This window comes from Novosphingobium sp. HR1a, from assembly GCF_015594425.1.
GTDB lineage: Bacteria > Pseudomonadota > Alphaproteobacteria > Sphingomonadales > Sphingomonadaceae > Novosphingobium > Novosphingobium resinovorum_A.
Map to the genome: position 1 here is coordinate 1 of NZ_JABXWS010000014.1, position 53,531 is coordinate 53,531.

Genomic DNA, 53,531 nt, shown 5'->3' on the forward strand with positions numbered 1-53,531 from the left:
CGCGCGNGCGNGCGNGNGNGNGNGNGCGNGGNCGNNAGGGGGCGCGCGGGTTCCCCCTCCGTCAGTCGCATTGCGACTGCCACCTCCCCATCGCTGCGCGACAGGGAGGATCGATGGGTTGAACTCGGAGCGATTCGGTCGTATTAGAGCCTTTGCGGGCCGGGCCCCTCTGGCGCGGCGTGATCGGGAACTTCCCTCACGCCTCGTGATGTCGGACCGCATCGGGTGATACCGGTGCAGGTTCAGCATTGTTTTCTTACGCAACCCCAGCGCCGCTCATCCGATCGAACTTCAACCCGTTCGATAGGGATACGATAATGACCGAACGCATGTTCCGCCTGCTAGAGCTGCACCAGAAGCTCGACGCCGCGATCCGCCGCATGAAGACAGGCCGCCACAAGGACCCGCTGGAGGTCGCCCGGCTGATGAAACGGAAAACCAGGCTCAGGGACAGGATGGCGCGGCTGCTGCCGCCCGCGCGCGCACTCGCCAGCCTGTAACCCGCGCGCCGGCGCGCTTTCCTCCCCCGATCCTGCGCGCCGGCGCCTCCGTTTCCCCCTGAACAGGGCACGTCATCATGGAATTTCTCTTCGCCGACTGGCTGGGTACGCCCGCCTGGTTCTGGCTTTCGTTCGCGGCCGTCGTGCTGCTGCTCACCGCCTTCGACCTCGGCGTCCTGCACAAGGACGACAAGGAGATGGGCATCGCCGAATCGCTGAAACTGTCGGTGTTCTACATCGGCATCGCCATGATCTTCGGCGCGTGGACCTGGTGGGCCAAGGGCTCTGCGCCGGCGATCGACTATTACACCGGCTACTTCATCGAGAAGGCGCTCTCGATCGACAACGTCTTCGTCATATCGATGATCTTCGGCTACTTCGCGGTCGCGCCCAAGTACCAGTATCGCGCGCTCCTGTGGGGCATCCTTGCCGTCATCGTGCTGCGAGGGGCTATGATCGCGGGCGGTGCGGCGCTGGTCGCCCATGCCCACTGGGTCATGTACCTGTTCGCCGCCTTCCTGATCTTCACCGGGATCAAGATGCTGTTCACCAGCGACCATGACCCGGACATCGGCAACAACGCCGCGATCCGCTGGATCTCGCGCCATATGCGCGTGACCAAGCAGCACCACGCCGAGCACTTCTTCGTGAAGGAGCCCAACGCGAAGGGCCACCTCGTCTGGGCGGCGACACCGCTGTTCCTGGCGCTGGTGGTGATCAACCTGGCCGACCTGGTCTTCGCGATCGATTCGGTGCCGGCGATCTTCTCGATCACGACCGATACCTTCATCGTCTACACCTCGAACATCATGGCGATCCTGGGCCTGCGCGCGCTCTACTTCGCGCTGGCGGCGATGGTGCATCGCTTCCACTACCTGAAGTATGCGCTGGCGCTGGTGCTGGTGTTCATCGGCGGCAAGATCCTGATCGCCGACTTTGCGCTGGGCGGAGCGAAGTTCCCGCCGCTCGCCAGCCTCGGCATCACGCTGGCGCTGATCGCGGGTGGGGTGGGCTGGTCGCTCTGGAAGACAAGAGGGGAAGAGACGGCGCAGTTGCCGAATTGATCCTGCTTTGTTGACGATCCGGGCGGCGCGCCAATAAGCAGGTGCGCCGCCCGCGCCATGCCGCTAGGACGCGGGCCATGAGCACTGCTCCCGCCCTGTCCGTCCCCGAAGTCCGACCCGGCCATGACTGGACCGCGCGCCATCTCCTCGCGCTGCTGGCCGCCAACGTCGCGCTGGCGCTGGGGGCATGGCTGGTGCGGCTTGCCGATACCGGGCCGGTCGCCGCCGGGTTCTGGCGCCTGACCCTCGCGCTGCCGGTGCTCGTGCTGCTCGCCGGACGTGAGCCTGCGGTGCAGCGCAGGATGTCGCCGGGGGTGATCGCGCTGGTCATGGCGGCGGGGGTGTTCTTCGCCCTGGACCTGGCCGCCTGGCATTTCGGCATCGTGCGGACAAAGGTGGGCAATGCCTCCCTGTTCGGCAATTCGGGCAGTCTGATCGTGATGGTCTGGGGCCTTGCCACCGCCCGGCGCGCGCCGCGCGTGCTGGAAGTCAGCGCCATCCTCGCCGCGCTGGCGGGAGCGGGCCTGCTGATGGGCGGATCGCTGGAGATCAGCCGCACGAACCTCGTCGGAGACCTGTTCTGCCTGCTCGGCGGAGCCTTCTACGCGGTCTATCTCATCATGCTGAACGGCGTGCGGCAGGGCAGGGGGCAATATTCGCTGCTCGCCGTCTCGACCGCCGCGAGCGTGCCGGTGATGCTGCTCGCCGCGGTGCTGCTGGGCGAAGTCATCATGCCGCGCGACTGGACGCCGCTGGTCGCGCTCGCGCTGTCGAGCCAGCTGATCGGGCAGGGTTTCCTGATCTACTCGCTGCGCCATTTCACACCGCTGGTGATCGGCCTCGCGCTGATGGCGCAGCCGGCGCTGGCGGCCACTGTCGGCTGGCTCGCTTTCGGAGAGACGCTGGGCACGATCGACGTGGTCGGCATGGTGCTGCTCGCCGTGGCGCTGGCGATGGCGCGCGCCGCAGACAAGCCCGCGAAGGACTGATCGCATGACCCGCCTGATCCTGCTCAACAAGCCGTTCGACGTGCTGCCGCAGTTCACCGACCTCAAGTCTCCCAGCCCGCGCGCGACGCTGTCGGACTTCGTGAAGGTGCCCGGCGTCTACCCTGCAGGGCGGCTCGACCGCGACAGCGAGGGGTTGCTGCTGCTGACCGACGACGGCCGCCTGCAGGCGCGTATCTCGAACCCGCGCTACAAGACGCCCAAGACCTATCTCGTGCAGGTCGAGGGCGAGCCGGACGAGGCCGCGATCCAAACGCTGTGCAAGGGTGTCACGCTGAACGATGGCCCGACGCTGCCCGCTGATGCCCGCCGCATCGACACGCCCGACCTGTGGCCGCGCAATCCGCCGGTGCGCTTCCGCAAGACCGTGCCGGACTGCTGGATCGAACTGACCTTGCGCGAAGGCCGTAACCGGCAGGTCCGCCGCATGACCGCCGCCGTCGGCCACCCGACCTTGCGCCTCGTGCGCTGGCGCATTGGCGACTGGACCCTCGATGGCATCGCGCCGGGCGAGTGGCGCGAAGTGGCGGTCTGAGTCGCGCGCTCCTACATCGATGGTGAGGAGACGTGTCCATGTCCGATAACAGAATCGTCGTTTGTCCCCGCTGCACGACGTCTAACCGGGTGCCGGTCGAACGGCTGGGCGCCGGCGGCACATGCGGCAAGTGCAGGGCGGCCCTCTTCGCCGGGGCGCCGGTCACCCTGACCACAGCGAATTTCGATGCTCATGCGGGGCGCAGCGACCTGCCGCTGCTGGTCGATTTCTGGGCCGCGTGGTGCGGTCCCTGCCGCCAGATGGCTCCGGCCTTCGCGGCGGCGGCGGCGCAGCTGGAGCCCGAGATGCGCCTCGGCAAGCTCGACACCGAGGCGGAAGGGGCGATCGCCGGGCGCTACGGCATCCAGTCCATCCCGACCCTCGTTCTGATCCACAAGGGCCGGGAGATCGCGCGCAAGTCCGGTGCGATGCCGCCCGGCGCGATCGTCGCCTGGGCACGGGCCGCGGCGGCTGGGTAAGTCGCCGGATGGACGGGGTTTAACTTCCCGTGTTATATGCGATGCCCATAGTCACGGGCGATGGAGTTCGCGTTCGACCCCGCCAAGGACGAGGCCAATCTGGTCAAGCACGGCTTGCGGCTGGCGTTCGGGATGCGGATTTTCGAGGATACGCGGCATGAGGTTTTACCTTCATTTCGCTTGGTCGATGGCGAAGATCGCTACAAGGCGGTGGGCTTGGTGGACGGTAAGTTGTTCACGGTCGTGTACGTCTTGAGAGACGATCGGGTCAGGCTGATATCTGTTCGACGGAGCAATGCTGGTGAACAAAGAGACTACGATCGCAATTCCGGCTGACCCCAACGATCCCGAGGATTTTGACGTCAGCGTGGCCGGGCTGGAACGCGCCCATATCGGACGGCGGTTTCGCATTCTGCGGCATCGCCTTGGCTTGGACCAGGCGCAGTTCTCGGCGGCTTATGGCATTCCGCTCGCCAACTTGCGCCAGTACGAACTGGCTCGCCACATGCCGCCACCTGCCGTGCGCGCCTATCTCACGGTCATCGAGGCCGAACCGGAGATGGTGCGCAAGGTCATGGCGCAGGCAGCCGGAGTGCTCGCCTAGACTACGACTGCCTTTGATGACGGCGAGAACGTCGACCCAAACCTGTCTCGTTTCAGTGCGGCAATGACGGGAAGGCGCCGTAGCCCGGCACCTCCCCGTGGTTCATCACGCAGGCGGTGGGTACGGCGACGGCCAGCACGATCCCGCCCCAGACCGCCCACTTGAACCAGCCGGGCGGCTTTCTCCTCGCCCTCATGCCGACTTCACGTCCGGTACGGCGGCGATGCGGCTGGCGCTGGCGCCGATCAGTTCGAGCATCTGCCGTGCGATCTCCCGCTCGCCCAGCACCACCTTGTCGCAGCCGTGCTCCACGAGATGCGCGAACTGCGCGTCCGAGTGGGCGCGGGCGATCACCGAGAGGTCGGGGCGCAGCTTGCGTGCGGCCTCGCAGATCGCGCCCGCCTCGAAGCCTTCGGGGATGGCGATGAGCATGCGGTGGGCGCGCTCGATGCCCGCTTCCCTCAGGACGTCGGGCTCCACCGCGTTGCCGGTGACGACTTCGAAGCCCTCGGCGCGGGCCTCGCGGGCGAGATCGCTCTGCGCTTCGATCAGCAGCACGGCGGTCGGGGTGGCGCGCAGGCCGTGCGCCACCAGCTTGCCGACGCGGCCGTAGCCGACGAGGATGACGTGCTCCTCGCGCTTTTTCTCATGCTCGATCTCCGCCTGTTCGGCCTGCTCCTCCATCTGCTTCTTGACGGAGCCGGTACTGCCGACCGCGAAGTTGAAGATGAAGGGGTTGAGGAAGATCGAGATGATCGCGCCCGCCAGGATGAGGTCGCGTCCCGCCTCGGGCAGCAGCCCCAGCCCGGCACCCAGCCCGGCGAGGATGAACGAGAACTCGCCGATCTGCGCAAGGCTGGCGGAGATCGTCAGCGCCTTGTCGTTCTCGTAGCCGAAGGCGCGCACGATCAGCCAGGCGGCCAGCGACTTGCCGACCACGATCGTCAGCACCGTGACCAGCAGTGGGATCGGCTGCTCGGTCACCACCGAGGGGTCGAACAGCATGCCCACCGAGACGAAGAACAGCACCGCGAAAGCGTCGCGCAAGGGCAGGGTCTCCTCGGCGGCGCGGCGGGAGAGCTGCGTTTCGCCCAGGATCATGCCTGCGAAGAAGGCACCCAGCGCGAAGCTGACGTCGAAGGCATAGGCCGCCCCGAACGCCACGCCGAGAGCCACCGCAAGGACGGCAAGGCGGAACAGCTCGCGCGATCCGGTGTGGACCACCCAGTGCAGCGCCCAGGGCAGCACGCGGCGCCCGACGATCAGCATCAGCGCCACGAAGCCCGCGACCTTCAGCAACGTCGTCGAGATCACCCATGGCAGGCTTGCCGCGCCGTCGCCTCCCGAGAGGCCCGAGGCCAGCGCAGGCAGCAGCACCAGCGCGAGGACCATGACGAGATCCTCGACGATCAGCCAGCCGACGGCGATGCGTCCGCGCTCGGTCTCGACGAGGTTGCGGCTTTGCAGCGCGCGCAGCAGGACCACGGTACTCGCCACCGAGAGCGCGAGGCCGAAGACGAAGCCGGCGGCAAGGTCCCAGCCCATCATGTAGCCGATGCCGATGCCCAGCAGGGTCGCGACGGCGATCTGCACGAGTGCGCCGGGGATGGCGATGTTCTTCACCGCCAGCAGGTCCCGCAGCGAGAAATGCAGGCCGACGCCGAACATGAGGAGAATCACGCCGATCTCGGCGAGTTCCTGTGCGAGCCCGGCATCGGCGACGAAGCCGGGCGTGAAGGGGCCGACCATGACGCCGGCGAGAAGGTAGCCTGCGATGGGGGAAACCCGCAGGCGGTGGGCGAGCGCCCCCATGAAGAAGGCGATCACCAGACCGGCGACGATGGTGCCGATCAGGGGAGTGTGATGAGGCATTGGATGTCCCGTGCTTCGCTGCCGGGACGCGCTGGAATGCGCCGCTCCGGCCTTGCTGAAACTGTCGGATCGGCATTGCGATCCGGCGGCGTGTCAGGCGAAGGGCGGGGCTCTGGGCTGCGACAGCGCGCAGCGCCAGCCGGGCGGGCCGGAGGCTGCGGCCGGGGCAGGGCAGGCGCGGGCGTCCCGTGCTTTCCGGTCCTGGGAGGAGGCGGCGAGCAACATCCCCCTGCCGAGCGGGTCACGCTGGGGGGCGAGCTTGCGCACGGCAGCCACGCGCAGGGAGTGGCCGGTCGATACCTCGACCGTGGAAGGGCTGAATGCCGAGCCGGAAGCGCGGGCCTCGATCGGGATCAGCGCGTGCGCGAAGACGGCGGCCAGCAGAAGCAGGCACCAGACCTTCAGTTTCCTCAGGATGAGGACGTCACGCAAGTTTCAGGGCTCCCCGGTTCGTTCCCATACAACATAGGAAGCGCGAAGAGGTTTCGCCAGTCGTCGTCCCGGACTTGATCCGGGACCGGTGGCCGTGAACAGCCGGGCTTTCCGTTTTATGCGGCGGGGGCTTCGACAAGCTCAGCCTGAGCGGTTTTGAGAGCAGTTCATCAAATCTCGCTCAGGCTGAGCTTGTCGAAGCCCCCGCCTAAAGACAGCCACCGGTCCCGGATCAAGTCCGGGACGACGAAGCCCTCAACGCGCGCCCAGGTCGCCCTTGCCGATCGTCCCGCTGGCCATCTCCAGCATGCGGTCGAGGCTCTTCTTCGCCGCCAGACGCAGCGGTTCCTCGATCTCCACGCGCGGGGACAGGTCGCGCAGCGCGATGTACAGCTTCTCGAGGTTGTTGAGCGCCATGTAGGGGCAGATGTTGCAGTTGCAGTTGCCGTCCGCACCGGGCGCGCCGATGAAGGTCTTGTTCGGGATCGAGAGCTGCATCTGGTGGATGATGTGCGGCTCGGTCGCCACGATCAGCGTGTCGCCGGGCATGGTCTTCGCATACTGCAGGATGCCACTGGTCGAGCCGACGTAGTCCGCATGATCGACGATGTGCGGCGGGCATTCAGGGTGCGCGGCGATCGGCGCATTGGGATGCTCGGCGCGCAGTTTCAGCAGTTCGGTCTCGCTGAACGCCTCGTGCACGATGCACACGCCCGGCCACAGCAGCATCTCGCGGTTGAACTTGCGCGCGAGGTAGCCGCCGAGGTGACGGTCGGGGCCGAAGATGATCTTCTGGTCCAGCGGGATCTGCTGCAGGATCGTCTCGGCGCTGGAGCTGGTGACGATGACGTCGGACAGCGCCTTAACCTCGGTCGAGCAGTTGATGTAGGTCAGCGCGATGTGATCGGGATGCGCCTCGCGGAAAGCCTTGAACTTTTCGGGCGGGCAGGAATCTTCCAGGCTGCACCCGGCGTTGAGATCGGGCAGCACGACGATCTTGTTCGGCGAGAGAATCTTGGCGGTGTCGGCCATGAACTTCACGCCGCAAAAGGCGATGACGTCGGCATCGGTTTCCGCCGCCTTGCGGCTCAGTTCAAGGCTGTCGCCCACGAAGTCGGCAAGGTCCTGAAGCTCGGGCTTCTGGTAGTAATGGGCGAGGATGACCGCATTGCGCTCCTTGCGCAGGCGCTCGATCTCGGCGCGCACGTCGATACCGGAAAGGTCGGCGGGCATTACGGTCATGGTCGTTCCTGTACATCCTCGCCCGAACCTTGCTGCGGGCGGGGTCTATCTAGGGACGCTGGCCCAAGGACCCAAGCGGAATTTTCGCGGATCGCGGCCGTCGTCTTCCTCCCTGTCGCGCAGCGATGGGGAGGTGGCAGCCCGCAGGGCTGACAGAGGGGTTCCTCCCCCTCCACCACCCGCTATGCGGGCGGTCCCCCTCCCCATCGCTGCGCGACAGGGAGGACAGCAGGACATCTATCCCGCGAATTGCGCCGCGAACGCGACCCACGGCGGCGTGATCGCCAGCAGCTCGACAAGGACATGAGCCAGCACCACTGCCAGTGCGACGGTCACGGTGGCCGGATGAACGCGCCCCATCGCACGCCGGTCGTGCCGCACGATCAGCGCGACCATGCCAAGCTGGATCGCCATCGACAGCCACTCGCCCCAGGGCATGATGAAAGGCATCGGCAGGACCCGGCCGAGCGCAGGGTCCATGATGAGGATGGTGGAGCCCAGGATCAGCCGCTTGTGCCAGTCCGCACGGCCGCGCAGCGCAACGGCGCCGCCGACCATCATCACGAAGATCAGCATCGAGACATGGATCAGCGCGAGGAAATAAGCCGGCGGGAAGAACGGAGGGAACATGCCGGTGCGAAGCCCGGCGAAGCAGGTCAGGCTGGTCAGCACGGCGATGGTGGGCAGCATGACTGCACTCGCCCAGCCGAGCCGTCGGTGCAGTTCCAGCCCACTGCCGTTGCCCAGCAGCGCCTGCGTCGTCACGAGGGCGAGCCAGCCGAGCATGACCACGCCATGGACATGAAAGATTACCGGCACTTGCGTAACGGGCACGAAGCCGCGCAGACCGAATTGTGCAAAGGCGAACACGATGAACAGGCTGAGCCCGATCGTCATCTTCGCCCAGAACGAGACGCGCGAAACCTGCGCTGCGGCTGCGGTTGCCATGAATTACCCTCCACCTTTCGATGGCGGTGGATAATACCGTGTGAAGTGTTATTGCGACAATACTTGTCGATGAACGCCTAATTCGCGGCGATCAGCGTCCATTCGTCTTCGCGGCGCGTTGTAATGCCGCGTTTTTCCAGATCGAGGAGGTGGGCCAGGACCGAACGCCCGGCGGCGGGCCAGAGCCTTTCGTCGACGCCCTTGTACATCAGCGGGACCATCGCGGCGATGGTGGTCACGCCCGATTCGATCTGGCGCAGGATCTGCCGCTCGCGTTGGCGGCGGTGGCCGATCATCCCGCGCACGAGCTGGCGCGGCTTTGTCACTTCCGGGCCGTGGGCGGGGTAGTAGACCACGTCCTGCTCGCGCTCATAGAGACGGGCGAGGCTTTCCATGTAGGCGGTCATGTCGCCGTCGGGCGGGGAGACGACGCTGGTGGACCAGCCCATGACATGATCGCCGGTGAACAGCGCGCCGGTTTCCTCCAGCGCGAAGCACAAGTGGTTGGAGGTATGGCCCGGCGTCGTGAGCGCGCGCAGGGTCCAGCCTTTGCCCGTAACCACCTCTCCATCGGCGAGCACGCGGTCGGGCGCGTAGTTCGCATCGAACGAGGCGTCGGCGCGCGGGCCGTCGTCGCTCAGCACCAGCGGCGCGCAGCCGACGATCGGCGCGCCGGTCAGCGCGGCGAGGGGGGCAGCGGCGGGCGAGTGGTCGCGGTGGGTATGAGTGCAGCAGATCGCCACGACCTTGTCACCGCCGATCGCCGCCATCAGCGCGCCCAGATGCTCGGCCTCGTCCGGGCCGGGATCGATGACGGCCACTTCGCCATCGGCGCCTACCAGATACGTCTGGGTGCCGGTGAAAGTGAAGGGCGAGGGGTTGCGCGCCAGCACCCGGCGGACCAGCGGGCCGATGGTTTCGGCCACCGTGTAGGGCCGGTCGATCTCTGCAGCAGCGTTCATGGGCGCGATATGGGGTGGATGAAGCGCCGTGTCGACCTTGAGGGCGGTTATGGCACCGTTGAGTGCCGTTAGGTGCCGGTCGCAACCTCGCCCTCGATCCGTTCTCGAAGCTGCTCGATCGCGCCGAAAGCCGCAGGTGTGGTCAGCCGCCAGAACTGGTCGAGGCGCAGCAGGCGGTCGTAGAACAGGCGCGTGGCCTCGACGAGCCGGGCGGTGGCGGGCTCCAGCAGAAGGGCATGCGCAGGGTCCGACTGGCGCATCGCGGGCGACAGGCGGCCATGGCGACGTAGCTGCAAGTCGCTGATCTCGCCGATGAAATAAGCGCGGTGGTTAAGTAGCCAGGCGATCGCGTGCATCATCCGCGTGGTGGTGCGCAGCCCTTCGCTGGAGAGGGCGACACGGCCGGGATCTCCGTCGATCCGCCCGGACAAGGTGAACGCCGCGCGCACCTCGTCGGACAGGACGAGCGCCTCGCAGTAGAGCGCCTCGACGATGCGCGGATTGATGGTCGCCGGTTTCGACATGGCCCTTCGTATTTCTTACCGCCGAATCGGCGGCAAGCGGGGCGAGTCGATAATCCCGGGCAAATATCGCGCTGTCCCTGAACGGCACGGCGGGAGGGTGAACGAAAGTTAATCCTGATCGTTCGGAAACGGCGCGGATCCGTAAATCCTCCCTGTCGCGCAGCGATGGGGAGGGGGACCGCCGCGAAGCGGTGGTGGAGGGGAAGAAAACCCCTCCGTCAGTCGCTTCGCGACTGCCACCTCCCCATTCCTACGGAACAGGGAGGATTGCGCGATTACGCGATGATGTCGGGGATCAGGTAGTCCTCGATCTGCGCGATCTGGTCCTTGAGGCGCAGCTTGCGCTTCTTGAGTCGCGCGATCTGCAGCATGTCGCCGCCGCCACCCGCGTTCATCAAAGCATCGATCGCCGCGTCGAGGTCGCGATGTTCGACTTTCAGGATTTCGAGGCGCTTGCGCATTTCCTCTTCGGTCACGCCGGAATTCCTTAAAGTTTCAAGCCTGTGCACGGGCGGGACCGAATCCTGCCGAACGCATGATTCACGCAACTCACCGATATGAAGCAAGTGGGGTCTTCGCAAGGTCCTCCGATTGTGGTTCCTTGGTTTTTGCGCCGGCCCACCAGTGTCGAGTCGCCCGATCAGGTCGCTCGTCATGGCTCTTACGAGAGCACCGTCCGCACACAGTCGCAAGACAAGGGTCCGGCCCCTATAAGGAGGAACGTCCAATGGATAATTCGCACGTCAGCGCTCTGCAGCTCAAGCATGCCGGTATCGAACGGCAGATCCACGAGGAATTGAGCCGCCCGATCCCTGATGCCGCGGTCGTCCAGTCTCTCAAGAAGCGCAAGCTTCGCATCAAGGAGGAGATCGGGCGGTTCTGATCGCCGATCTCAGTCTTGTAGAGGGTCCTGAGCGCGGAGAATTCCACCGGACAACCGGGTAATTCCCGATATCACCCGCATAAGCTGAATCGACGGCATCCGCTGCGTTCCCAAAGCCATGACTTTGCGTTACGCCAGAAGAATGACCAGCGGAGCCGTCGAAGCAGCCCGAACCATTCTCACGAGCCTTCACGAGGTGATGGCCTCGCGCAGCAATGCGCAGACCAAACTCAACAACGTGGTGGAAGTGATAGGCGAGTGCCTCGATAGCGAGGTCTGCTCGATCTACCTGCTGCGTGAGGGAATGCTCGAACTCTTCGCCACGCGCGGTCTTGCGCAGGAGGCGGTTCACGTCACCCGCATGGCGGTGGGCGAAGGTCTGGTGGGCTCCATCGCAGACCGGATCGAGACGCTGAACCTGGCCGAAGCCGCCGCGCATCCCGACTTCATGTACCGCCCGGAAACGGGCGAGGACAAGTTCCACTCCTTCGCAGGCGTCCCCATCGTCCGCCGCGAACGCGCGGTCGGCGCGCTCTGCGTCCAGCACGTCGAGCCGCGCCGCTACGAAGAGGTCGAGATCGAGGCGCTGCAGACGGTGGCGATGGTTCTGTCCGAACTCATCGTCAATGCCGACCTCATCGACGAGGAAGATGCGCGCGCGCTCACTGCCGCCCAGACCGGGCCGGAGCAGATGCGCGGCCTGACGCTGGTGAAGGGCCTCGCATCGGGCGTCGCCGTCTACCACCAGCCGCGCGTCACCATCGAGCACATCGTCGCCGAGGATACCGAGGCCGAGCGCCAGCGCGTCATCCTCGCCTTCGACCGCATGCGCGAACAGATCGACCGGATGGCCAATCAGGCCGAGTTCGGCATGGGCGGCGAGCATGACGAAGTGCTCGAGACCTACCGCATGTTCGCCTACGACGAAGGCTGGACGCGCCGCATCAACGAGGCGATCGACAGCGGCCTGACGGCGGAAGCGGCGATCGAGCGCGTGCAGCAGCGCACTCGCATGCGCATGCGCCAGATCGACGACCCGCTCCTAGCGGACCGCATGCACGACCTCGAGGACCTGGCGAACCGCCTGCTGCGGATCGTCTCGGGCCAGATCGGCACGGCGGCTTCGATGGGCCTCAGGAACGACGCGATCCTGATCGCGCGCAATCTTGGCCCGGCGGAACTGCTGGAATACGACAAGCGGCGGCTCAAGGGCGTGATCCTCGAGGAAGGCTCGCTCACCAGCCACGTCGTCATCGTCGCGCGGGCGATGGGCATCCCGGTGCTCGGCCGCGTGCGGGGCCTGCGCGGCATCGTGCGCGAGGGCGATCCGCTGTTGCTCGACGCCGATCAGGGCACGACGATGGTGCGCCCGTCGCCCGGCGTGGTCGAGGCGTTCGAGGCGCGCTTTGCGAAGAACCGCGAACGTCAGGCCGTCTATGCGGGCATGCGCGACGTGGCTGCGACCACGCTCGACGGCACGCGCATCAAGGTGATGATCAACGCGGGGCTGCGTGACGACGTCGCCAACCTCAATCTGACCGGCGCGGACGGCATCGGCCTGTTCCGCACCGAGTTCCAGTTCCTCGTTTCCGCCACGCTGCCGCAGCGTGAGAAGCAGACGCGCCTCTACCGCGACGTCATGGATGCCGCCGGCGATCGCCCGGTCGTGTTCCGCACGGTCGATATCGGCGGCGACAAGACGCTCCCCTACTTGCGCCACGACGACGGCGAGGGAGAGGAGAACCCCGCGATGGGCTGGCGCGCGCTGCGCGTGGCGCTGGAGCGCGACGCGCTGCTCAAGGCGCAGGCCCGCGCGCTGCTGGAGGCGGCGGCGGGGCGGCCGCTCAACGTCATGTTCCCGATGGTCGCAGAACCCTGGGAATTCGATGCGGCCAAGGCCGTGTTCGACGGTCAGCTCGCCTATCTGCGCCGCCAGAAGAAGGTGCTGCCCGAGGCCATCCGCTACGGCGTGATGCTGGAAGTGCCCTCGCTGGCCGAACAGCTGGACCTGCTGGCGCCGAAGATCGCGTTCCTGTCGATCGGCACGAACGACCTCACGCAGTTCCTCTTCGCGGCCGACCGCTCGAACCCCAAGCTGGCCGAGCGCTACGACTGGCTGAGCCCGGCGATCCTGCGCTTCCTGCGCCGCGTCGTGCGCACGCTGGAGGGCACGTCGGTCGATATCAGCGTCTGCGGTGAGATGGGCGGGCGGCGGCTGGAGGCCCTGGCGTTGCTGGGCCTCGGCGTCCGGCGCCTGTCGATCACCCCGGCGGCGGTCGGTCCGATCAAGGAACTTGTCGGCAAGGTCGACCTGCCCGCGATCACAGCTGCGATGGAGGGGTGGCTCGCCGCGCCGCCAGCCGATTTGCGCGGCACAATGACGGCGTGGGCGGCCGAGCGGGACATTGCGATCGACTGAATTGACGCTCCGGAACGGCCCGCGCCGGTCCGGATGACGATTTGCCCTATAAATTTGACCGGAACGGGCGGCGCCTGATTGACTTTATCCGGTCAGAAGGTTTGGTTAGGCACCGTTCAGGTCGCATCTACCACGCCAAACGGAGCGGAATTGGAAAACGTCGAAACCCAAGGGCTTGCGCGCGGACCGCAGAGCGTCGGAAGCCAGCTTCGTGCGGGGCGTGAGGCGCTGGGCAAGAGCCGCGCGGATATCGCGTCGCAGACCAAGATCGCCGAACGTCATCTGATCGCGCTCGAGGAGGACCGCCTTGGCGATCTGGCCGCGCGGACTTATGCCGTGGGCTTCGCGCGGACTTATGCCCGGGCGGTGGGCCTCGACGAGCAAGTCATCGCAGCCAAGGTGCGCGAGCAGCTCGATCACGAAGCCGGCGACCGCGTCGAATATGTCCCGAGTTTCGAGCCGGGCGACCCCGCCCGCGTCCCGACCCGCCGCCTCGCGTGGCTGGCGGTGATCGGCGTCATCGTGGTCGTCGGGGCGCTCGTGATGTTCTGGAGCAACTTCCTTTCACCCGAAGGCCAGTTGCCCGATCTCGTCGCCGAGCAGACCGCTGCGCCTGCTGCGCCCAAAGCAGCCGCTCCCGTGGCGCCTCCGCCGGCACAAGCCAATGGCCCGGTCGTGCTGACCGCGACCGGGGACAAGGTCTGGGTCAAGGTGACCGACGCCAAGGGCGACCAGGTGCTACAGAAGGAACTCGCCAAGGGTGAGAACTGGACCGCGCCGACGGACATCCCCGGCCTGCAACTGCGTACCGGACGCCCCGATGCGCTGCAGATTTCGGTAGGCGGCAAGGCTATCGCGCCGCTTTCTACCGAGCCGCGCCTCGTTACCGGCGTTTCGCTGGCGGCCGTGGACCTTCTTGCACGCGGCACCGGAGCGGCGGCTCCGGTAGCGCAGGTTCCGGTTGAGCAGGCTCCGGCCGCCGTGCCCGTACCGGCCGTGACGCGCGCACCTGCTGCCGTGCCGGTGCGCCGCCCGGCTCCGCGTCCTTCCGTCAGAACTGCCCCGCGCGAGCCGACCGAGGCCCCGACGCCGGAATCGTTGCTGCCGCCCAGCGCCCAGTAACTGCCCAGTAAAGGCTGCGATCACTCCTTCCGGTCCGGTGCTTTCCACGACTTCCGACCGCCTCCGGCTCGACAGGCGGGGCCGCCTCGGGCAACACCCGTAGCAGGTCCATTGGTTAATCCCCGGTTTCACCCGTCGCTGGCATGGCGCGGCCATAGTTTCGGACGGTGATGGTCCCGGCATGGAGATGATTTGGCGATGAAACGTACCCTTGGCGCAATCGGCGGAACCTCCCGCGCGCGGTGGCTGGCCACGGTAGCGGCGGCGTCGGTCCTGTTCGGCGCGGCTCCGGCCATTGCACAGGATGCCAACACCAACTTGCGGCTCAACAAGGTCGAGGCCGAAGTGCGCGCGTTGCAGCGCAAGGTCTTCCCGGGCGCCGACGGCAAGTTCTTCGAACCCCAGATCAGCGGCACCCCGACGCCGACCCCGGCCCCCGGCGCGCCTTCGACCACGCCGCTGTCCGATGTGCTGACACGGATGGACGCCGTCGAAGCCCGGATGGCGCAGCTGACCGCGCAGGTCGAGCAGAACACCAACCGCATCGGCCAGCTGGAAGCCAAGCTGGCGGCGGCCGCGCCTGCGCAGTCCGATTTCGTGCCCGGTCCGTCAGCGACCGGGCCGATGCCTTCCGGTTCGGTCTCAGCGCCCTCCGGTCCGGCCCCGCTGCCGACGCAGGTTGCCGCGGCCCCGCGCCCCGCGCCGACGCCTGTAGCGGCGGCACCCAAGCCGACCGCGCCGTCGAACTCGCGGATCGACGGGGTCAAGGCCATCGTCAAGCCGCAGAGCGCCGATCCCGGCGATGACGAATACAGCTACGGCTTCCGTCTTTGGGAAGCGAAATACTATCCCGAGGCACAGCAACAGCTGAAGCTCTACCTCGAAAAGTACCCCAAGCATGCGCGCGCCAGTTTCGGCCGCAACCTGCTGGGCCGCGCTTACCTGGACGACGGCAACCCGGGCGAGGCGGCCAAGTGGTTCCTCCAGAACTTCCAGACCGACAAGCGCGGCGATCGCGCCTCGGACAGCCTGTTGTACCTTGCGGTCTCGATGAAGCAGCTCAAGGACACCAAGCGGGCCTGCATCGCGCTGTCCGAGTTCAGCGAGACTTATGCGGCCGAAGCGGCCGGACGTCTGGCGGGCATCTACAACACCACGCGCAATGGGCTTGCCTGTAGCTGAGGTCGATCGCTTCCGCGCCGATCTTGCCGCGATCTGGCCTGACCGGATCGACGACGGGACGGCGCGGTTGGGCATCGCCGTGTCGGGAGGGCCAGACAGCCTTGCCCTGCTGCTGCTCGCCCATGCGGCGCTGCCCGGGCGTGTGGAAGCGGCAACCGTAGATCATGGCCTGCGTCCCGAAAGCGCGGCCGAGGCGGCGGAAGTCGCCCGTGTCTGCGCCGGACTGGGGGTGCCTCACGTCACGCTGACGGTGCAAGTCGCGCCCGGCAATGTACAGGCGGAGGCGCGGTTGGCGCGTTATGCCGCCATGGCCGGGTGGGCAGCCGAACGCGGGCTCGCGGCGCTGGCGACTGCGCATCACGCTGACGATCAGGCGGAGACGCTGCTCATGCGGCTCAACCGGGCGAGCGGCGTGGCGGGTCTGGCTGGTACGCGCGGGCGGGGCAGGGTGCCGGAAGCGGAGCTGCCGCTGCTGCGGCCAGTGCTCGACTGGCGGCGCATGGAACTCGGCGTGGTGGTCGAGGCGGCGGGACTGGTCGCTGCGCAGGATCCCAGCAACATCAACGATCGCTTCGATCGGGTGCGTATCCGCAAGGCGCTGGCGGAGGCCGACTGGCTCGACGTTGCCGCCATCGCCCAGAGCGCGGTGCATATCGCCGAGGCCGACGCCGCGCTCGACTGGATGGCGGCGCTCGAATGGCGATCCTGCGTGACGAAGGAGCCGATGGGCCTCAAGTACCGCCCGCAGGCGCCGCGTGCAGTGGCTTTGCGGGTGGTGGCGCGGATCGTGCGCGAGCTCGACGGCGAGGACGCAAGGGGCGGGGCGATTGCACGGCTGGTCGATGGGCTTTCGCAGGGACAGCCTGCCTCTATCGGCAAACTGGTGGCGCGGCCTAACGCAGGCGGGTGGAGCTTTGCGAAAGCGCCGGTCAGGGCGCCGGTGCGGCGGATCAAAAGCCCACCCCGCTGCGAGTAGGCGATACGTCGCCAACTCTCGCGGCCCTCCCGCAAGCGGGAGGGCGAACACTGCGCTCTCCCGCTTGCGGGAGGGGGCAGGGGTGGGCTGTGCTCAGCCCCCGGCCAGATTATCGCCCATGCCGACCTGCTTGCCCTTGGTGATATAGACCTTGTCGCCGATTTTCGTGGTGTCGAACAGCTTCGCGGCGAAGGCGTCGGGCATGCCAACGCAGCCGTGGCTGGCATAGCCCAGCGCCACGTCGGAGCCGTGCAGGGTGATGCCGTCGTTGGTCAGGCGCTGCATGTAGGGCATCGGTGCACCGGTGTAGATGTTGGACACGTGGTCCTTGTCCTTCTGGGTGATCGGGAAGATCCCCAGCGGTGTCGGCTTGTCCGCCGTGCCCAGCAGCACCGCTGCCGCGCCGATTTCGTAGCCGCCGCGGAAGACCGAGATCACGCGGGCCTCGAGGTCCACGGTGACGACGATCGGGCCGGGGGGCACGTCATGCTCGTCCCAGTGCCATTCGCCGTACCTTATCGCGCCCTTGATCGGCAGGATGCGCTTGATGACGAAGGGCTCGTCCTTCGCGGGGACCGATGGTTTCGCGGCAGGCTTGGGCGCGGCTTGCGAGAGCTTTGCTTCGGCCAGCGATGCGGGTGCGGGCTTTTCGGGCTCGGCTGCGACGATCAGCACGCCGGCGATGGCGGCAAGGGCGACGAAGCCCGAGGCTAGGAAGATGCGCGCGTCCACTTGGTATTGTTCCGATTCCTTTGGCGAATCCGCTTCTGGCAGGACTGCCTTAGCATCGCGTAAATGGCGGTTAGGTGCCAGTATAAGTGGTGGAAGGAAGGCAGGCCCACCCCCGGCCCCTCCCGCAAGCGGGAGGGGAGCAGAAAGGGGTGTTCGCCTTCCCGCTTGCGGGAGGGCCGGGAGGCTTGGCGGTTTACCGCCTAGCCGGACGGGGTGGGCGCGCGGTAAGCTAACGCTTCACGATCCCATCCCGCAGGATCGAGTTCGCCAGTTCCGCGATCTCCTCCGCCTCCGCATCGTCCCAGACCGCGTAGCGCAGGCCAAGGAACACGTTCATTCCCATGATCGCCCAGGCATGCGCCTCGCCCAGCCCTTCGCGCAGTTCGCCCTTGCGGATGCCTTCGGAAAGGCGTTCGCGGATGCGGGTTGCGGTGGACTGGTAATGCTGACGGAAGCTGGCCGGATCGACGAATTCGCACTCGTCGATGATTCGGTAGATTTCCTTGTGCTCGGCCGCGAAGCGCAGGAAGCCGATCAGCGAGGCGCGCTCGGTCTCCAGCGCGGGCAGGTCCTGCTGCCGGGCGTTGCGTGCCGCTTCGCGCACCTTGCCCGAAAGGTCGTCCACCAGCGCGCGGAAGATTTCGTCCTTGGAATTGAAGTACGTGTAGAAACTGCCCAGCGCCGTTCCCGCCCGGCGGGTGATGCCGGTGATCGAGGCTTCGTGAAAGCCATGCTCGCCGAATTCGAGCGCGGCCGCGTCCAGCAGTTTGCGCAAGGTGCGCCGCCCGCGCTCGGTGCGCGGGATCTTGCTGGCCGAACCTTCGGCGGAGGGCTGCTCTGTGCTCACGATGACACAGTTAGAACGGACCGTGGCCCATGGCAAACTTTCAAAGTTGAAAATCGATTCAACTATCAATATGCAGATCGCCAACAAGAAGCGTGAATGGGAGTGACTGTGATGCGAAGGGTGCGATTCCTCGCGATTTCCTCGAGTGTGCTGGCTCTGTCGGGCGGCTTCATGACACCGGCGATGGCGCAGGACAGCGCTCCGGCTGCGACCGCAGCGGAAGGCGGCGACATCATCGTTACCGCTCGGCGGCGTGAGGAGCGGCTGGTGGATGTGCCGATCGCCGTCTCCAGCTTTAGCGGCGACCAGTTGGCCAAGTCCGGCGCGGTGGACATCACCGAAATCGCCAACGTCTCGCCCAACGTCACGCTGGAGCCCTCGCGCGGGACCAACTCGACGCTGTCGGCCTTCATCCGCGGCGTCGGCCAGCAGGACCCGGTCTCGGGCTTCGAGCAGGGCGTTGGCATCTACCTCGACGACGTCTACCTCAACCGCCCGCAGGCCGCCGTGCTCGACATCTATGACGTCGAGCGGATCGAGGTGCTGCGCGGCCCGCAAGGCACGCTCTACGGCCGCAACACCATCGGCGGCGCGGTGAAGTACGTGACGAAGCAGTTGCCGCAGGAGTTCTCCTTCAAGGTGAAGGGCACTTACGGCAGCTATGACCAGGCCGACCTGATCGCCACCGCCTCCGCGCCGGTCAGCGACCTCATCCGCGTCGGCGGGTCGGTGGCGCGGCTGTCGCGCGGGGGCTTCGGCAAGAACCTGACGACGGGGCAGGACAACTACAACAAGGACATCTGGGCGGGCCGGGCCAGCGTCGACATCGGCGGTTATGGCGAGCCGGTGCTGATCCGCATCTCGGGCGACTACACCAAGGACAAGTCCAACGCGCGCGGTGGCCATCGCCTGATCCCGGGCTACGTCTCGGGCGCGCCGGTGCTGGACGACGTCTACGACACGCGCGGCGGCCTCAACGATCCGCGCCAGGTGGTGGAAGCCTACGGGCTCGCGATCAATGCCACCGCCGAACTCACTGACGCGCTGACGTTCCGCTCGATCAGTTCGTGGCGCAAGGACAACTCCGCCTCGCCGATCGACTTCGACGCGCTGCCCGCCGTCGATGTGGACGTGCCCGCCTACTACCGCAACGAGCAGCTGAGCCAGGAAGTCCAGCTCTTGTGGGACGACGGCGGCATGGTGCAGGGCCTGCTGGGCGCCTATTACCTGACTGCCAAGGCCGACACCGACTTCGACGTGCGCCTGTTCACCGCGCTCAACGGGTTGACCGCGTTCACCCGCGCCAATGTCGATACCAATACTTTCGCGATCTTCGGCGATTTCACGTTCGATTTCACCGAACAACTGAGCCTCGCGGTCGGCGGGCGCTACACCTGGGACGAGCGCAAGGCGCAGATCCTGCGGCAGAACTACCTTGGCGGCGGCTCGCCGGTATTCGGCGGGGCGGGAGTGCCGCTTGGCGCGCCGAGCACCAACTTCTCCGGCAACGCGAAGTTCGACAAGTTCACGCCGCGCGCCTCGCTCAGCTTCAAGCCAACGCCGGATCACAACATCTACGCAAGCTACAGCCAGGGCTTCAAGGGCGGCGGCTTCGATCCGCGCGGCGTCGGCGTCAACGCGCCCGCCGCGACGCCGGGGGCGCCCACCGATGCCGAGATCGCCGATTACCTGAGCTTCCAGCCGGAGACGGTGGACAGCTACGAGGTCGGCTACAAGGGCAACTTCTTCGGCGGCGGGCTCTACATCGCGGCGGCCGGGTTCTACATGGATTACAAGGACGTGCAGATTCCCGGTTCGGCGGGCTGCACCGTGGGCGGTCTGCCGACGTTCTGCGGGGTCATCACCAACGCCGGCAAGGCGCGCTTCAAGGGCTTCGAACTGGAAGCCAATGCGCGGCTGGGGCGCGACCTGATGGCCTCGGGCGACCGGCTGAGCCTGTCGGGCGCGCTCGGCTATATCGATGCGCAGTACAAGGAATATATCGCCAACATCGCCTCCACTCCGACCGACGTGGCGCAGTACCGCAAGGTGCAGAACACACCGAAGTGGACCGCCAGCGGCACGCTCGCCTACTCGACCCCGGTGGGCGGTGGCGATCTCGATCTCAGCACGACCTACTCGTACCGCAGCAAGGTCTACCAGTTCGAGATTCCCAACCCCTATCTCGACCAGAAGGGTTTCGGGCTGCTGGATGCGAGCATAGTCTACACCGCGCCGGGCGGCCGCTGGAGCCTTGGTGTCCACGGCAAGAACCTGTTCGACAAGCGCTACAAGACCTCGGGCTACACGTTCCTAGCGACCAACCCAGTGACCGGGGCGCTCCTGACGGCACCCAACGGCCGGTTCATTCCCTCGCTCGGCACCGAGGGCACGCTGACCGCCTATTACGGCAACCCGCGCCAGGTTTTCGCGACCGCGACGCTGGAGTTCTGAGGGGAGCATCCCTTTTCCCGTCATTCCCGCGAAGGCGGGAACCCATCTCCTGACGGCGCCTGTTGCACTCCCGTCAGATGGGTCCCCGCCTTCGCGGGGATGACGGGATAGGAGAGGTCGGGCAGCCGCGCATTGAAAGGACATTTCATGGACTACCGCGTCCATCATTATCGCAGCGCCGACGGCCGGCTCGACCTCGTCGCCCGGGACTACCCGGCACACGAGGGTGCGCCCGTGATGCTGATGATGCACGGCCTTACCCGCAACAGCGCGGACTTCGAGCCGCTGCTGGACAAGCTCGCCGGGCGCTACCGCATGATCGTGCCCGACCAGCGCGGGCGAGGGGCCTCGCAGTGGGATCCGGACCCTGCACAGTACCGGCCGGACGTCTACGCGCAGGACATGCTGGCGCTGATGGATGACCTTGGCGTTACCCGCGCCGGTCTGGTCGGCACCTCCATGGGCGGGCTCATGGCGATGGTGATGCAGGCGATGCGGCCTGACCTCGCGCAGGCGGCGATATTCAACGACATCGGCCCGGTGCTCGACCCGGCGGGCCTCGCGCGGATACAGGGCTACGTCGGACCCGGAGGCAAGATGGCCGACTGGACCGAGGCTGCCGCCCGCACCCGCGCCATCAATGCCCCGGCCTTCCCTGATTTTGGCGGAGCGCAGTGGGACGCCTTCGCCCGCCGCATCGCCCGGGAGAACGCCGACGGCACCGTCTCCTTCGCATATGACCCGGCGATTTCCGAAAGCATCGCGGGAGATGACCCGCAGACCGTGCCGCCGGACTTGTGGCCCTTGTGGGAACTGCTGGGTGCGGTGCCGGTGCTGGTGGTGCGCGGTGCACTCTCGGACTTGTTGAGCACCGCCACGGTGAACGAGATGGCGCGCCGCCATTCGGGGCCTTATGCGGCGGTGGAAGTGCCGCGCGTCGGCCACGCCCCGATCCTCGACGAGCCGGTGGCGCTGGCCGCGATCGAGGCGTTTCTGAAGGTGCATCTCCCGTCGTCCCGGACTTGATCCGGGACCGGTGGCTGTCTTTAGCTGGGAGCGTGGTGCGCGCAGAAAGGTGGGCTGTTCACGGCCAGCGGTCCCGGATCAAGTCCGGGACGACGAAAAGGGTGCAAACGCGATGACCGATCACAAGACGACATCCCCCCGCCTGGTGCTGGCGATGTTGCTGCTGGTCTATGTGTTCAACTTCGTCGACCGGCAGATCCTCTCGATCCTCGCCGGGCCGATCCAGGCTGACCTCAAGCTAGACGACGCGCAGATGGGAATGCTGGGCGGGCTCGCCTTCGCCATCCTCTATTCCACGCTGGGCGTGCCGTTGGCCTGGGTGGCCGACCGCACGAGCCGGTCCTGGGTCATCACCGGCTCGCTGGTGGTATGGAGCGTGTTCACCTCCGCCTGCGCGCTGGCGACGGGGTTCTGGCACATCTTCCTCGCCCGCCTCGGCGTCGGTGTCGGCGAGGCAGGCGGCGTGGCCCCCAGCTATGCGGTGATCGGCGACCATTTCCCCAGCGAGCGCCGCGCCTTCGCGCTCTCGGTCTATTCGCTGGGTATTCCGCTCGGCTCTGCGGCGGGGGTGATGGCGGGTGGCTACGTGGCGCAGGCGGTGGACTGGCGCACGGCGTTCCTCATCGTCGGCCTGTGCGGCATCCTGATCGCGCCGCTGTTCAAGCTGGTGGTGAAGGACAAGCCGCGCCCTGTCTCCGCGCCGACCGTGCGTTTCGCAGAGGTCTTCGCCACGCTGGCGGGCAAGCGGGCGTTCTGGTTCCTCAGCTTCGGCGCGGCGTCCAGTTCGATGCTCGGCTACGGCGTCGCCTTCTGGCTGCCGAGCCTGCTGCAGCGCAGCTTCCACCTCACCCTCGTCGAGACGTCATGGTTCTTCGGCGCGGTATTGCTGCTGGGCGGGACGGTCGGCGTGCTGACCGGCGGCGCGCTGGCGGATCGGCTGGGGAAGGGCGACCGCGCCTGGTACGGCCGCGTCCCCGCGATCGGCTTCGTGCTGGCGGTGCCGCTCTATGCGGGCGGTATCTGGACGACCAGCGTGCCGGTGGCCTTCGTGCTGTTCCTGATCCCGCAGGTGTTGGCCTACTTCTGGCTGGGCCCGGTGACCGGCGCGATCCAGCACCTCGTCGACCCGCCTGCCCGCGCGACGGCCTCGGCGCTGTTCCTGCTGATCAACAACCTGATCGGCCTGGGCGGCGGCATCTACGCACTGGGCGCGCTGTCGAAGGCGCTGGCCCCGGTATGGGGCGCGGAGTCGCTGCGCTATTCGATGCTGTTCGCGCTGGTGCTCTACCTGCTGGCGGCGCTGCTGATGACGCTGGCGGGGCCGGGGCTGCGCAGGGAGTGGGTCACGGAGAAATAGGGCAGCGGCCGTGGTCGCCTCGGCCACTGCCCGGACAGGTATCAGTAGGGAATCGGTTCCGCCGTGAAGGCGGGCACGGTCTGCCCCAGAACCATGACGGCGGACCGTCCGCTGATCAGGATCGAGCCGAGCAGCGCACCGACGGTGTTTCCGCGCCCTTCCTGGCGATGCTTGCCGGTGAGCCCCATTTCGCGGCCGTTGACGGTCACGCTCTTGAACTCGACCTCGAACTTGCCCGACTTGCCGCCGATGGCGCGGCCGGTCTTCCAGGAAATCATGCCGGTCACCGGCGAACCGCGCGGAATGACGACGGCGCCGTTTTCGACGACGTCGCCGACGGTGGCGAAACGGAACGTCTGCCCGACTTCGATATGCTTGCTGGAGATTTCCTCGAGCGGCGTGACGTTCACCATGGTGCTGGCCGGCATCAGCTTGCCCTGCATCGGCTGGCCATAGATGTTGACCGGCACCGCGGCTTCGATCGCGGCGACCGTGGAACGCGTCTGCGCGGCGGCCGGAGCCGCCACGAGACAGGCGATGACGCCCAAAGTAATATGCTTCATGAAATTGCCCCCGTTTATTGGCATCCGGCCAATACCCGGATTCCGTTACCCGGAGGTCAACGCGGCGGGAGAAACGCGCGCTTACAGGAATGTAATCCGCCGCCCGAAAGGGACGGTGGTGCCGGCTACAGGATTCGAACCCGTGGCCCCCTGATTACAAATCAGGTGCTCTACCAACTGAGCTAAGCCGGCGCTTGCTTCATCAAGCAAGTCCGGCGCCCTTACCGCGAGCGGGGGGCGCCGGTAAAGCCCATAATCAGAATACCGCGTGCGGCGCGGCCTCCTGCATCATCGTCTGGCGCAGTAGCGGGATGGCCGGGCCGCCGTGGCTGAGGAATTCGTCGTGGAACGCCTTCCAGGCCGAACGCCCGCCGCGCGTCGCGGTCCAGTCGGAGCGCAGCTTGCGGATCATCAGCTTGCCCAGCGTGTAGTTGAGGTAGGCCGGATCGTACGTGCCGCGCGCGGCCTGCTGTTCGGCGGTGCCGGCGTCCTGGTAGCACTGCTCCATGAACATCGTCTTCGACTGCGCCTGCGTCATCCCGCGCGCATGCAGGCCGATCGCCGAGAGATAGCGGCAGTTGCGCAGCAGGGCGTTGGAGATCTGGCCCACCTGCACGCCGGGATCGCCGTCGCCGAGGCCTGCCTCCAGCATCATCTCCTCGGCATAGTGCGCCCAGCCTTCGGCGAAGGCGTAGCCGACGAACAGCTTGCCGACGATCGAGGGCGCCGCGTTCGAATGGAGGAACTGCAGGTAGTGCCCCGGCATCACCTCGTGGACGGTGGTGAACAGCAGGTCCGCCTTGCCGGGGATGTAGTCCATCTGCATCTGCTTCGACCAGGTCGGGTCGGGCGGCGAGATGTAGTAGATCGACGAGCCGCCGTTCTCCAGCGGCCCCGGGGGGTCGATGTAGGCGGAGTTCGCGCGGTTGTAGGGCGGGCTTTCCTCGACCATCGCCATTTTCGTGCCGGGGATCGTCGCGATGTCGTGGCTGCGCACGAAATCGGCGAGCTGCGGGATTTCGCGCCGGGCCTCGGCGACGGGACCGTCCTTGGGCTTGTCGGCGCGCATCCTGTCGAAGCACTGCTGGATGGTCTTGCCCGGCGTGTACTTCGCGCAGGCCAGTTTCAGCGCCTGCTGGTTGCGCAGGAGGTCGGCCTTGCCCGCCGCCTCCAGCGTGTCGAGCGGGGCATCGACGCCCTCGGTCGCAAGCACCATGCGCGCAAACTTGTCGGCGCCTAGCGCGAAATCCTGCGTGGGGGTGGCCTTGGCGACCTGGTCGGCGACGCCCTTCATGGCGACGGCGGCGGCTTCGGAGGCGGCCTTGAATTCGGCCTGCAGCGCCGGGTCGGCGACGTCGGCGAAGGCAGTGCGGGCATCGCCGCGGTAGTAGTCTGCAAAGCCGCCGAAGCCGTCGGTGCCCAGCTTGATGAAGCTGGCGGGCATCGCGGCGGGCAGGTTGGCGCGGATATTGGGCGCCTGCGCCGCCACCGCCTTGAAGAACGCGATCATCGCCTTCATCCGCGTCGGCTTGTCGGCATAGTCGCGGCTGACGTAGACGTTCGGGTCGAGGCCGCCGTTAATGTAGTAGGCGGGGTTGGTGTGCGGCTGGTCGGCGCCCTCCAGCCAGAACAACTGGCCCTTGGCGACTTGCACCAGATAGTCGCGTTCGAAGCGGTCGGCGTCGGAGAGGGCGGTGAACTGGCCCGCCTTGTCGATGACGGAGTGCAGGAAGGCGGCGCGGGCCTTGAGCCCGGCGTCGCTCCAGTCGGGCAGGCGGCCGTCGTACTGGTGCGCGCCTTCGTAGATCGCGAAGGCGGGGTCGGTCTCGAACCAGTCTTCGATGGTGCCATCGACGAAGCTCTTCCACGTCGGCGCAGGAGCGGTTCGCTCCGCCACTTGCGCGGCATCCATGGCGGCGTCGGCGCGGCGATCGTCGGCCATCGTCGTGGCGCAGGCGGAAAGGGTAAGGCAGGCGATGCCCGCCAGCAGGATGGACTTCATTGGGGGGAGGCTCCCTGTGCTTATGGGAGCGGTTGTGCGTCAGCGCGCGCCGAAGGTCCAGCCCTCGGTGCGAGCGAGTTCCGGCGTGAGTTCAGCGGGTTGCCACAAGTCCTCGCGCGGGGCGGCCACGCGCAGCCAGGCGGCGGTGAGGATGGCGTCGGCGCTGTGGTCGTCGATCGGGCCGCTGCCGCCGGTCGGGCGCGAGCCCAGGGTTTCGAGCGCCGCATCGAGCGCTGCGTGGTCGGTCATCTTGGCGCGGCCTGCGGTGCGTCCGGCCTCGACGGCGGCGAGGGTGGTGTAGATTTCGGTCACCACCGATCCGCTCGGGGGCAGCGGGTCGATCGGCCAGACCGGCACCCGGCCTTGCAGACGGTGGAGCAGGCGCATGCCGGTGAGGCTGGACTTGCCGACCTGCGCCGCGCCGACGAGGTTGAAGTTGGAATAGGGGCGGCATCCGGCGCGGGCCTGCGCCTCCTCGGTCACGCGCATGCGGCCGCGTTTGTGGAGGGCGCCGGGGCGGTGGAAATGCGGGCCCTCGCGCCCTCCGTGGCGGCGGAAGTAGGCGCTGAGATCGACGTGGTCGACGAAGCTGGAGGCCGAGAGGTGCGGGTCTTCGGTGCAGATGGCGTCGATCAGCGCCCAGAGCGCACGGGCGCTCGGCGGACTGTCCGCCCAGCCGGGGAAAAAGGCGCCCGCGTCGGCGAAAGGCAGCGATATGCCGAGGTCGAGGCCGACGAGGGTGTCGGGTGGCAGGCGGTTGAGCAACTGGTCGAGCACTTGCGTGCGGGACCAGTGGGCGTGGTTTGCAGGGCGCAGCAGGCGGGGTGGAGCGTCGCCGGTCTCGCACAGGGCGACGGTGATGCCCTTCTGGCGTTCGCCTTGGGCACCGGACCAGTCGATGGCGATGAAGTGGTGGAAATGCATGGGCTAGAAGGCCCACCCCGTCCGGCTAGGCAGCAAGCTGCCAAGCCTTCCGGCCCTCCCGCGAGCGGGAGGGCGAAGCGCAGGTCTCTCATTCCCCTCCCGCTTGCGGGAGGGGGCAGGGGTGGGGCTGCCCCTCACTCCCCGCGCCGCTCGGCGCGCTTCTTGTCCCACCATTCGAGGCGCTTCTTCACCTCACGCTCGAAGCCGCGTTCCACCGGCTCGTAGTAGACCTGCGGACCCATTTCCTCGGGCCAGTAGTCGTCGCCGGAGAAGGCATCGGGGGCATCGTGGTCGTAGGCGTAGTCCTTGCCGTAGCCGATGTCCTTCATCAGCTTGGTCGGCGCGTTGAGGATGTTCTGCGGCGGGCTGACCGACCCCGTCTCCCGCGCGGCCTTGAACGAGGACTTGAACGCCATGTAGGCGGCGTTCGATTTCGGCGCGGTCGCCACGTAGATGCAGGCCTGCACGATCGCCAGTTCACCCTCGGGAGAGCCGAGGAACTCGTACGCCTGCTTGGCCGCGAGGCACTGCACCAGCGCCTGCGGGTCAGCCATGCCGATGTCCTCGCTCGCCATCCGGACCAGACGGCGCAGCACGAACAGCGGTTCCTCGCCCGCCGTCAGCATCCGCGCCATGTAGTAGAGCGCGGCCTGCGGGTCCGATCCACGCACGGACTTATGCAGCGCGGAGATGAGGTTGTAGTGCCCGTCGCGGTCCTTGTCGTAGACCGCCATGCGCCGCTGCAGGAACTGGCCGAGGCCTGCCGGATCGAGCGGCTGCGGAATCTTTGCCGCATAGAGCGTCTCGGCCTGGTTGAGCAGGAACCGCCCGTCGCCGTCGGCCGAGGCGACCAGCGCCTCGCGCGCCTCGGGCGTCACGGGCAAGGGGCCTTCCAGCTCCTCGCCCTTGGCGAGCAGCGCATTCAGCGCGGCGGCATCGAGGCGGTGGAGGATCAGCACCTGCGCGCGGCTCAAAAGTGCGGCGTTGAGGGCGAAGCTGGGGTTCTCTGTCGTGGCGCCCACCAGCGTCACCGTGCCGCGTTCGACGAAGGGGAGGAAGCCGTCCTGCTGGGCGCGGTTGAAGCGGTGGATCTCGTCTACGAACAGCAGGGTGCGCTGGCCCGCCTTTGCGGCCACGTCGGCCTCGGCGAAGGCTTTCTTGAGGTCCGCCACGCCCGAGAACACGGCGGAGACAGCGGCGAAGCGCATGCCCACGGCGGCGGCGAGCAGGCGGGCGATGCTGGTCTTGCCGGTGCCGGGCGGCCCCCACAGGATCATCGAGGAGAGGCGCCCCGCCGCCACCATGCGCCCGATCGCGCCTTCGGGGCCGGTCAGGTGCTCTTGCCCGACCACTTCGCTGAGGTCGCGCGGACGCAAGCGGTCGGCGAGGGGGGCGTCCTCGCGCAATTCGTCAGGGGGCGACGGCGGCAGGTCATCGGCAAAAAGGTCGGCCATGAAAGGGTACTTAGCCATTCGCGGCGCGAATTGCATCGGCCTCGTCGCGGGAGTATCCTCGGGCACGGCAGGGAGAGGCGCGATGGCTACGACGGACAGATACGTGACGAGGCCGGGGTGGACCTTCTGGCTCATCGCGGTGCTGGCGGTGCTGTGGAATGCCTTCGGCTGCCTCGACTTCACGATGACGGCTTCGCGCAATCCGACTTATCTTTCGCAAGTGCCGCCCGAGATCATCGACTGGCTCGATTCCGCGCCAAGCTGGACGCTGGTGCCGTGGGCTCTGGGCGTGTGGGGCGGGCTGGCGGGAAGCCTGCTGCTGCTCGCGCGGTCGGGCTGGGCGGTGCCTGCCTTCGCGGTGTCGCTGGTCGGGCTGGCGGTGTCGCAGGCCTGGCAGTTTTCCGCCGGGATGCCGGAAAGCATGACCACGCCGGGGATGCTGGCGATGACGGCCTGCATCTGGGTCATCGCACTCGGGCTATTGTGGTTCGCCTGGGACAAGCGGCGCGCAGGCGTACTTCACTGAATTGAGTGACCGACACGGGAATGACGTTCCTTGCCCGCCGTCCACGCGGTATGGCAGCGGCGACGGGAGAGGGAATCACGACCATGCCACATCCGCTGGGTATCGAACTTTTGACGGTGCTCGGGCTCGGCCCGGTCGAGCACGTCACCCTGGCCGCCGACCTCGGCTGCAAGGCAGTGTCGATGGGCCTGAGCCAGTTGCCCGAACGCTTCAATCCGCATGGCTATGCCCCCTGGTCGCTGCGCGAGGACCCGGTCTTGCGGCGCGAACTGAAGGCTGTGCTCGCCGATCGCGGGATCGCCATCAGCATCGCCGAGGGCCTCGGCGTGTCCGTGGAACTGGACGCTGCCGAGCGGGCGGGCGACATGGACATCTTCGCCGATCTCGGCGCGCTGCGGGTCAATGCGGTGGACATGGGCGTGGAGCGCGCGCGGGCCTTCGACCAGCTGGCCGCGCTGGCGACGATGGCGGCCGAGCGCGGCATGGAGTTCTCGCTCGAGTTCACGCCAGTCTTCACCATCCGCTCGCTGCCCGAGGCGCTGGAGGCGGTGGAGTACATCGGCGCGGGAAAGGCGACGGTGCTGATCGACACCATGCACTTCTTCCGCTCGGGCGGGACGGTGCGGCAGGTGGCGCAGCTCGACCCGGCGCTGATCGGGCATGTCCAGCTGAGCGACGTGCCGCGCAAGGGCGACGACGATTACATGACCGAGGCGATGAGCGGTCGCATGATCCCGGGGCAGGGGGAACTGCCCTTGCGCGAATTCGTCGAAGCCCTGCCGCGGGGGCAGGTGCTGGGGCTGGAAGTGCCGCTCATGGCCGCCGCCGCCAGCGGGCGCGACGTGCGCGACTACGTGGGAGAGATCGTGAAGCGCACGCGGGAATTTCTGGCCTAGCGTATTCCTCCCCGAGCAAGCTCGGGGAGAAACTAGGTTCGATCCAGCAGCATTTCGGCGCCCTTTTCGGCGATCATCATCGTTGGCGCATTGGTGTTGCCCGACGTGATCTTGGGCATCACCGAGGCATCGATGACGCGCAGACCGTCCAGTCCGATCACCCGCAACCGGCTATCGACCACGCTGCCCATCGCCGCCGTGCCGACCGGGTGGAAGATGGTGGTGCCGATCTCCGCCGCCGCGCGCTGCAGGTCTTCCTCGCTCTCGAACGCTGGGCCGGGGCGCACTTCCTCGGGACGGTAACGGGCCAGAGCGGGCTGCGACACGATGCCGCGCGTGATGCGGATCGCCTCGGCGGCGACGCGGCGGTCTTCCTCGGCGGAGAGGTAATTGGGTCGGATCGAGGGTGCGGCTGCGGGATCGGCGGCGGTGATGCGGGTGCTGCCCCGGCTTTCCGGCCTGAGGTTGCAGACGCTGGCGGTGAACGCCGGAAACGGATCGAGCGCTCCCCCGAAGGCGGCAAGGCTCAGCGGCTGGACGTGGTACTCTAGGTTCGGCGTCGCATAACGCGCGTGGCTGCGGGTGAAGACGCCGAGCTGGCTGGGCGCCATCGCCATCGGTCCCGTCCGGCGCAGCGCATATTCCATGCCGATCAGCGCCTTGCCGAAGAGGTTGCTCGCCCGCGCATTGAGCGTCGCCACGCCCGAGACGCGGTAGGCGCAGCGCAGTTGCAGGTGGTCCTGCAGGTTGGCGCCGACTTCCGGCCTGTCGAGCACCGGCGCGATGCCAAGGTCCGCCAGCCGCGCCGCGTCGCCGATGCCGCTGCGCTCGAGGATCGCCGGGGAGCCGATCGCACCCGCCGCCAGCACGACTTCGCCGGGGGTGAGCGCCACGCGCTGCGCGTCGCCGACACGGTAGGCGACGCCGACCGCGCGGCCCGCCTCGACGATCACCCGGTCCACCACCGCGCCGGTCTCGACCTTCAGGTTGCTGCGCGAGCGGACCGGCTTGAGGAAGGCGTCGGCCGCGCTCCAGCGCCAGCCGCCCCGCTGGGTCACCTGGAAGAAGCCCGCGCCCTCATTGTCGCCGGTGTTGAAGTCGGTGGAATGCGGGATGCCGTGCTGTCCGCAGGCGTCACGGAAGGCTTCGAGGATGTCCCAGCGCAGGCGCTGCTTCTCGACCCGGATCTCGCCGCCGCCGCCGTGGAACGGGCTGGCGCCCTCGTAATGGTCTTCGGCGCGGGTGAAGTAGGGCAGCACGTCGTCCCAGCCCCAGCCGAGGTTGCCCGCCTGCCGCCAGCCGTCGTAGTCGGCGGCCTGTCCGCGCATGTAGATCATGCCGTTGATCGACGAGCAGCCGCCCAGCACGCGCCCGCGCGGATACTTAAGCGCACGGCCGCCGAGCCCTTCCTCTGCCTCGGTGGACAGGCACCAGTCGGTGCGAGGGTTGCCGATGCAGTAGAGGTAGCCCACCGGCACGCGAATCCAGATGTAGTCGTCCTTGCCGCCTGCCTCCAGCAGCAGCACGCGCGTTTCCGGATCGGCGCTCAGCCGGTTGGCAAGGACGCAGCCCGCGCTGCCCCCGCCGACGATGATGTAATCGAACTCTCCCATTGCACAGGGCTATGCCGCGCAGTGCATGCGATCAAGCGAGCGCTTTGGACAGGTGCGGCACATGGGTCATTGCCGCCGGAGCGATGCCGGGGCCTCGGGGCCGCTAAGTCCTTGCCGGGACGGGCAGGCGAACCCACCATCGCGGCAGGATACGAGGAGGAGGGCGGCATGGCGAGACCCGTGATCGGCAGGCTGGGCATATGGTCGATGGAGATGCGCTTCGGCGACAAGGCGCAGTCGAGCGCGGCGGCGGCGCAGCTCGATGTGATGGGTTATGGAGCGCTGTGGATTCCCGGCGGTATCGACGACGGTGCCCCGGCCGAGGTCGAGCGGCTGCTGGCAGTGACCTCGCGCATGACCATCGCCACCGGCATCCTCAACATCTGGAAGCACGATCCGGAGGAACTGGCCGCCTGGTTCCTTGCGCTGCCGCAGGAGTGGCGGGCGCGTACGCTGATCGGACTCGGCATCAGCCATGGCCCGCTCATCGGCGATTCCTGGGGCAAGCCTCTGGAGGTGACGGCGGCCTTCCTCGACCGGCTCGCCGCCGCCGGGATGCCGCGCGACAACCTGTGTCTCGCCGCACTCGGGCCGAAGATGGTGGCGCTTTCGGGCGAGCGGACCGCCGGGGCGCATCCCTATCTGGCGACGCCCGAGCACTCGCGCCGCGCCCGCTCGATACTCGGCCCGGAACCTCTGCTGGCGCCCGAACAGGGCGTGGTGCTGGAAGCCGATCCGGCCAAGGCCCGCGAATTGGCGGTGGCGGCGCTGGAGCACTATCGACGGCTTCCCAACTATCGCAACAACTGGGTGCGACTGGGCTTCAGCGAAGGGGAGATCGAGGCGCTGGACGACCGCCTGCTCGATGCCCTTTTCGCGATCGGCGGGGTGGAGGCGGCGGCGCGGCGGGTCGCGGCGCACCTCGATGCGGGAGCCGACCACGTCTGTCTTCAGGTCATCGCCGGGCCGAGGGGCGGCAGCTTCGACCAGCTGCTGCCGCAATGGCGCGAGCTGGCAGAGGCGCTGGCTTGAATTTCGCCCGCAAGGTAAGCGCGCTGTTAACGAGTTGGCAACGGATTGTGCCTAATCCCTGTCGGCACAGGAGACGGTGGTTTCGGCCACCGGATTGACAGGAGCCGCCGGCGAGCCGGATGGACCGATCGTCGGGGGGCGAATGGTCCGAATCCGGGGTGGGAACGCAGCTTTCGGGCACGTTCGATTACCGCCTTCGACGACGGCTCCTGGCATTTCCCGTCACTCTTCCCAAGCCTGTCGTCAGCTTCCCAGCGCGTGCTGTTCCGCAGTCACCGGCGTACTGCTTGGCCGGTCGGACAAGGCACGGGCGATCCAAATGGTCGACATCGCCAGTACCACCAGCACCAGGCTGACGATCAGCACATAGCGAACGATATGCGGCGTAGAACCCCCGCGTGCTTCGTCATCGTCGAGATGAACTTCGTCACCGGAACGATACATGACTGCTCTCCCGTCGGCCCGACGGTGGCCTTTATGGCCGCATTATCGATTCGGGCCGTCTGTTGGAACGAGGATGGGCGCGGGAAAGTTCCCCAGAGTTCAACTTGCGTGATGGGATGTGAGGTGCAGCAGTTGCAGAGTGCGTTCGTCCCTTCGCCCCTGGCAGAAGGCATCGAGGGCGTGGGCGAATTGTCCGGCGCCATCGGTGCCCATGGCGGCAAGCTCGAACAGGGTCATCGAACTGGCGAACTTCATCGCATCGACCGCGCCGAGGATGCCCGTGGCGCTGCGCCTTCCCGCCCAGCCCAGCATGAGACGAGTCGTTTCGTCGAGCCTCTGGCGAAGTACAGGATGGCTCAGATAACGCCGCGCTTCGTCGAGCGTCTCCACGGCGTAGCGGCGTGCCATCGGGCTGGAGCCCAGCCCGGCGACTTGCGGGAACACGAACCACATCCAGTGCGTGCGCTTTTCGCCGTGGGCAAGTTCGGCGCGGACTTCACCGAAGATGGCGTCCTGCGCGGTGACGAAGCGCTCCAGGTTCATCATGCGTAGTGCAGTTCGGACCCGCGCTTGAGGGCGCGGCCGCCGTCAGGCTGCTCGACAAGGTATGCGGGGTTTTCAGGCGTTCCGACTCGCACGATGCGCTTGCCTTCGATCGTGCGGCTGACGCGGCGTTCGAAACGTTCGGCGATGTGGCCGGTAGCGGTGCCGGTGCCCCAATTCCAGCTGACCTGCGCTCCCTTGCGGAAGGTGGCGGTCACTGCGGCTGGTCTTGCTGCTGCGCTACCGCCTTTTCGGTATCGGCGTGGCCGCCGGTCTCAGGCGTGGTCAGCGCGCCGGTGAGCCAGATGGCCGAAAGCGCGATGATGACGAGGGCGAGGCTGATGAGCAGTACGTAGCGCACGACGCCGGACGTCTCGCCACCGCGGGCTTCCTCTTTGTCGAGATGGACTTCCTGTCCTCGGGTTTCCATGGCGTGCTCCGAAGGCGGCCGGTTGCGGCCCTTTGCCTTCGTCAACACGCCGGGACGGGCGAATGTTCCGCCGCCCGTCCTGCGTCTGCGCGGCTTAGTCGCGCAGGAGTTCGTTGATGCCGGTCTTCGAGCGGGTCTGCGCGTCCACGGTCTTGACGATCACGGCGCAGTAGAGCGACGGGCCGGGGGTGCCGTCCGGCAGCGGCTTGCCGGGCATCGCACCGGGGACGACCACGGCGTAAGGCGGCACGCGGCCGATGTGGACTTCGCCGGTCGCACGGTCGACGATCTTGGTCGAGGCGCCGATGAACACGCCCATCGACAGCACCGCGCCTTCGCCCACGATCACGCCCTCGGCCACTTCCGAACGGGCGCCGATGAAGGCGCCGTCCTCGATGATGACCGGGCCGGCCTGCAGCGGCTCAAGCACGCCGCCGATGCCGGCGCCGCCCGAGATGTGCACGTTCTTGCCGATCTGCGCGCACGAACCGACGGTCGCCCAGGTGTCGACCATCGTGCCTTCGCCGACGTAGGCGCCGAGGTTGACGAACGACGGCATGAGGACCACGCCCTTCGAGATGTGCGCGCTGCGGCGCACCACGGCGCCGGGAACCACGCGCACGCCTGCCGCCTTGAAGCGGGCATCGTCCCAGCCCGCGAACTTGAGCGGCACCTTGTCGTAGGCAGGGGCCCCGGCGGCGCCGTATTCGACCACGGCGTTGTCGTTCAGGCGGAACGAGAGCAGCACCGCCTTCTTGAGCCACTGGTTGACAACCCACTCACCGTCCACCTTCTCGGCGACGCGGGCCTGGCCCGAATCGAGCAGTTCCAGCGCCTCGTCGACGATCTTGCGCACATCCGCGCTCGCGGGGGTGACGGTGTCGCGTGCGTCGAACGCGGCTTCGATCTGGGCGGCGAGGCCAGAATTGAGGTTGGACATTGGCTGGTCTCCGGAAGGGATGAAACTGTCGCGGCGCGGCCTAGAGGGAGTTGGAGCGCGGGGCAAGGTTATCGTCGTCCGGGACGACGACTGTTGTTTCCTCAATCGTCCGGCTGCATCAGTTCCCGTACGAACCCGATCAGCCCCGTCTGCCTTGCGCGGCGCAGGCGTTCGGCGTGAAGGATCTTCTTCACTTCCTCGAAGCAGCTGGCGATGTCGTCGTTGACCACGACATAATCATAACCGTCCCAGTGGCTGATCTCCGAGCGTGCGCGCTCCATGCGGCCGTGAATCACTTCAGCGCTGTCCGTGCCGCGGCCGGTCAGGCGGCGGCGCAGCTCCTCGATGCTGGGGGGGAGCAGGAACACGCGCACGACGTCACGCTCCAGCTTCTGATAGAGCTGCTGCGTGCCCTGCCAGTCGATGTCGAACATGTAGTCGACGCCGTCCTTGAGGCCCGCCTTCACCTGGGCCTTGGGGGTGCCGTAGCTCTGGCCGAAGACGGTGGCCCACTCCAGGAACTCGCCTGCCTCGACCATGGCGTCGAACTGCTCGTGGGTGATGAAGTGGTAGTGCTCGCCGTCGATCTCGCCGGGGCGGGGCTGGCGGGTGGTGCAGGACACCGAGTTGCGCAGTTGCGGATCGTGCTCCAGCAACATACGCGCGATCGTCGTCTTACCCGCGCCCGAGGGGGAGGACAGGATGAACATGAGGCCGCGCCGGGCGAGCGTGCCGGTGGTGTCGGGAGAAGGAGTGGACTGGACCATGGCCCCCGATGCCGATGGTTGGCGCGGGAATCAAGGGAGAAGGCCCACCCCATCCGGCTAAGACCGCTTCGCGGCCAAGCCTTCCGGCCCTCCCGCAAGCGGGAGGGCGTACGTTTCTTCTCCCCTCCCGCTTGCGGGAGGGGCCGGGGGTTGGTTCTTTCGGCCTTCAGGCCTCCTCCGCCCCGTCCTCGGCCATGTCCTGCAACTGCGCGGCGCCCTCGGCGCGCGCCTGCCGGGCGCGGCTGCGATCGTAGAGCGTCTTGGCCACCAGCGCCCCGCCGATGACCACCGCCCCCGGCACCGAACTGAGCGCGACTCGGGCCAGCGCGCCGTGCAGCAGCGTTTCGGCCACCGTGCGGCCCTTGAGGATCGACTTGGCCTTTTTCGGCGAGTAGCTGGCGCCCAGCACGCCGCGTTCCACGCTGCGGCGCATGATGGTGGTCGCGGTGCGCAGGGCGATGTCGGCGATGATGAGGTTGGTGGCGGGGTTCGGGCTCGGCCCGTGGAGTTCCCCGCCGTTGTCGGCCAGCGTCTTCAGCCCCTTGGCGGGGGCCGCGACGACGCTGGCGGCCTTCCTGGCGCTATCTTTCAGAACCGTTGCCATTTTTCGCCCTGCTCTACCGGGCGAGCCCGGTTACTTCTTCTTGCCGAAATCCACCGAGACGACATTGGAGCCGTCTTCGCTGGGAGTAATGCGCGACGCCACATCGCGTTCCGCATCGTTCTCGGCCGGGGCGGGCTCGTCGGCCTCGTCATCGACCATGGCCTGGAACTGCAGGCCGAAATCCACCGCCGGATCAACGAAGGCGGTGATCGCCGAGAAGGGAATGTCCAGCTTGGCCGGCATGGCGTTGAACGAGAGGCTGACGGTGAAGCCGTTCTCCGAGACGCCCAGATCCCAGAACTTGTTCTGGAGCACGATCGTCATCTCGTCCGGGAACCGTGCGCGCAGGTCGGCGGGGATGCTGACCCCGGGAGCGCCGGTCTTGAAGGTGATGTAGAAGTGGTGGCCGCCCGGAAGCACGCCGCCGGAGCTTTCGACCTGGCCGAGAACACGGCCGACGACGGCGCGCAGGGCCTCCTGCACGATCTCGTCGTAAGGGATCAGGCTGTCTGTGGTATCGTTCATCGCGCCCTACGTGCTCATGGTTCTCCGGCCGGTCAAGCGTGTTCGAGCGTAAAATAACATGTCGGGCCGGGTTTTCCCTAGCTCGAAGCACTTGCGACCGAAGATTGCTATATAAACGCCCGACGCGCATTCTTGTGCCGCGACCGAATTGATTCCGGCGCGTACAGGTATATAGGCACGGGCCATGCGTACCGCCTCGATCATCCGCAAGACCCATGAGACCGACATCGCCGTGGAGGTGAACCTCGACGGCACCGGGGCCTATGATGTGTCCACCGGCATCGGCTTTCTCGACCACATGATCGAGCAGTTCAGCCGCCACTCGCTGATCGACATCAAGTGCCACATCAAGGGCGACCTCCATGTCGACCAGCACCACACGACCGAGGACAGCGCCATCGCCATCGGCCAGGCCATCACCCAGGCGCTGGGCGACAAGGCGGGCATCGGCCGCTACGGCGACGTGAACTCGCCGATGGACGAGGCGCTGAGCCGCGTGTCGCTCGACATTTCGGGTCGTCCCTACCTCGTGTGGAAGGCCGCATTCACCCAGGACAAGCTGGGCGAGTTCGACACCGAGATGGTCGAGCACTGGTTCCACTCGATCGCGCAGGCGGTGGGCATCACCCTGCACATCGAACTGCTTTACGGCTCGAACAACCACCACATCTGCGAAGGCATCTTCAAGGGCTTTGCCCGCGCCATGCGCAGCGCGGTGGAACTGGACCCGCGCAAGGGGGGGGCGATCCCCTCGACCAAGGGCATCCTCGGGCAGGCGAGCCTCTGATGGCGATCTTCATCCTCAACCTCACTTACGTCACCACTGACATTGCCGAGGTGGATGCCCTGCTGGCCGATCACCTCGCATGGCTGGAAGCCGGGCGCGGGAAGGGGCACTTCCTCGCCTGGGGCCGCAAGGTGCCGCGCGAAGGCGGCGCGATCATCGCGAAGGGCGATAGCCGCGAAGCCGTCGAGGCATTGGCGGCCACCGATCCGTTCATCGGGGGCGGCGTGGCGAAAGTGGACGTGATCGAATGGGTGCCGACCTTCCTCGGCGAAGGGCTGGAGGCTCTGGCCCAATGACCCTCGCGCTGATCGACTACGGCGCGGGCAACCTGCACTCGGTCGCCAATGCGCTGCGAGCGGCGGGGGCCGAGGACGTGGCGATCACCGCGAACCCCGACGTCGTGCGCGCGGCTGACCGCATCGTCCTGCCGGGTGTCGGCTCGTTCCGCGCCTGCGCAGAGGGGCTCTGGGGCATCCACGGCATGGTCGAGGCGATGACCGAGCGTGTCCATGTCGGCGGGGCGCCGTTCCTCGGCATTTGCGTCGGCATGCAGCTTCTCGCCACGCGCGGGCTGGAACACGGCGTGACGCGTGGCCTCGACTGGATCGAGGGGCAGGTGCAGCGCATCGAGCGCACCGATCCCGAGATCAAGATCCCGCACATGGGCTGGAACGACGTGAACCTCGGCCGCAAGGATCCGGCGCAGGGCCTGATCGATCCGGGTGAGGCGTACTTCCTGCACTCGTATCACTTCCAGCCCGATGACGGCGCGACCGTTGCTGCGATGACCGACCACGGCGGCGGCCTTGTCGCGGCGGTGGCCAAGGACAATGTCGTTGGCGTGCAGTTCCACCCGGAAAAGAGCCAGGGCTACGGGCTGTCGCTGCTGGCGCGGTTCCTGGAATGGAAGCCGTAGCATCTTGCCGCCGGGGCTTCGACAAGCTCAGCCTGAGCGGATTCAGGGTGGTGCTTCAAGAAACCCGCGATTTACACTAACCCCGCTCAGGCTGAGCTTGTCGAAGCCCGCGCGCCGCTCTCAGACCCTCAGGACTGCATCATGATCGTCTTCCCCGCCATCGACCTCAAGCAAGGGCAGGTCGTGCGCCTCGCCGAAGGCGACATGGACCGCGCCACCGTCTACGGCGACAACCCCGCCGCGCAGGCGATGCTGTTCGCCGAGGCCGGATCGCAGTTCCTCCACGTCGTCGATCTCGACGGCTCCTTCGCGGGCCGCGCCGAGAACCGCGAGGCAGTGGAAGCCATCCTCGAAGTGTTCCCCGGCCACGTCCAGCTCGGCGGCGGCATCCGCACGCCCGAGGCCGTGGCAGGCTGGTTCGACCTTGGCGTCAGCCGCGTGGTCATGGGCACCGCCGCACTCAAGGACCCGCAGTTCGTCAAGGACATGGCGAAGGAGTTCCCCGGCGGCATCGTCGTCGCGGTGGACGCGCGCGACGGCATGGTCGCGACCGAGGGCTGGGCCGAAGTCTCCGACGTCTCGATCGTCGACATGGCGCGCCGGTTCGAGGACGCGGGCGTTGCCAGCCTGCTGTTCACCGACATCGGCCGCGACGGTCTGCTCAAGGGCGTCAACATCGACGCCACCGTCGATCTCGCCCGGCGCACCGACCTGCCGGTGATCGCATCGGGCGGCGTGAAGGGGCTCGACGATATCCGTCTGCTGGCGCTCCACGCCAAGGACGGGATCGAGGGCGTCATCACCGGCCGCGCGCTTTACGACGGCCGCCTCGACCTCGCCGCCGCGATCCAGTTTGCGGAGCGCGAGGGGTGAACGAAAATCGCCTCATGGCGGTGCTGGCGTTCGTCATCTTCGTGCCGGCCGCGATCTTCGCTTTTCGCGACTGGCGCGAGGGCAAGGCGCGGTTGATGCTGTTCAGCCGTGCGCGTAATCCGATTTTGACGACAAAAGCCGCCGATCCGCGCAAGTTTGCGCTCTACACGGCGTTCAATGTCGCTTTGTGTGGAATTGTGGCGATCTTTGCCGTGCTGCTGTTCTTCAAGCCGGAGTAAGCCGATGACCGTGCGAATCCGCGTAATTCCGTGCCTCGACGTCCGTGACGGGCGGGTGGTGAAGGGCGTCAACTTCGTCGATCTCAAGGACGCCGGAGACCCCGTCGAACAGGCCCGCGCCTACGATGCGGCAGGTGCTGACGAGCTGTGTTTCCTCGACATTTCCGCCAGCCACGAAGGCCGCGGAACCCTGCTCGACGTGGTCCAGCGCACCGCCGAAGTCTGCTTCATGCCCCTGACCGTCGGTGGCGGCGTCCGCACGGCGGAAGACGCCCGCGCGCTGCTTCTGGCGGGCGCGGACAAGGTTGCAGTGAACTCCGCGGCCGTCTCGCGCCCTGAAGTGGTGGCCGATATCGCCGAGAAGTTCGGCTCGCAGTGCATCGTCGCCTCGGTCGATGCGCGGCAGGTTTCGCCCGGAAAGTGGGAGATATTCACCCACGGCGGACGTAAGGCGACCGGCATCGACGCGCTGGAACATGCGATCAAGCTGGCCGACTACGGCGCGGGCGAACTGCTCGTCACCTCGATGGATGGCGACGGCACCCAGAACGGCTACGACCTCGCCCTGACCCGCATGATCGCGGAGGCCGTGTCGGTCCCGGTGGTGGCGAGTGGCGGCGTCGGCAATCTCGATCACCTCGTGGCAGGCGTGACCGAGGGCAAGGCGAGCGCGGTGCTGGCCGCCTCGATCTTCCACTTCGGCAAGCACACCATCGCCGAGGCGCACTCGGCGCTGCGAGCGGCAGGGATCCCTGCGCGCGGGTGAAGGCACGCCAAGGTTAACGGCTCATGGTTAGCCGAATGCGACTAACGGAGTGAACCACATCGGGACAACCCCGGATCGGCGCTTGCTGCAGCGCACCCGGTGGTCGATGGCAAAATCTAGGCCATCGGATCAACAGGAGGATTCGCGGTGCCCGTGTTGAAATTCATTCCGGCGTTCGTCGCGACTTTCGTTGCGCCGGTTCCCGCCTATGCCGCAGGGGGCATCCCGCTTCCCGAACCCAGCAGCATGCTGCTTCTTGGCCTTGGCGTCGTCGGCGTCGCCGTGGGCCGCAAGCTGTCGTCCAAGCGCGGCGAGGACTGACGCGCTCTTGACCGCGCGGCCCCTGCACCGCATGGGCAGGGCATGAGCAGCCTCGACACTCTCGCACGCCTCGAAGCCACGATTGCCGAGCGCCGCGCGGCCGATCCCGATTCCAGCTATGTCGCCAAGCTCAACGCCAGGGGCCTGCGCAAGATCGCGCAGAAGCTGGGCGAGGAGGCGACCGAAACCGTGATCGCGGCGCTGACCGAGGATCACAAGGCGCTGGTCGGAGAGGCGGCGGACCTCATCTTCCACCTCATGGTCCTGCTCGGCGCCAAGGACGTGCCGCTGGCCGACGTGCTGGCCGAACTGGACCGCCGCGAAGGTGTCTCGGGAATCGCCGAGAAAGCTGCGCGCCCGAAGGACTGAACCGGAGAACCCGATGCCCATCGATCCGAAGCTGCCTTACGACGACAACAACGTCTTCGCGAAGATCCTGCGCGGCGAACTGCCGTGCTCGAAGGTCTATGAGGACGACCACGCACTCGCCTTCAACGACATTCGCCCGCAGGCGCCGGTCCATGTGCTGGTGATCCCCAAGGGCGCTTACGTTTCGTGGGACGACTTCACCGCGCAGGCCGACGATGCTCAGATCGCCGGGTTCATGCGCGCGGTAGGCACCGTGACGCGGCAGCTTGAGTTGGACGGGCCGGGCTATCGTCTCATGGTGAACATGGGCACCAACGGCCATCAGGAAGTGCCGCATCTGCATGTGCACATCTTCGGTGGACGCCAGTTCTTCCAGATGATCGGGGAGTAGGGCTTTTTGCCCATCCAGCGATGGGCTCGCATGCAAACATTCCCTGTCATTCCCGCGAAGGCGGGAACCCATCTCCTGACGTTTCCTGTGGCACCGGCATCAGATGGGTCCCCGCCTTCGCGGGGATGACGGCCAGTGTGTGGCGCAGAGAGGTTGCTTCCGGCACTTCCACCGCTGTCCACCGAAAATTTACCCCGCAATACAGCCTCCAAGGCCGGTTCCTGCGCTCCCGGGGTTGAAGTCGCCCTGCTCCCCGTTACACAACCGCCCGGAATGACGGACGCACCATCCTCCCCCCTCATGCCTCAATCGGGCGTGATCGACGGCAAAGTCCACCGCTACCCCTTGCGCGTGTTCTACGAGGACACCGACGCGGGCGGAGTGGTCTATCACGCCAACTACCTGCGCTGGTTCGAGCGTGCCCGCTCCGACCTGCTCGACGTGCTCGGCATCGACCAGCGCGCCTCGCTGGAGGCGGGCACCGGACTCTACACCGTGGCCGAGGCGAACTTGCGCTACCTCTCGCCCGCGCGGCTGGGCGATACCGTCATCATCGAGACCTGGGCCGAAAGCACCGGCCGCGTCGCCAGTGTGCTGCGACAGGTCGCATTGCGGGGTGATGTCAGGCTATGCGAGTCGGCCGTAAAGGTCGCGTTCATCAGCCCTGAAGGACGACCGCGCCGACAGCCCGAGGCCTGGCAACAGGCTTTCGCCACACTTGAACCCATCGCCGCTCCGGCCCCGGAAGGACCAGAATGACGCTCGACCTGCTTGCCTCGACCATCAGCTTCGCCGGTGACGACAACCATCTCAACCCGGTGAAACTGTTCCTCGATGCCGACATCGTGGTGCAGGCGATCATGGCCGGGCTGGTCCTCGCCAGCGTGTGGGTATGGATGATCATCGTCACCTTCATCGTGCGCATGGGGGCGATCAGCCGTCGCTGCGACGAGTACGAGGAAGGCTTCTGGGAGGCCCAGAACTTCGACACCTACCAGAAGGAGCGCAAGCGCGGCGACGTGCCGATGGGCAAGGTCGCAGGCGCGGGCCTCGGTGAATTCAAGCGCAACGTCGGCCCCGGCATCGATGCCGAGGGTGCCCGCCAGCGCATCGCCACGATCCTCAATTCCTCGGTGGGCGAGGAGGCGGACAAGCTCTCCGACCGTCTGAACTTCCTTGCAACCGTCGGTTCGGTGGCGCCCTTCGTCGGCCTGTTCGGCACGGTGTGGGGCATCATGAAGAGCTTCTTCGATATCGGCCAGCAGCAGAATTCCTCGCTCGCGGTCGTCGCCCCCGGCATCTCGGAGGCGCTGTTCGCCACCGCCATCGGCCTGTTCGCGGCGATCCCGGCGGTCATCGCCTACAACCGTTTCTCGCATAAGGTGAACGGCTTCGAGGCCCGCCTGCAGCGCTTCGCCGATCACCTCCACGCCGCCCTGACCCGCCAGCTGGAGCAGCGCTGATGGGGATGGGCGTCTCGGGCGGCGGAGGCCGCAGGCGAGGTCGCGGCGGTCGCGGCCCCATGGCCGAGATCAACGTCACGCCGCTCGTCGACGTGATGCTGGTGTTGCTGATCATCTTCATGGTCACCGCGCCGCTGCTGAAGGCGGCGGTGCCGATCGAACTGCCCGAAAGCCGCGCCAAGGCGATGAGCGAGGAGCAGGGCCAGATCACCATCACCCTGCGCCGCGACGGCGCGGTATTCTACGAGCAGGACGAACTCGCGTCCGGCGAACTGCCCGAGCGTCTGGCCTCCACGCCCGCCGGTCCCGACGGCAAGCCGCCGCTGGTGACGCTGCGCGCCGATAAGGCGCTCGACTATGGCCGGGTGATGGAAGTCATGGGCGAACTCAACCGCGCAGGCTTCACCTCGATCTCGCTGGTTACCGATGTCAGCGGCGGTTAAGGCGCGCCGGGTAGGGTCGGTCTGATGGCGGTACTGGGTGTGCGCAAGGATGAGAGGATCGGCCTCGTCGTCGCCGTGCTGTTGCACGGCGCGGTGCTGGCTGCGATCCTGTACAGCCCGCGCTCGAACAACGTGGTCAAGCCGCCCGAGCGTATCGAGGTGACGATCAGCGACGAGGTCGCGGCGACCTCGACTGCCCCGAATCCCGGCGAGGCGTCTCCGGACAAGAGCCCGGAACTGGGCCAGCCCGCGCCGGCGGCAGCGCCGCCCCCGCCCGAACCTGCGGCTGCGCCGGAGCCCGAACCGGCTCCCGCTCCGGAGCCCGCCCCGCGCGTGGTGGAAAAGCCCAAGCCTGAGCCGAAACCCGAGCCCAAGCCGGTTCCGAAGCCGAAACCCAAGCCGGTGGAGAAGCCCAAGCCCGCGCTCCCCAAGCCGACTCCGCCCAAAGCGAAGCCGACGCCGCCCAAGCCTGCGGCAAAGCCCGCGCCCAAGGCGCCGCCGCGCAAGTCGAGCGCGATCGATGACATCGTTCGCAAGCCTTCGCCCCAACCCGCTGCGAAGCCTGCGACAAGGCCCGCGACCAAGCCGGCCACCGCAGGGCAGTCTTCGGGATCGAGCAATTCGGCGACGCCGCCGAAGAAGGCGGGCACCAGTGCTTTCGACGATGCATTCAAGCCGGGCACGCCGGGCGCCACTTCCAGCGCGCCCAAGCCGACCGGCACGCCTGCCTCCGAGATCGGCCCTTCGGCCCGGTCGGCGCTGGGCGCGGCGATCAACCGGCAGCTCAAGCCGCACTGGCAGGCGCCGCAGGGCGCCGACGTCGAACTGCTGACCACCAAGGTGCGTTTCCGCCTCAACCGCGACGGCAGCCTTGCCGGCGCGCCCGAGGTGATCGGCACCAGCGGCGTCAACGCCTCCAACCGCGCGCAGGTGGAACGCCATCAGGAACAGGCCGTGCGTGCGGTAAGGCTTGCGGCGCCATTCAACTTGCCCGACGATCTCTACGAGGGCTGGAAGGTCGTCACGACCACGTTTGACAGAAGGCTATCGCAATGAAGATAACCCGTGTTCTCGCCTTGGGATTGATGCTTACGACGAGTGTGGCGGTATCGGGTACGGCCTTCGCGCAAGGCGCCCCGGCACCCGTGGTGAACGCGCCGCCGCCGCAGGACGGTGGCCTCGAGGTTACGGTGTCCGACGACAGTGCGTGGAACGACCTCGGCATCGCCATCACCACCTTCGCCACCGATCAGGACGTGCCGACCCGCACCAATGCGGGCACGACCGGCCAGCTCGGCCGTGCACTGGCGCAAGTCGTCGCGGGCGATCTCAAGAACAACGGCCTGTTCAAGCCCTCCGGCCCCGACGGCCTGCCGCAGCCCGCTTATGGCCAGATTCAGGCGCCGGACTACACGCCATGGGCCGCGCGCAGCGCCGACATGCTGGTGCAGGGCTTCGTGCGCGCAGGCGCCGACGGCAACCTCACCATCGGCTGCTATCTCTACGACGTGCAGCTCAAGCAGCAGCTGGTGAAGGGCGGCTGGCAGGTTCCCCCGTCCGACTGGCGCCGCGCCGCGCACAAGTGCGCCGACATGGTCTATTCGCGCCTCTCGGGCGAAAGCCCGTTCTTCGATTCCAAGATCGCCTACATCGCCGAGACCGGTCCCAAGGACCATCGCATGAAGCGCCTTGCGATCATGGATTCGGACGGGGCCAACCACCGATTCCTGACCAGCGGCCAGTCGATGGCGCTCACCCCGCGCTATTCGCCGGACTACAGCAAGATCATGTACCTGTCCTACCTCAACGGACAGCCGAGCATCTACGCCTACGACCTTGCGACCGACCGCCAGACGCTGATCGCCCGCACCGGTGCGCCAACGCTGGCGCCGCGCTGGTCGCCGGACGGCAAGTGGGTGCTCTATTCGATGGCCAAGGGCGGCACGACCGACATCTACCGCATCTCCTCGGCAGGCGGCGGCACCCCGCAGCGCCTGACCAACGGCCCGGGCATCAACATCGGCGGCAGCTATTCGCCCGACGGCTCGCAGATTGTGTTCGAGAGCGACCGCTCGGGCAGCCAGCAGGTCTACGTTATGAATTCGGACGGGTCGAACCAGCGCCGGATCAGCTTCTTCGGCGGCCGCGCGGCAACCCCGGAATGGAGCCCACGCGGCGACCAGATCGCCTTCACCCACATCGCGGGCAACTTGCGCGTCGCCGTGATGAACCCGAACGGCGGCGGCATGCGCCACCTCACCGATTCGTGGCAGGACGAGGCGCCGACGTGGTCGCCTAACGGCCGCATCGTGCAGTTCTTCCGCACGACCAAGAGCACCGGCCTCGCCTCGATCTGGCAGGTCGACCTCACCGGCCGCAACGAGCGCAAGCTGCCGACCCCGGTGGGCGCCTCGGATCCGGCCTGGGGTCCGATCCGCCCCTGATTTGCGGGCGAATGCAGCAAGTTGACGCCCCCGGCGAAATCCGGGGCCGTTTTCTCGCGTTCAGGTTGCCCGACGTTCATCTTGACTGTGTAGAGAATTGAACGGAACCATCACACCATGCCGCCCATTCAACAGGCCAGTCGTATCATGGCGGCGACATAGGAGATTGCCGATGCCTTCTTCCCTCTCATCCATGCGCATCACCCGCGTCGGCGCGACGGCGCTGGTCGTGGCCGGCGCTCTTGCCATCTCGGCTTGCGGCAAGAAGGCTCCGGCCCAGCTTCCGCCCGATCCCGGCCCGGCGACCAGCACCGACACCGGCCAGTCGAGCGGCGGCTACGGCATGGCCCAGCCCGGCAGCCAGGCGGACTTCGTCGCCAAGATGATGGGCGCGGACACGATCTACTTCGCCCTCGACGAATCAACCGTCGATGCGCAGGATCAGGCCGCTCTCGCCAAGCAGGCGCAGTGGTTGCAGCAGTACCCCAACAAGCGCGCCACGATCGAGGGCCACTGCGACGAGCGCGGCACCCGCGAATACAACATCGCGCTGGGTGAGCGCCGTGCCAACGCCGCCAAGAACTATCTGGCGAGCCTGGGCATCGACCCCTCGCGCATCACCACCGTCAGCTACGGCAAGGAGCGCCCGATCGCGCTCGGTTCGGACGAGGCTTCGTGGGCGCAGAACCGCCGCGCGGTGACCGTCACCATCGATTGATGCCGATCCCGGCGCGCGGGCGTGCCCTGCGCGCCGGATTGATATTTTTGCGTCAGACGGGGGTTGCGTCCCCGTCGAGTCGCGGCGTATCGCCGATCTGATGAGCCGCGCACGCCGATCCGCAGACTGGGGTTTTCCGCGCTGGCGCGGCTATGGCAGCGCGCGCGAGGCCGTGGAAGTACGCCTGTGCGATCGCCACGGCTGCAACGACCGCGGCGAGTGCCCCGCTCCCAAGAGCCCCAACAGCCCCGATCGCTGGATGTTCTGCCAGAAGCACGCGGCGGAATACAACTCGGGCTGGGACTACTTCGCCGGGCTGGACGCCGAGGAAGCCGCCGCACGTGAAGCGAGCGAGCAGGCCGAGACCTCCGGCTACAAGGAAGCGCAGCATTACGGCTGGGGCGGCTCGGGCGATGGCTCGCGCAGCCGGGATGAACTGCGGGCGCTGGAAGCGCTGGGCCTCGATCCCGACGCGGACTTCGATGCGGTGCGCAAGGCGTGGCGCACCAGGGCCAAGGAAGTCCACCCGGACGTGAAGCCCAATGATGCCGAGGCGGCGAAGGCGTTCCAGACGTACCAACTTGCCTACGAAGTCCTGCGCGCGGCGGAAGAACGCCGCGAGTGGAAGGGCTGAGCGGCGGCTTTTCGCTCACGGGGCTTTGACAAGCTCAGCCTGAGCGGGGTTGAGATGGTATCGGATTAAGCCACCCTTCGTCATTGCGAGCGAAGCGAAGCAATCCAGGGCGGCATAACCGTGCCCTGGATTGCTTCGCTTCGCTCGCAATGACGATTGGAGGTATGATCATGGCGCTCTGCCGTCTCGAAGCCCCATCCTCAAACGACAAAGGGCGCGGCCATCGGCCACGCCCCTCGTTTGCGTCGAAACCGACAGCTATCGCTTACTTCGGCGACAGCACCATCAGCATCTGGCGGCCTTCCATGCGCGGATAGGCTTCGATCTTGGCGATCTCTTCCACATCCTGCTGCACACGGCGCAGGAGGTCCATGCCAAGCTGCTGGTGCGAAAGCTCGCGACCACGGAAGCGTAGCGTCACCTTGACCTTGTCGCCGTCCTCGATGAAGCGCACGACATTGCGCATCTTCGTGTCGTAGTCATGGTCGTCGATGTTCGGACGCATCTTGATCTCTTTGATCTCCTGCGTCTTCTGCGTCTTTCGAGCGGCGTTTGCCTTCTTCTGCGCCTCGTAACGGTACTTGCCCACGTCGAGGAACTTGCACACCGGCGGATCGGCGTTCGGGGAGACCTCAACGAGGTCGAGACCGACCTCAGCTGCCTGCTCGATCGCCTGGCGCGTGTACATGACGCCCAGGTTCTCGCCCTCATGGTCGATAACGCGGACCTTGTCCGACTGGATCATGTTATTGTAGCGCGGTCCACTCTTGACCGGTGGCGTCATCATGCGCCGGGGTGGGGGTGCTATATGCGTTCTCCTGAGTCGTTACAGTCGACGTGGCTGGATTCGGCGGTCATTAATGCGATTCGTCCTCGCGCGCAAAGCGCGATTTCACGAGATTGCAGATGGAACGCCCCGACCGGAAAACCGGCCTTGCGCGCCATATAGGTATTCAGGCCGCTTTGCGCCAGAGCGGATAGCGTATCAGCTGCCCGCGAGCAGGCACCAGCGCCTCGATCGCATCGGCCGGCTGAAGCGCGGACAGGATCGCCGGATCGGCCGCATTCATACCGCCGGTCAGCGCTCCGAAGGCCGGCAGGATCAGCCGTTTCTCGCTGCGCACCGCACAAGGGCGCGCAATCCGCCGTCCGCGCGCCTCGATCATCAGGCGTGGATGGAAGTGGCCCGAGACTTCCGCTTCGCATGTGCCCGGCAAAGCCTGGTGGCGCAGGGCAAGGCCTGCCAGCATCAGTTCCTCGACTCGGGTGCCACCTGCCTCGGCGCCCAGATGCGGGTCGTGATTGCCGGTGATCCATACCCAGTCGAGCGCGCGGGTCAGCGCGGCGAGCATCCCGGCGGCGTGCGGCTCCAGCCGGTCCGGTCCGGCGCTGTCGTGGAAATTGTCTCCCAGTGCGAAGACCCGCCGCGCGCCGGTGGTCCTCACTGCCGAGGCAAGCCGTTCCAGCGTCTCGCGGCTGTCGTAGGGGGGCAGCATCTGGCCGGTGCGGGCGAAGAAGCTGGCCTTCTCCAGATGGAGGTCGGCGACCAGCAGCGCCTGTTCGCGCGGCCAGTAAAGCGCGCAGGCACCCCGCATGGCGCCGTCCACCAGAACCATCTCCTGACCGCAGAACGAAAAGGGAACCATGGCTTTTCCTTGCCGCAGCTTGTCCGATTTGGCAAGCGCCGTGCGAAGCGAAGGGTGCCACGTTGCGGCAACCTGCCATGAGGACACGGATGACGGACTGGACCCCCTACACGACGCGCGCCAGCGACTGGTTCCGCACCTTGCGCGATCGCATTTGCGCTGAATTCGAGGCGATCGAGCGCGAGGGGGGCTCCGATGCGGTGTTCGGCTACACGCCCTGGCAGCGCGCCGCCGTGGAGGGTGCCGAAGACAAACAGGGCGGCGAAACCGGCGGTGGCACACGCGGGCTCATGAAAGGGCGCGTGTTCGAGAAGGTCGGCGTCAACATCTCGACCGTCTCGGGCGGATTGGCCAAGGACTTCGCCGCGACCATCAACGGGGCCTCGGCCGAGAACAACGGCTTCACCGCCACCGGCATCAGCCTCGTCGCGCACATGGCGAACCCGCATGTCCCGGCGGTTCACATGAACACGCGCTTCCTGACGACGACCAAGGCTTGGTTCGGCGGCGGCGCCGATCTCAACCCGCCATTGCCCTATGAGGAGGACACGGCCGAGTTCCATGCGGAATTCAAGGCAGCCTGCGATGCCCACGGCGCCGATTACTACGACCGCTTCAGGGCCTGGGCGGACGAGTATTTCTACATCCCCCACCGCAAGGTCCATCGCGGCGTCGGCGGCATCTTCTACGATCACCTCGAATGCGGCGACGAAGCCGCGTGGGAGGCGAACTTCGCCTTCACCAAGGCGGTGGGCGAGGCGTTCCTGGCGGTATTCCCCCGGCTGGTACGCCGCCGCATGGGGATGGACTTCACCCCGGCCGACAAGGCGCAGCAGCTGGAATGGCGCGGGCGCTATGCGGAATTCAACCTCGTCTACGACCGCGGCACGCTGTTCGGCCTGAAGACCGGCGGCAATATCGACGCGATCCTGATGAGCCTGCCGCCCGAAGCGACCTGGAGCTGACGCAGCCGACCGGCGGAAAAGGCGTTGTGAGATCATGTCGCTGACCTCGCATGCCTCGCTCGACCGCCGATCGCTTGCCCTCGCGGCGCTGTCCACCGTGGTGGAGTGGTACGACTTTACCCTGTACCTCTACCTGGCGACGGTGCTGTCGCGGGTGTTCTTCCTTGGCGAAGGCGCGGTGCTGACGGCGCTGCTGGGCTTTGCCATGGCCTATCTGATGCGGCCGGTCGGGGCGATGGTGTTCGGCCACTTCGGCGATCGCTACGGGCGCCGCGCGACGCTGCTGGCCTCGATGACGCTGATGACGGCGGCGATGCTGGCGATCGCGTTGCTGCCGACGGCCGCGCAGGTCGGGCCGCTGGCGGGCGTCTTGCTGCTGGCCTTGCGCTGCGTGATGGGCTTTGCGGTGGGCGGCGAGTATACCGGCGTCGTCGCCTATCTTCTCGAAGGCGCGCCGCGCCATCGGCGGGGCTTCGTCACCTCGCTGGCAGCGGCGACCAGCGAGATCGGCGGCCTGCTCGCGGCCGGCATGTCCGCGCTGGTGGTGAGCCTGATGCCGACGCCGGTGCTCGACGGCTGGGGCTGGCGCATTCCGTTCCTGTTCGGCGCGGCGCTGGCCGGCGTGATCCTGCTCGCCCGCGCGGCGATGGACGAATCGCCTGAATTCGCCGAGCGGCAGGCGGCAGGGGCGCTGGCGAAGAACCCGCTGGGCGAGGCTCTCTCGCGCTATCGCCCCGGCGTGCTGCGCGGCTTCGCGATCTCGGCGCTGGGCTCGATCACGTACTACGTCGGGATCACCTATGTGCCGATCTACCTGACATCCTCCGGTAGCCTGACCGAGGCCGAGGCGCTGCAACTCGCGACGATCGCGGCGCTGGCGGTGATCGTGGTGACACCCTTCGTCGGCCTCCTGTCCGACCGTGTCGGGCGACGCCCGGTGCTGGTGGGACTGGCGGTGCTTTCGGCAGCGTTGCCTTATGCGCTGTTCCGCCTGCTGGGCGGCGCTTCCGATGGCGCCGCCCTTGCAGGCGCGGTGCTGCTGGCGATGCTGGCGGGCGGGGTGAGCGCCGTCGGCGCGGTGGCGACGGCCGAGCAGGTCCCCGCCGAAGGTCGCCTCAGCGGCCTTGCGCTGGGCGCGACCACAGCAACCGCGCTGTTCGGCGGCCTGACGCCGTGGCTCGCACAGCTGTTGACCGAGCGCACCGCATTATCGAGCGTGCCGGGGGTGATGATCGCGGTGGTGGCGATCTGCGTGCTGCCGGTGCTGCTCAGGCTGCCGGAGACGCGGCCCCGATAAGTCCGGGCGGGGTCAGGCGGCGCGGGGCGTTATGCGCTCAAGCTCGCCATCGAGACGGCGCTTGGCGGCGCGCAGTTCGTACTGGTCCTGCAGGCGCAGGAAGAAGCCTTCGGACATGCGGAAATAGCGGGTCAGCCGCAGGTCGAGTTCGCCGTCTATGCGGGTAGAGCCGTCGATCAGAGCGTCGAGGCGGGCGGGCTGGATTTCGATGGCGGCGGCAAGGTCTGCGGCGGCAATTTCGAGCGGTTCCATGAACTCGGTCAGCAGCATTTCACCGGCGTGCGGATTGGGCAGCCAGTCGGTGTCGGCATCAGTGGTAATCGACGATTTCGACATCGTGGGCATGTCCATCCTTCCAGACGAAACATATGCGCCATTGCATGTTAATGGAAATGGAATGTTGTCCGGTGCGGTCGTCTGTCAGGGCATGAAGGCGGTTGCCGGGCGGGTTGCGCAAGTCGTCGAGGGTTTCGGCGGCGTCGATCAGGCGCAGCTTGTTCAGGGCGCGAGGTTGAATGTCGGCAGGCAGGACGCGGCTGCGCTCGCCTGTCCAGATGCGCTCGGCTTCACGGTTCTTGAAGTTTGCGATCATGGCTGCCTCTATAATGTGCAGCACTTCTAATACTGGCCACTACGCGAGTCGCAACAAGCCGGGTTGTGGAAAAGTGGTTCACTTCCCGAACTTCCGCTGCGTCTTCCCGTACCGCATCTTTCGCGTGCCCGGCTTGCCCTCGTTAGAACGCCCCACCCTTGGCGCCTTGTGTTCCGCCTCCGGCAAGCCAAGTTCGCTCTGCTCGAGCCGCCTGATCTCGTCGCGCAGCCTGCCGGCTTCTTCAAACTCAAGGTCTGCTGCTGCCGCGCGCATACGCTTTTCGAGGTCCTCGATGTAGGCACGCAAGTTGTGGCCGACGAGGTTGTTGGTGCTGTCGTCCTCAAGGTCCACGATGACGCCGTCGCGGCTGGCGGTATCCGCCACGATGTCGGCGATGCGGCGTTTGATCGTCTGCGGGGTGATGCCGTTTTCGAGGTTGAACTGCTCCTGCCGGGCGCGGCGGCGGTCGGTTTCGGCCATCGCGCGTTCCATCGAACCGGTTATCCGGTCGGCGTAGAGGATCACCCGCCCGTCCACGTTGCGCGCGGCGCGGCCGATGGTCTGGATCAGCGAGGTTTCGCTGCGCAGGAAGCCTTCCTTGTCCGCGTCCAGAATGCAGACGAGGCCGCATTCGGGAATGTCGAGGCCCTCGCGCAGCAGGTTGATGCCGATCAGCACGTCGTAGACGCCCATGCGCAGATCGCGGATCAGTTCGATGCGCTCCAGCGTCTCCACGTCGGAGTGCATGTAGCGCACGCGCACGCCCTGTTCGTGCATGAACTCGGTCAGGTCCTCGGCCATGCGCTTGGTGAGGGTGGTGACGAGGGTGCGGTAGCCCTTGGCGGCCACTTCCTTGCACTGGGCGATGCAGTCCTGCACCTGATCCTCCACCGGGCGGATTTCCACCGGGGGGTCGATCAGGCCGGTGGGGCGGATGACCTGTTCGGCGAAGACGCCGCCGGTCTGGTCCATTTCCCAGTGGCCGGGCGTGGCCGAGACCGCGAAGGTCTGCGGGCGCATCGCGTCCCACTCGTTGAAGCGCAGCGGGCGGTTGTCGATGCAACTGGGCAGGCGGAAGCCGTATTCGGCCAGCGTGATCTTGCGGCGGTGGTCGCCCTTGGACATGGCGCCGATCTGCGGCACCGTCTGGTGGCTTTCGTCGACGAAGAGCAGGGCGTTATCCGGCAGGTACTCGAACAGGGTCGGCGGCGGCTCGCCGGGGATGCGCCCGGTCAGGAAGCGGCTGTAGTTCTCGATTCCGTTGCACGATCCGGTGGCGGCGATCATTTCAAGGTCGAAGTTGGTGCGCTGTTCAAGCCGCTGGGCTTCCAGCAGCTTGCCCTCGGCCTCCAGTTCCTTGAGCCGCTCGGTCAGCTCGAAGCGGATCGCCTCGCTCGCCTGCCGCATCGTCGGCCCGGGCGTGACGTAGTGTGAGTTCGCATAGACGCGCACCTTTTCCAGCACCGCGCCCTTCTTGCCGGTGAGGGGATCGAATTCGGCGATCTCCTCGATCTCGTCGCCGAAGAAGCTGATGCGCCATGCCACGTCCTCGAGGTGGCTGGGGAACAGCTCCAGATTGTCGCCGCGCACGCGGAAGTTGCCGCGCGCAAACGCCACGTCGTTGCGCTTGTACTGCAGGGCGACGAGCTTGCGGATGATCTCGGTCTGGTCCTGCGCCTTGCCGGTGACGAGGTCGAAGATCATCGCCGAGTACGTCTCGACCGATCCGATGCCGTAGAGACACGAGACGGAGGCGACGATGATGACGTCGTCGCGCTCCAGCAGCGCGCGGGTGGCCGAGTGGCGCATCCGGTCGATCGCCTCGTTCACCGAGCTTTCCTTCTCGATGTAGGTGTCCGACCGGGGCACGTAGGCCTCGGGCTGGTAGTAGTCGTAGTAGGAGACGAAATATTCGACCGCGTTGTCCGGGAAGAAGTCCTTGAACTCGCCGTAGAGCTGCGCGGCCAGGATCTTGTTCGGCGCCAGGATCAGCGCGGGGCGCTGCAGTTCCTCGATCACCTTGGCCATCGTGAAGGTCTTGCCCGAGCCGGTGACCCCCAGCAGCACCTGCGTCTTCTCGCCGTCGGCCGCGCTGGCGACGAGTTCGGCGATGGCGGTCGGCTGGTCGCCCGCCGGGGCATAGTCCGAGACGATCTTGAACGGCCGCCCCGGCATCGATTTCTCGGGCCGCTGCGGTTTGTGGGGGACGAAGTTCTCCGAAGTATCGGGTTCTTCGA

The 53,531-nt window shown here is 66.8% G+C and carries 64 protein-coding genes and 1 tRNA gene (1 of these 65 running past the window's edge); 36 read left to right on the forward strand and 29 right to left on the reverse strand.

Annotated features, from left to right (window positions below; translation table 11 throughout):
• Positions 1-317: 317 nt before the first annotated feature.
• The 7 genes from HWN72_RS02350 to HWN72_RS02380 all read left to right on the forward strand — a co-directional run bounded on the left by HWN72_RS02350 (position 318) and on the right by HWN72_RS02380 (position 4,189).
• The gene (locus HWN72_RS02350; RefSeq protein ID WP_008833220.1) at positions 318-500 is read left to right on the forward strand and encodes a YdcH family protein; all 183 of its coding nucleotides are present in this window, start codon (positions 318-320) and stop codon (positions 498-500) included.
• A 77-nt stretch (positions 501-577) separates the two neighbouring features.
• Positions 578-1,564 (forward strand): TerC family protein, encoded by a 987-nt coding sequence (locus HWN72_RS02355; protein WP_211149717.1) that lies wholly within the window; start codon positions 578-580, stop codon positions 1,562-1,564.
• Between the two features lie 77 nt (positions 1,565-1,641).
• The gene (locus HWN72_RS02360; protein WP_036528044.1) at positions 1,642-2,553 is read left to right on the forward strand and encodes a DMT family transporter; all 912 of its coding nucleotides are present in this window, start codon (positions 1,642-1,644) and stop codon (positions 2,551-2,553) included.
• Between the two features lie 4 nt (positions 2,554-2,557).
• Positions 2,558-3,106 (forward strand): pseudouridine synthase, encoded by a 549-nt coding sequence (locus HWN72_RS02365; protein ID WP_036528046.1) that lies wholly within the window; start codon positions 2,558-2,560, stop codon positions 3,104-3,106.
• Between the two features lie 38 nt (positions 3,107-3,144).
• Positions 3,145-3,585, forward strand: a complete 441-nt coding sequence (gene trxC, locus HWN72_RS02370; RefSeq protein ID WP_036528048.1) for a thioredoxin TrxC — start codon at positions 3,145-3,147, stop codon at positions 3,583-3,585.
• A 60-nt stretch (positions 3,586-3,645) separates the two neighbouring features.
• Positions 3,646-3,921, forward strand: a complete 276-nt coding sequence (locus tag HWN72_RS02375; RefSeq protein WP_008833584.1) for a BrnT family toxin — start codon at positions 3,646-3,648, stop codon at positions 3,919-3,921.
• Complete coding sequence (locus HWN72_RS02380) at positions 3,887-4,189, forward strand: DNA-binding transcriptional regulator (protein WP_162177409.1); 303 nt, start codon at positions 3,887-3,889, stop codon at positions 4,187-4,189. The genes HWN72_RS02375 and HWN72_RS02380 overlap by 35 nt, the downstream gene beginning before the upstream one ends.
• Before the next feature lie 52 nt (positions 4,190-4,241).
• On the opposite strand, the gene HWN72_RS02385 is transcribed toward HWN72_RS02380, so the two are convergent.
• From HWN72_RS02385 to HWN72_RS02420, 8 genes are all read right to left on the reverse strand, one after another.
• Positions 4,242-4,385, reverse strand: a complete 144-nt coding sequence (locus HWN72_RS02385; RefSeq protein ID WP_155986379.1) for a hypothetical protein — start codon at positions 4,383-4,385, stop codon at positions 4,242-4,244.
• A complete protein-coding gene (ybaL, locus tag HWN72_RS02390) occupies positions 4,382-6,061 on the reverse strand; it encodes a YbaL family putative K(+) efflux transporter (RefSeq protein ID WP_211149718.1) in 1,680 nt (559 codons plus the stop codon). Before ybaL ends, HWN72_RS02385 begins: the two co-directional genes overlap by 4 nt.
• Before the next feature lie 93 nt (positions 6,062-6,154).
• Positions 6,155-6,493, reverse strand: coding sequence for a hypothetical protein (locus HWN72_RS02395; protein WP_008833587.1), 339 nt, complete (start codon positions 6,491-6,493; stop codon positions 6,155-6,157).
• Positions 6,494-6,748: 255 nt separating this feature from the next.
• Complete coding sequence (nadA, locus tag HWN72_RS02400) at positions 6,749-7,735, reverse strand: quinolinate synthase NadA (RefSeq protein WP_008833588.1); 987 nt, start codon at positions 7,733-7,735, stop codon at positions 6,749-6,751.
• 237 nt (positions 7,736-7,972) lie between these two features.
• Entirely contained in the window at positions 7,973-8,683 is a 711-nt protein-coding gene (locus tag HWN72_RS02405; protein WP_211149719.1) for a hypothetical protein, read from the reverse strand.
• 77 nt (positions 8,684-8,760) lie between these two features.
• Positions 8,761-9,645 (reverse strand): MBL fold metallo-hydrolase, encoded by an 885-nt coding sequence (locus tag HWN72_RS02410; protein WP_211149720.1) that lies wholly within the window; start codon positions 9,643-9,645, stop codon positions 8,761-8,763.
• Between the two features lie 68 nt (positions 9,646-9,713).
• Positions 9,714-10,169, reverse strand: a complete 456-nt coding sequence (locus HWN72_RS02415) for a DUF1465 family protein (RefSeq protein ID WP_211149721.1) — start codon at positions 10,167-10,169, stop codon at positions 9,714-9,716.
• A 275-nt stretch (positions 10,170-10,444) separates the two neighbouring features.
• Positions 10,445-10,645, reverse strand: a complete 201-nt coding sequence (locus HWN72_RS02420) for a YdcH family protein (RefSeq protein ID WP_008833013.1) — start codon at positions 10,643-10,645, stop codon at positions 10,445-10,447.
• 251 nt (positions 10,646-10,896) lie between these two features.
• Between HWN72_RS02420 and HWN72_RS02425 the strand changes: the two genes are divergently transcribed.
• The 5 genes from HWN72_RS02425 (at position 10,897) to tilS (ending at position 16,751) form a co-directional block, all read left to right on the forward strand.
• Positions 10,897-11,052, forward strand: coding sequence for a YdcH family protein (locus HWN72_RS02425; RefSeq protein ID WP_008833012.1), 156 nt, complete (start codon positions 10,897-10,899; stop codon positions 11,050-11,052).
• 142 nt (positions 11,053-11,194) lie between these two features.
• Entirely contained in the window at positions 11,195-13,471 is a 2,277-nt protein-coding gene (gene ptsP / locus HWN72_RS02430; protein WP_036528057.1) for a phosphoenolpyruvate--protein phosphotransferase, read from the forward strand.
• A gap of 150 nt (positions 13,472-13,621) precedes the next feature.
• A complete protein-coding gene (locus tag HWN72_RS02435) occupies positions 13,622-14,593 on the forward strand; it encodes a helix-turn-helix domain-containing protein (protein ID WP_211149722.1) in 972 nt (323 codons plus the stop codon).
• Positions 14,594-14,791: 198 nt separating this feature from the next.
• Positions 14,792-15,775, forward strand: coding sequence for a tol-pal system YbgF family protein (locus HWN72_RS02440; RefSeq protein WP_211149723.1), 984 nt, complete (start codon positions 14,792-14,794; stop codon positions 15,773-15,775).
• The gene (tilS, locus tag HWN72_RS02445) at positions 15,756-16,751 is read left to right on the forward strand and encodes a tRNA lysidine(34) synthetase TilS (protein ID WP_211149724.1); all 996 of its coding nucleotides are present in this window, start codon (positions 15,756-15,758) and stop codon (positions 16,749-16,751) included. The genes HWN72_RS02440 and tilS overlap by 20 nt, the downstream gene beginning before the upstream one ends.
• Positions 16,752-16,844: 93 nt before the next feature.
• On the opposite strand, the gene HWN72_RS02450 is transcribed toward tilS, so the two are convergent.
• Both HWN72_RS02450 and HWN72_RS02455 read right to left on the reverse strand, forming a co-directional pair.
• Positions 16,845-17,483 carry a L,D-transpeptidase family protein gene (locus tag HWN72_RS02450; protein WP_211149725.1) on the reverse strand — a complete coding sequence of 213 codons (639 nt, stop codon included), beginning with the start codon at positions 17,481-17,483 and terminating at the stop codon, positions 16,845-16,847.
• A gap of 229 nt (positions 17,484-17,712) precedes the next feature.
• Positions 17,713-18,330 carry a TetR/AcrR family transcriptional regulator gene (locus HWN72_RS02455; RefSeq protein WP_211149726.1) on the reverse strand — a complete coding sequence of 206 codons (618 nt, stop codon included), beginning with the start codon at positions 18,328-18,330 and terminating at the stop codon, positions 17,713-17,715.
• A 111-nt stretch (positions 18,331-18,441) separates the two neighbouring features.
• Here HWN72_RS02455 and HWN72_RS02460 point away from each other — a divergent pair, with 111 nt between their 5' ends.
• The 3 genes from HWN72_RS02460 (at position 18,442) to HWN72_RS02470 (ending at position 23,167) form a co-directional block, all read left to right on the forward strand.
• Positions 18,442-20,784: a TonB-dependent receptor gene (locus HWN72_RS02460; protein ID WP_211149727.1), complete on the forward strand. Its 2,343-nt coding sequence runs from the start codon at positions 18,442-18,444 to the stop codon at positions 20,782-20,784.
• Between the two features lie 147 nt (positions 20,785-20,931).
• Positions 20,932-21,810: an alpha/beta fold hydrolase gene (locus tag HWN72_RS02465; RefSeq protein WP_036528065.1), complete on the forward strand. Its 879-nt coding sequence runs from the start codon at positions 20,932-20,934 to the stop codon at positions 21,808-21,810.
• 112 nt (positions 21,811-21,922) lie between these two features.
• A complete protein-coding gene (locus tag HWN72_RS02470; protein ID WP_211149728.1) occupies positions 21,923-23,167 on the forward strand; it encodes an MFS transporter in 1,245 nt (414 codons plus the stop codon).
• A gap of 41 nt (positions 23,168-23,208) precedes the next feature.
• Here the strand turns inward: HWN72_RS02470 and HWN72_RS02475 are convergent, their stop codons facing one another.
• The 5 genes from HWN72_RS02475 to HWN72_RS02495 all read right to left on the reverse strand — a co-directional run bounded on the left by HWN72_RS02475 (position 23,209) and on the right by HWN72_RS02495 (position 28,110).
• Positions 23,209-23,730: a hypothetical protein gene (locus HWN72_RS02475; protein ID WP_051211595.1), complete on the reverse strand. Its 522-nt coding sequence runs from the start codon at positions 23,728-23,730 to the stop codon at positions 23,209-23,211.
• Between the two features lie 116 nt (positions 23,731-23,846).
• Positions 23,847-23,922, reverse strand: a tRNA-Thr gene (locus HWN72_RS02480).
• A 64-nt stretch (positions 23,923-23,986) separates the two neighbouring features.
• Positions 23,987-25,732 carry a DUF885 domain-containing protein gene (locus HWN72_RS02485; protein WP_211149729.1) on the reverse strand — a complete coding sequence of 582 codons (1,746 nt, stop codon included), beginning with the start codon at positions 25,730-25,732 and terminating at the stop codon, positions 23,987-23,989.
• Between the two features lie 39 nt (positions 25,733-25,771).
• Positions 25,772-26,656, reverse strand: a complete 885-nt coding sequence (locus tag HWN72_RS02490; protein ID WP_211149730.1) for a hypothetical protein — start codon at positions 26,654-26,656, stop codon at positions 25,772-25,774.
• Between the two features lie 134 nt (positions 26,657-26,790).
• The gene (locus HWN72_RS02495; protein ID WP_211149731.1) at positions 26,791-28,110 is read right to left on the reverse strand and encodes a replication-associated recombination protein A; all 1,320 of its coding nucleotides are present in this window, start codon (positions 28,108-28,110) and stop codon (positions 26,791-26,793) included.
• An 82-nt stretch (positions 28,111-28,192) separates the two neighbouring features.
• Between HWN72_RS02495 and HWN72_RS02500 the strand changes: the two genes are divergently transcribed.
• Positions 28,193-28,636, forward strand: a complete 444-nt coding sequence (locus HWN72_RS02500) for a hypothetical protein (protein WP_211149732.1) — start codon at positions 28,193-28,195, stop codon at positions 28,634-28,636.
• Between the two features lie 83 nt (positions 28,637-28,719).
• Positions 28,720-29,532, forward strand: a complete 813-nt coding sequence (locus HWN72_RS02505; RefSeq protein WP_211149733.1) for a sugar phosphate isomerase/epimerase — start codon at positions 28,720-28,722, stop codon at positions 29,530-29,532.
• A gap of 32 nt (positions 29,533-29,564) precedes the next feature.
• On the opposite strand, the gene HWN72_RS02510 is transcribed toward HWN72_RS02505, so the two are convergent.
• The gene (locus HWN72_RS02510) at positions 29,565-31,145 is read right to left on the reverse strand and encodes a GMC family oxidoreductase (protein ID WP_211149734.1); all 1,581 of its coding nucleotides are present in this window, start codon (positions 31,143-31,145) and stop codon (positions 29,565-29,567) included.
• 168 nt (positions 31,146-31,313) lie between these two features.
• On the opposite strand from HWN72_RS02510, the gene HWN72_RS02515 reads away from it, so the two are divergent.
• A complete protein-coding gene (locus HWN72_RS02515) occupies positions 31,314-32,177 on the forward strand; it encodes a TIGR03620 family F420-dependent LLM class oxidoreductase (protein ID WP_211149735.1) in 864 nt (287 codons plus the stop codon).
• Positions 32,178-32,420: 243 nt separating this feature from the next.
• Here HWN72_RS02515 and HWN72_RS02520 read toward each other — a convergent pair whose 3' ends face one another.
• The 8 genes from HWN72_RS02520 to HWN72_RS02555 form a co-directional block, all read right to left on the reverse strand.
• On the reverse strand, positions 32,421-32,621 hold the full coding sequence (locus tag HWN72_RS02520; RefSeq protein ID WP_008831797.1) for a hypothetical protein: 201 nt from the start codon (positions 32,619-32,621) through the stop codon (positions 32,421-32,423).
• A gap of 99 nt (positions 32,622-32,720) precedes the next feature.
• Positions 32,721-33,167 carry a DUF1810 domain-containing protein gene (locus HWN72_RS02525; RefSeq protein ID WP_008831796.1) on the reverse strand — a complete coding sequence of 149 codons (447 nt, stop codon included), beginning with the start codon at positions 33,165-33,167 and terminating at the stop codon, positions 32,721-32,723.
• Positions 33,164-33,382 (reverse strand): DUF2945 domain-containing protein, encoded by a 219-nt coding sequence (locus tag HWN72_RS02530; RefSeq protein ID WP_211149736.1) that lies wholly within the window; start codon positions 33,380-33,382, stop codon positions 33,164-33,166. Before HWN72_RS02530 ends, HWN72_RS02525 begins: the two co-directional genes overlap by 4 nt.
• On the reverse strand, positions 33,379-33,594 hold the full coding sequence (locus HWN72_RS02535; RefSeq protein ID WP_211149737.1) for a hypothetical protein: 216 nt from the start codon (positions 33,592-33,594) through the stop codon (positions 33,379-33,381). The genes HWN72_RS02530 and HWN72_RS02535 overlap by 4 nt, the downstream gene beginning before the upstream one ends.
• Positions 33,595-33,688: 94 nt before the next feature.
• Positions 33,689-34,534 carry a 2,3,4,5-tetrahydropyridine-2,6-dicarboxylate N-succinyltransferase gene (gene dapD / locus HWN72_RS02540; RefSeq protein WP_008831793.1) on the reverse strand — a complete coding sequence of 282 codons (846 nt, stop codon included), beginning with the start codon at positions 34,532-34,534 and terminating at the stop codon, positions 33,689-33,691.
• A 101-nt stretch (positions 34,535-34,635) separates the two neighbouring features.
• A complete protein-coding gene (gene gmk / locus HWN72_RS02545; protein ID WP_008831792.1) occupies positions 34,636-35,301 on the reverse strand; it encodes a guanylate kinase in 666 nt (221 codons plus the stop codon).
• A 166-nt stretch (positions 35,302-35,467) separates the two neighbouring features.
• The gene (locus tag HWN72_RS02550; protein ID WP_211149738.1) at positions 35,468-35,905 is read right to left on the reverse strand and encodes a hypothetical protein; all 438 of its coding nucleotides are present in this window, start codon (positions 35,903-35,905) and stop codon (positions 35,468-35,470) included.
• 30 nt (positions 35,906-35,935) lie between these two features.
• Complete coding sequence (locus HWN72_RS02555) at positions 35,936-36,430, reverse strand: SspB family protein (protein WP_008831790.1); 495 nt, start codon at positions 36,428-36,430, stop codon at positions 35,936-35,938.
• A 184-nt stretch (positions 36,431-36,614) separates the two neighbouring features.
• Between HWN72_RS02555 and hisB the strand changes: the two genes are divergently transcribed.
• The 16 genes from hisB to HWN72_RS02635 all read left to right on the forward strand — a co-directional run bounded on the left by hisB (position 36,615) and on the right by HWN72_RS02635 (position 46,794).
• Positions 36,615-37,217, forward strand: a complete 603-nt coding sequence (hisB, locus tag HWN72_RS02560) for an imidazoleglycerol-phosphate dehydratase HisB (RefSeq protein ID WP_008831789.1) — start codon at positions 36,615-36,617, stop codon at positions 37,215-37,217.
• Positions 37,217-37,513: a YciI family protein gene (locus HWN72_RS02565; protein ID WP_008831788.1), complete on the forward strand. Its 297-nt coding sequence runs from the start codon at positions 37,217-37,219 to the stop codon at positions 37,511-37,513. Before hisB ends, HWN72_RS02565 begins: the two co-directional genes overlap by 1 nt.
• Positions 37,510-38,133: an imidazole glycerol phosphate synthase subunit HisH gene (hisH, locus tag HWN72_RS02570; protein ID WP_008831787.1), complete on the forward strand. Its 624-nt coding sequence runs from the start codon at positions 37,510-37,512 to the stop codon at positions 38,131-38,133. Before HWN72_RS02565 ends, hisH begins: the two co-directional genes overlap by 4 nt.
• Before the next feature lie 141 nt (positions 38,134-38,274).
• Positions 38,275-39,006, forward strand: coding sequence for a 1-(5-phosphoribosyl)-5-[(5-phosphoribosylamino)methylideneamino]imidazole-4-carboxamide isomerase (gene hisA, locus HWN72_RS02575; protein ID WP_008831786.1), 732 nt, complete (start codon positions 38,275-38,277; stop codon positions 39,004-39,006).
• Positions 39,003-39,245: a hypothetical protein gene (locus HWN72_RS02580; RefSeq protein WP_211149739.1), complete on the forward strand. Its 243-nt coding sequence runs from the start codon at positions 39,003-39,005 to the stop codon at positions 39,243-39,245. The genes hisA and HWN72_RS02580 overlap by 4 nt, the downstream gene beginning before the upstream one ends.
• A 4-nt stretch (positions 39,246-39,249) precedes the next feature.
• A complete protein-coding gene (gene hisF, locus HWN72_RS02585) occupies positions 39,250-40,011 on the forward strand; it encodes an imidazole glycerol phosphate synthase subunit HisF (RefSeq protein ID WP_069709031.1) in 762 nt (253 codons plus the stop codon).
• A gap of 147 nt (positions 40,012-40,158) precedes the next feature.
• The gene (locus HWN72_RS02590) at positions 40,159-40,332 is read left to right on the forward strand and encodes a PEP-CTERM sorting domain-containing protein (RefSeq protein WP_069709032.1); all 174 of its coding nucleotides are present in this window, start codon (positions 40,159-40,161) and stop codon (positions 40,330-40,332) included.
• A 42-nt stretch (positions 40,333-40,374) separates the two neighbouring features.
• Positions 40,375-40,701, forward strand: coding sequence for a phosphoribosyl-ATP diphosphatase (locus HWN72_RS02595; protein WP_008831783.1), 327 nt, complete (start codon positions 40,375-40,377; stop codon positions 40,699-40,701).
• A gap of 13 nt (positions 40,702-40,714) precedes the next feature.
• Positions 40,715-41,092, forward strand: a complete 378-nt coding sequence (locus tag HWN72_RS02600) for a histidine triad nucleotide-binding protein (RefSeq protein ID WP_211149740.1) — start codon at positions 40,715-40,717, stop codon at positions 41,090-41,092.
• Between the two features lie 300 nt (positions 41,093-41,392).
• Entirely contained in the window at positions 41,393-41,851 is a 459-nt protein-coding gene (locus HWN72_RS02605; RefSeq protein ID WP_211149741.1) for a YbgC/FadM family acyl-CoA thioesterase, read from the forward strand.
• Positions 41,848-42,555 carry a protein TolQ gene (gene tolQ / locus HWN72_RS02610; RefSeq protein WP_008831780.1) on the forward strand — a complete coding sequence of 236 codons (708 nt, stop codon included), beginning with the start codon at positions 41,848-41,850 and terminating at the stop codon, positions 42,553-42,555. Before HWN72_RS02605 ends, tolQ begins: the two co-directional genes overlap by 4 nt.
• Positions 42,555-42,998, forward strand: a complete 444-nt coding sequence (locus HWN72_RS02615; protein ID WP_211149742.1) for an ExbD/TolR family protein — start codon at positions 42,555-42,557, stop codon at positions 42,996-42,998. Before tolQ ends, HWN72_RS02615 begins: the two co-directional genes overlap by 1 nt.
• Before the next feature lie 24 nt (positions 42,999-43,022).
• A complete protein-coding gene (locus HWN72_RS02620; RefSeq protein WP_211149743.1) occupies positions 43,023-44,054 on the forward strand; it encodes a hypothetical protein in 1,032 nt (343 codons plus the stop codon).
• Positions 44,051-45,442 carry a Tol-Pal system beta propeller repeat protein TolB gene (gene tolB, locus HWN72_RS02625; protein WP_069709036.1) on the forward strand — a complete coding sequence of 464 codons (1,392 nt, stop codon included), beginning with the start codon at positions 44,051-44,053 and terminating at the stop codon, positions 45,440-45,442. The genes HWN72_RS02620 and tolB overlap by 4 nt, the downstream gene beginning before the upstream one ends.
• A 172-nt stretch (positions 45,443-45,614) precedes the next feature.
• Positions 45,615-46,160, forward strand: a complete 546-nt coding sequence (pal, locus tag HWN72_RS02630; RefSeq protein ID WP_289357536.1) for a peptidoglycan-associated lipoprotein Pal — start codon at positions 45,615-45,617, stop codon at positions 46,158-46,160.
• 100 nt (positions 46,161-46,260) lie between these two features.
• Positions 46,261-46,794, forward strand: a complete 534-nt coding sequence (locus tag HWN72_RS02635; RefSeq protein WP_008831775.1) for a J domain-containing protein — start codon at positions 46,261-46,263, stop codon at positions 46,792-46,794.
• Between the two features lie 265 nt (positions 46,795-47,059).
• Here the strand turns inward: HWN72_RS02635 and infC are convergent, their stop codons facing one another.
• Positions 47,060-47,581, reverse strand: coding sequence for a translation initiation factor IF-3 (gene infC, locus HWN72_RS02640; protein ID WP_036528118.1), 522 nt, complete (start codon positions 47,579-47,581; stop codon positions 47,060-47,062).
• A gap of 166 nt (positions 47,582-47,747) precedes the next feature.
• Entirely contained in the window at positions 47,748-48,440 is a 693-nt protein-coding gene (gene pdeM, locus HWN72_RS02645) for a ligase-associated DNA damage response endonuclease PdeM (protein WP_008831773.1), read from the reverse strand.
• Between the two features lie 89 nt (positions 48,441-48,529).
• Here pdeM and hemF point away from each other — a divergent pair, with 89 nt between their 5' ends.
• Positions 48,530-49,405 carry an oxygen-dependent coproporphyrinogen oxidase gene (hemF, locus tag HWN72_RS02650; protein ID WP_211149744.1) on the forward strand — a complete coding sequence of 292 codons (876 nt, stop codon included), beginning with the start codon at positions 48,530-48,532 and terminating at the stop codon, positions 49,403-49,405.
• Positions 49,406-49,439: 34 nt separating this feature from the next.
• Positions 49,440-50,702 carry an MFS transporter gene (locus tag HWN72_RS02655; protein ID WP_211149745.1) on the forward strand — a complete coding sequence of 421 codons (1,263 nt, stop codon included), beginning with the start codon at positions 49,440-49,442 and terminating at the stop codon, positions 50,700-50,702.
• 12 nt (positions 50,703-50,714) lie between these two features.
• On the opposite strand, the gene HWN72_RS02660 is transcribed toward HWN72_RS02655, so the two are convergent.
• The 3 genes from HWN72_RS02660 to uvrB form a co-directional block, all read right to left on the reverse strand.
• Positions 50,715-51,047: a HigA family addiction module antitoxin gene (locus HWN72_RS02660; RefSeq protein ID WP_248005764.1), complete on the reverse strand. Its 333-nt coding sequence runs from the start codon at positions 51,045-51,047 to the stop codon at positions 50,715-50,717.
• Positions 51,013-51,294 (reverse strand): type II toxin-antitoxin system RelE/ParE family toxin, encoded by a 282-nt coding sequence (locus tag HWN72_RS02665; protein ID WP_211149746.1) that lies wholly within the window; start codon positions 51,292-51,294, stop codon positions 51,013-51,015. Before HWN72_RS02665 ends, HWN72_RS02660 begins: the two co-directional genes overlap by 35 nt.
• A gap of 78 nt (positions 51,295-51,372) precedes the next feature.
• On the reverse strand, positions 51,373-53,531 hold the 3' portion of the coding sequence (gene uvrB, locus HWN72_RS02670) for an excinuclease ABC subunit UvrB (RefSeq protein ID WP_211149747.1). Its footprint extends 28 nt past the window's final position; the window shows 2,159 of its 2,187 coding nt (coding positions 29-2,187); its start codon lies off the right edge, out of view; its stop codon occupies positions 51,373-51,375.

Bases quoted from the DNA above. Each gene is read 5' to 3' on its own strand.
- HWN72_RS02350 (WP_008833220.1), top strand. From the start codon at position 318: ATGACCGAACGCATGTTCCGCCTGCTAGAGCTGCACCAGAAGCTCGAC.
- HWN72_RS02355 (WP_211149717.1), top strand. From the start codon at position 578: ATGGAATTTCTCTTCGCCGACTGGCTGGGTACGCCCGCCTGGTTCTGG.
- HWN72_RS02360 (WP_036528044.1), top strand. From the start codon at position 1,642: ATGAGCACTGCTCCCGCCCTGTCCGTCCCCGAAGTCCGACCCGGCCAT.
- HWN72_RS02365 (WP_036528046.1), top strand. From the start codon at position 2,558: ATGACCCGCCTGATCCTGCTCAACAAGCCGTTCGACGTGCTGCCGCAG.
- trxC (WP_036528048.1), top strand. From the start codon at position 3,145: ATGTCCGATAACAGAATCGTCGTTTGTCCCCGCTGCACGACGTCTAAC.
- HWN72_RS02375 (WP_008833584.1), top strand. From the start codon at position 3,646: ATGGAGTTCGCGTTCGACCCCGCCAAGGACGAGGCCAATCTGGTCAAG.
- HWN72_RS02385 (WP_155986379.1), bottom strand. From the start codon at position 4,385: ATGAGGGCGAGGAGAAAGCCGCCCGGCTGGTTCAAGTGGGCGGTCTGG.
- ybaL (WP_211149718.1), bottom strand. From the start codon at position 6,061: ATGCCTCATCACACTCCCCTGATCGGCACCATCGTCGCCGGTCTGGTG.
- nadA (WP_008833588.1), bottom strand. From the start codon at position 7,735: ATGACCGTAATGCCCGCCGACCTTTCCGGTATCGACGTGCGCGCCGAG.
- HWN72_RS02405 (WP_211149719.1), bottom strand. From the start codon at position 8,683: ATGGCAACCGCAGCCGCAGCGCAGGTTTCGCGCGTCTCGTTCTGGGCG.
- HWN72_RS02410 (WP_211149720.1), bottom strand. From the start codon at position 9,645: ATGAACGCTGCTGCAGAGATCGACCGGCCCTACACGGTGGCCGAAACC.
- HWN72_RS02415 (WP_211149721.1), bottom strand. From the start codon at position 10,169: ATGTCGAAACCGGCGACCATCAATCCGCGCATCGTCGAGGCGCTCTAC.
- HWN72_RS02425 (WP_008833012.1), top strand. From the start codon at position 10,897: ATGGATAATTCGCACGTCAGCGCTCTGCAGCTCAAGCATGCCGGTATC.
- ptsP (WP_036528057.1), top strand. From the start codon at position 11,195: ATGACCAGCGGAGCCGTCGAAGCAGCCCGAACCATTCTCACGAGCCTT.
- HWN72_RS02440 (WP_211149723.1), top strand. From the start codon at position 14,792: ATGAAACGTACCCTTGGCGCAATCGGCGGAACCTCCCGCGCGCGGTGG.
- tilS (WP_211149724.1), top strand. From the start codon at position 15,756: ATGGGCTTGCCTGTAGCTGAGGTCGATCGCTTCCGCGCCGATCTTGCC.
- HWN72_RS02460 (WP_211149727.1), top strand. From the start codon at position 18,442: ATGCGAAGGGTGCGATTCCTCGCGATTTCCTCGAGTGTGCTGGCTCTG.
- HWN72_RS02465 (WP_036528065.1), top strand. From the start codon at position 20,932: ATGGACTACCGCGTCCATCATTATCGCAGCGCCGACGGCCGGCTCGAC.
- HWN72_RS02470 (WP_211149728.1), top strand. From the start codon at position 21,923: ATGACCGATCACAAGACGACATCCCCCCGCCTGGTGCTGGCGATGTTG.
- HWN72_RS02475 (WP_051211595.1), bottom strand. From the start codon at position 23,730: ATGAAGCATATTACTTTGGGCGTCATCGCCTGTCTCGTGGCGGCTCCG.
- HWN72_RS02485 (WP_211149729.1), bottom strand. From the start codon at position 25,732: ATGAAGTCCATCCTGCTGGCGGGCATCGCCTGCCTTACCCTTTCCGCC.
- HWN72_RS02490 (WP_211149730.1), bottom strand. From the start codon at position 26,656: ATGCATTTCCACCACTTCATCGCCATCGACTGGTCCGGTGCCCAAGGC.
- HWN72_RS02495 (WP_211149731.1), bottom strand. From the start codon at position 28,110: ATGGCCGACCTTTTTGCCGATGACCTGCCGCCGTCGCCCCCTGACGAA.
- HWN72_RS02500 (WP_211149732.1), top strand. From the start codon at position 28,193: ATGGCTACGACGGACAGATACGTGACGAGGCCGGGGTGGACCTTCTGG.
- HWN72_RS02505 (WP_211149733.1), top strand. From the start codon at position 28,720: ATGCCACATCCGCTGGGTATCGAACTTTTGACGGTGCTCGGGCTCGGC.
- HWN72_RS02510 (WP_211149734.1), bottom strand. From the start codon at position 31,145: ATGGGAGAGTTCGATTACATCATCGTCGGCGGGGGCAGCGCGGGCTGC.
- HWN72_RS02515 (WP_211149735.1), top strand. From the start codon at position 31,314: ATGGCGAGACCCGTGATCGGCAGGCTGGGCATATGGTCGATGGAGATG.
- HWN72_RS02520 (WP_008831797.1), bottom strand. From the start codon at position 32,621: ATGTATCGTTCCGGTGACGAAGTTCATCTCGACGATGACGAAGCACGC.
- HWN72_RS02525 (WP_008831796.1), bottom strand. From the start codon at position 33,167: ATGATGAACCTGGAGCGCTTCGTCACCGCGCAGGACGCCATCTTCGGT.
- HWN72_RS02535 (WP_211149737.1), bottom strand. From the start codon at position 33,594: ATGGAAACCCGAGGACAGGAAGTCCATCTCGACAAAGAGGAAGCCCGC.
- dapD (WP_008831793.1), bottom strand. From the start codon at position 34,534: ATGTCCAACCTCAATTCTGGCCTCGCCGCCCAGATCGAAGCCGCGTTC.
- gmk (WP_008831792.1), bottom strand. From the start codon at position 35,301: ATGGTCCAGTCCACTCCTTCTCCCGACACCACCGGCACGCTCGCCCGG.
- HWN72_RS02550 (WP_211149738.1), bottom strand. From the start codon at position 35,905: ATGGCAACGGTTCTGAAAGATAGCGCCAGGAAGGCCGCCAGCGTCGTC.
- HWN72_RS02555 (WP_008831790.1), bottom strand. From the start codon at position 36,430: ATGAACGATACCACAGACAGCCTGATCCCTTACGACGAGATCGTGCAG.
- hisB (WP_008831789.1), top strand. From the start codon at position 36,615: ATGCGTACCGCCTCGATCATCCGCAAGACCCATGAGACCGACATCGCC.
- HWN72_RS02565 (WP_008831788.1), top strand. From the start codon at position 37,217: ATGGCGATCTTCATCCTCAACCTCACTTACGTCACCACTGACATTGCC.
- hisH (WP_008831787.1), top strand. From the start codon at position 37,510: ATGACCCTCGCGCTGATCGACTACGGCGCGGGCAACCTGCACTCGGTC.
- hisA (WP_008831786.1), top strand. From the start codon at position 38,275: ATGATCGTCTTCCCCGCCATCGACCTCAAGCAAGGGCAGGTCGTGCGC.
- hisF (WP_069709031.1), top strand. From the start codon at position 39,250: ATGACCGTGCGAATCCGCGTAATTCCGTGCCTCGACGTCCGTGACGGG.
- HWN72_RS02595 (WP_008831783.1), top strand. From the start codon at position 40,375: ATGAGCAGCCTCGACACTCTCGCACGCCTCGAAGCCACGATTGCCGAG.
- HWN72_RS02600 (WP_211149740.1), top strand. From the start codon at position 40,715: ATGCCCATCGATCCGAAGCTGCCTTACGACGACAACAACGTCTTCGCG.
- HWN72_RS02605 (WP_211149741.1), top strand. From the start codon at position 41,393: ATGCCTCAATCGGGCGTGATCGACGGCAAAGTCCACCGCTACCCCTTG.
- tolQ (WP_008831780.1), top strand. From the start codon at position 41,848: ATGACGCTCGACCTGCTTGCCTCGACCATCAGCTTCGCCGGTGACGAC.
- HWN72_RS02615 (WP_211149742.1), top strand. From the start codon at position 42,555: ATGGGGATGGGCGTCTCGGGCGGCGGAGGCCGCAGGCGAGGTCGCGGC.
- HWN72_RS02620 (WP_211149743.1), top strand. From the start codon at position 43,023: ATGGCGGTACTGGGTGTGCGCAAGGATGAGAGGATCGGCCTCGTCGTC.
- tolB (WP_069709036.1), top strand. From the start codon at position 44,051: ATGAAGATAACCCGTGTTCTCGCCTTGGGATTGATGCTTACGACGAGT.
- pal (WP_289357536.1), top strand. From the start codon at position 45,615: ATGCCTTCTTCCCTCTCATCCATGCGCATCACCCGCGTCGGCGCGACG.
- HWN72_RS02635 (WP_008831775.1), top strand. From the start codon at position 46,261: ATGAGCCGCGCACGCCGATCCGCAGACTGGGGTTTTCCGCGCTGGCGC.
- infC (WP_036528118.1), bottom strand. From the start codon at position 47,581: ATGATGACGCCACCGGTCAAGAGTGGACCGCGCTACAATAACATGATC.
- pdeM (WP_008831773.1), bottom strand. From the start codon at position 48,440: ATGGTTCCCTTTTCGTTCTGCGGTCAGGAGATGGTTCTGGTGGACGGC.
- hemF (WP_211149744.1), top strand. From the start codon at position 48,530: ATGACGGACTGGACCCCCTACACGACGCGCGCCAGCGACTGGTTCCGC.
- HWN72_RS02655 (WP_211149745.1), top strand. From the start codon at position 49,440: ATGTCGCTGACCTCGCATGCCTCGCTCGACCGCCGATCGCTTGCCCTC.
- HWN72_RS02660 (WP_248005764.1), bottom strand. From the start codon at position 51,047: ATGCCCACGATGTCGAAATCGTCGATTACCACTGATGCCGACACCGAC.
- HWN72_RS02665 (WP_211149746.1), bottom strand. From the start codon at position 51,294: ATGATCGCAAACTTCAAGAACCGTGAAGCCGAGCGCATCTGGACAGGC.